The 40704-nt window shown below is 71.6% G+C and carries 34 protein-coding genes (1 of these 34 cut by a window edge); 14 read left to right on the plus strand and 20 right to left on the minus strand.

Going from position 1 to position 40704, the window contains the following annotated elements; translation table 11 throughout:
- On the minus strand, positions 1-232 hold the start of the coding sequence (locus tag ACFU5K_RS08865; protein ID WP_384058368.1) for an AMP-binding protein. 1376 nt of this gene lie to the left of the window's left edge; 232 of the gene's 1608 nt are visible here — the first part of the coding sequence; it begins with the start codon at positions 230-232; its stop codon lies beyond the left edge, outside the window.
- Positions 229-1905 (minus strand): AMP-binding protein, encoded by a 1677-nt coding sequence (locus ACFU5K_RS08870; protein WP_384058369.1) that lies wholly within the window; start codon positions 1903-1905, stop codon positions 229-231. Before ACFU5K_RS08870 ends, ACFU5K_RS08865 begins: the two co-directional genes overlap by 4 nt.
- 174 nt (positions 1906-2079) lie before the next feature.
- Here ACFU5K_RS08870 and ACFU5K_RS08875 point away from each other — a divergent pair, with 174 nt between their 5' ends.
- Positions 2080-2859 carry a response regulator transcription factor gene (locus ACFU5K_RS08875; RefSeq protein WP_384058371.1) on the plus strand — a complete coding sequence of 260 codons (780 nt, stop codon included), beginning with the start codon at positions 2080-2082 and terminating at the stop codon, positions 2857-2859.
- A 48-nt stretch (positions 2860-2907) separates the two neighbouring features.
- Here ACFU5K_RS08875 and ACFU5K_RS08880 read toward each other — a convergent pair whose 3' ends face one another.
- The gene (locus ACFU5K_RS08880) at positions 2908-4026 is read right to left on the minus strand and encodes a winged helix DNA-binding domain-containing protein (protein WP_384058373.1); all 1119 of its coding nucleotides are present in this window, start codon (positions 4024-4026) and stop codon (positions 2908-2910) included.
- Positions 4027-4130: 104 nt separating this feature from the next.
- On the opposite strand from ACFU5K_RS08880, the gene ACFU5K_RS08885 reads away from it, so the two are divergent.
- Entirely contained in the window at positions 4131-5000 is an 870-nt protein-coding gene (locus ACFU5K_RS08885) for a DMT family transporter (protein ID WP_384058375.1), read from the plus strand.
- 5 nt (positions 5001-5005) lie between these two features.
- Here the strand turns inward: ACFU5K_RS08885 and ACFU5K_RS08890 are convergent, their stop codons facing one another.
- The 3 genes from ACFU5K_RS08890 to ACFU5K_RS08900 form a co-directional block, all read right to left on the minus strand.
- A complete protein-coding gene (locus ACFU5K_RS08890) occupies positions 5006-6037 on the minus strand; it encodes a glutathione S-transferase family protein (RefSeq protein ID WP_384058377.1) in 1032 nt (343 codons plus the stop codon).
- Positions 6034-7530, minus strand: coding sequence for an MFS transporter (locus ACFU5K_RS08895; RefSeq protein ID WP_384058379.1), 1497 nt, complete (start codon positions 7528-7530; stop codon positions 6034-6036). Before ACFU5K_RS08895 ends, ACFU5K_RS08890 begins: the two co-directional genes overlap by 4 nt.
- A 72-nt stretch (positions 7531-7602) precedes the next feature.
- Positions 7603-9105 carry a TerD family protein gene (locus ACFU5K_RS08900; protein WP_384058381.1) on the minus strand — a complete coding sequence of 501 codons (1503 nt, stop codon included), beginning with the start codon at positions 9103-9105 and terminating at the stop codon, positions 7603-7605.
- Positions 9106-9276: 171 nt separating this feature from the next.
- Between ACFU5K_RS08900 and ACFU5K_RS08905 the strand changes: the two genes are divergently transcribed.
- Positions 9277-9681 carry a VOC family protein gene (locus ACFU5K_RS08905; RefSeq protein ID WP_384058383.1) on the plus strand — a complete coding sequence of 135 codons (405 nt, stop codon included), beginning with the start codon at positions 9277-9279 and terminating at the stop codon, positions 9679-9681.
- A 188-nt stretch (positions 9682-9869) separates the two neighbouring features.
- Positions 9870-12284 carry an endonuclease/exonuclease/phosphatase family protein gene (locus ACFU5K_RS08910; protein ID WP_384058385.1) on the plus strand — a complete coding sequence of 805 codons (2415 nt, stop codon included), beginning with the start codon at positions 9870-9872 and terminating at the stop codon, positions 12282-12284.
- Positions 12285-12341: 57 nt separating this feature from the next.
- On the opposite strand, the gene ACFU5K_RS08915 is transcribed toward ACFU5K_RS08910, so the two are convergent.
- The 3 genes from ACFU5K_RS08915 to ACFU5K_RS08925 are packed head-to-tail and all read right to left on the minus strand — an operon-like array spanning position 12342 to position 14778.
- Positions 12342-13256: an alpha/beta fold hydrolase gene (locus ACFU5K_RS08915; RefSeq protein ID WP_384058386.1), complete on the minus strand. Its 915-nt coding sequence runs from the start codon at positions 13254-13256 to the stop codon at positions 12342-12344.
- Positions 13257-13273: 17 nt separating this feature from the next.
- Positions 13274-14548, minus strand: coding sequence for a beta-ketoacyl-[acyl-carrier-protein] synthase family protein (locus tag ACFU5K_RS08920; protein WP_384058388.1), 1275 nt, complete (start codon positions 14546-14548; stop codon positions 13274-13276).
- Entirely contained in the window at positions 14545-14778 is a 234-nt protein-coding gene (locus ACFU5K_RS08925) for an acyl carrier protein (protein WP_384058389.1), read from the minus strand. Before ACFU5K_RS08925 ends, ACFU5K_RS08920 begins: the two co-directional genes overlap by 4 nt.
- A gap of 440 nt (positions 14779-15218) precedes the next feature.
- Here ACFU5K_RS08925 and ACFU5K_RS08930 point away from each other — a divergent pair, with 440 nt between their 5' ends.
- From ACFU5K_RS08930 to ACFU5K_RS08940, 3 genes are all read left to right on the plus strand, one after another.
- A complete protein-coding gene (locus tag ACFU5K_RS08930; protein WP_384058390.1) occupies positions 15219-15950 on the plus strand; it encodes a nitroreductase family protein in 732 nt (243 codons plus the stop codon).
- 269 nt (positions 15951-16219) lie between these two features.
- On the plus strand, positions 16220-17767 hold the full coding sequence (locus ACFU5K_RS08935) for a peptidoglycan-binding protein (protein WP_384058392.1): 1548 nt from the start codon (positions 16220-16222) through the stop codon (positions 17765-17767).
- Positions 17768-18255: 488 nt separating this feature from the next.
- The gene (locus tag ACFU5K_RS08940) at positions 18256-19089 is read left to right on the plus strand and encodes a DUF3626 domain-containing protein (RefSeq protein ID WP_384058394.1); all 834 of its coding nucleotides are present in this window, start codon (positions 18256-18258) and stop codon (positions 19087-19089) included.
- 55 nt (positions 19090-19144) lie between these two features.
- Here the strand turns inward: ACFU5K_RS08940 and ACFU5K_RS08945 are convergent, their stop codons facing one another.
- From ACFU5K_RS08945 to ACFU5K_RS08965, 5 genes are all read right to left on the minus strand, one after another.
- Positions 19145-20284, minus strand: a complete 1140-nt coding sequence (locus tag ACFU5K_RS08945) for an XdhC family protein (RefSeq protein WP_384058395.1) — start codon at positions 20282-20284, stop codon at positions 19145-19147.
- Positions 20285-20335: 51 nt separating this feature from the next.
- A complete protein-coding gene (locus tag ACFU5K_RS08950) occupies positions 20336-21793 on the minus strand; it encodes an NCS2 family permease (RefSeq protein WP_384058397.1) in 1458 nt (485 codons plus the stop codon).
- Positions 21794-22007: 214 nt separating this feature from the next.
- Positions 22008-24425, minus strand: a complete 2418-nt coding sequence (gene pucD / locus ACFU5K_RS08955; protein WP_384058399.1) for a xanthine dehydrogenase subunit D — start codon at positions 24423-24425, stop codon at positions 22008-22010.
- Between the two features lie 2 nt (positions 24426-24427).
- A complete protein-coding gene (locus tag ACFU5K_RS08960; protein WP_384058400.1) occupies positions 24428-25024 on the minus strand; it encodes a (2Fe-2S)-binding protein in 597 nt (198 codons plus the stop codon).
- 2 nt (positions 25025-25026) lie between these two features.
- On the minus strand, positions 25027-25923 hold the full coding sequence (locus ACFU5K_RS08965) for an FAD binding domain-containing protein (RefSeq protein WP_384058401.1): 897 nt from the start codon (positions 25921-25923) through the stop codon (positions 25027-25029).
- Positions 25924-26189: 266 nt separating this feature from the next.
- Here ACFU5K_RS08965 and ACFU5K_RS08970 point away from each other — a divergent pair, with 266 nt between their 5' ends.
- The gene (locus ACFU5K_RS08970; RefSeq protein WP_384058403.1) at positions 26190-27911 is read left to right on the plus strand and encodes a PucR family transcriptional regulator; all 1722 of its coding nucleotides are present in this window, start codon (positions 26190-26192) and stop codon (positions 27909-27911) included.
- 192 nt (positions 27912-28103) lie between these two features.
- Positions 28104-28889 carry a hypothetical protein gene (locus tag ACFU5K_RS08975; protein ID WP_384058426.1) on the plus strand — a complete coding sequence of 262 codons (786 nt, stop codon included), beginning with the start codon at positions 28104-28106 and terminating at the stop codon, positions 28887-28889.
- A gap of 58 nt (positions 28890-28947) precedes the next feature.
- Here the strand turns inward: ACFU5K_RS08975 and ACFU5K_RS08980 are convergent, their stop codons facing one another.
- Positions 28948-29694, minus strand: a complete 747-nt coding sequence (locus ACFU5K_RS08980; RefSeq protein ID WP_384058404.1) for a GntR family transcriptional regulator — start codon at positions 29692-29694, stop codon at positions 28948-28950.
- A 141-nt stretch (positions 29695-29835) separates the two neighbouring features.
- On the opposite strand from ACFU5K_RS08980, the gene ACFU5K_RS08985 reads away from it, so the two are divergent.
- Together ACFU5K_RS08985 and ACFU5K_RS08990 are read left to right on the plus strand one after the other, a co-directional pair.
- Positions 29836-30684: a (2Fe-2S)-binding protein gene (locus ACFU5K_RS08985; RefSeq protein WP_384058405.1), complete on the plus strand. Its 849-nt coding sequence runs from the start codon at positions 29836-29838 to the stop codon at positions 30682-30684.
- A 204-nt stretch (positions 30685-30888) separates the two neighbouring features.
- Positions 30889-31971, plus strand: a complete 1083-nt coding sequence (locus ACFU5K_RS08990; RefSeq protein WP_384058406.1) for a DUF2637 domain-containing protein — start codon at positions 30889-30891, stop codon at positions 31969-31971.
- On the opposite strand, the gene ACFU5K_RS08995 is transcribed toward ACFU5K_RS08990, so the two are convergent.
- The 4 genes from ACFU5K_RS08995 to ACFU5K_RS09010 all read right to left on the minus strand — a co-directional run bounded on the left by ACFU5K_RS08995 (position 31943) and on the right by ACFU5K_RS09010 (position 36646).
- Positions 31943-32380: an ATP-binding protein gene (locus tag ACFU5K_RS08995; RefSeq protein ID WP_384058408.1), complete on the minus strand. Its 438-nt coding sequence runs from the start codon at positions 32378-32380 to the stop codon at positions 31943-31945. The genes ACFU5K_RS08990 and ACFU5K_RS08995 overlap by 29 nt on opposite strands.
- 302 nt (positions 32381-32682) lie before the next feature.
- Positions 32683-33255 (minus strand): dihydrofolate reductase family protein, encoded by a 573-nt coding sequence (locus ACFU5K_RS09000; RefSeq protein ID WP_384058409.1) that lies wholly within the window; start codon positions 33253-33255, stop codon positions 32683-32685.
- Between the two features lie 160 nt (positions 33256-33415).
- Complete coding sequence (locus ACFU5K_RS09005; RefSeq protein ID WP_384058410.1) at positions 33416-35158, minus strand: pyruvate dehydrogenase; 1743 nt, start codon at positions 35156-35158, stop codon at positions 33416-33418.
- Between the two features lie 60 nt (positions 35159-35218).
- Entirely contained in the window at positions 35219-36646 is a 1428-nt protein-coding gene (locus tag ACFU5K_RS09010; protein WP_384058411.1) for a protein phosphatase 2C domain-containing protein, read from the minus strand.
- Positions 36647-36953: 307 nt separating this feature from the next.
- Here ACFU5K_RS09010 and ACFU5K_RS09015 point away from each other — a divergent pair, with 307 nt between their 5' ends.
- Positions 36954-37940: a helix-turn-helix domain-containing protein gene (locus ACFU5K_RS09015; protein WP_384058413.1), complete on the plus strand. Its 987-nt coding sequence runs from the start codon at positions 36954-36956 to the stop codon at positions 37938-37940.
- Between the two features lie 79 nt (positions 37941-38019).
- The gene (locus ACFU5K_RS09020; RefSeq protein ID WP_384058414.1) at positions 38020-38502 is read left to right on the plus strand and encodes a DUF456 domain-containing protein; all 483 of its coding nucleotides are present in this window, start codon (positions 38020-38022) and stop codon (positions 38500-38502) included.
- Between the two features lie 167 nt (positions 38503-38669).
- Here ACFU5K_RS09020 and rsgA read toward each other — a convergent pair whose 3' ends face one another.
- Positions 38670-39824, minus strand: a complete 1155-nt coding sequence (gene rsgA / locus ACFU5K_RS09025) for a ribosome small subunit-dependent GTPase A (protein ID WP_384058416.1) — start codon at positions 39822-39824, stop codon at positions 38670-38672.
- A gap of 319 nt (positions 39825-40143) precedes the next feature.
- Between rsgA and ACFU5K_RS09030 the strand changes: the two genes are divergently transcribed.
- Entirely contained in the window at positions 40144-40644 is a 501-nt protein-coding gene (locus tag ACFU5K_RS09030; RefSeq protein WP_384058418.1) for a DUF5949 family protein, read from the plus strand.
- Positions 40645-40704: the final 60 nt, after the last annotated feature.

Consider the following 40704-nt stretch of genomic DNA (forward strand, 5'->3'; position numbering starts at 1 on the left):
CCGCCCAGATGCCCACCCGGTCGCCCTTGGCCACCCCGGACGCCATGAGCCCGCGGGCCAGTTCCTCCACGGCGGCGCCGAACTCCGCATAGGTCCAGCGGCGCCCGGACACCACGTCGACCAGGGCCTCCCGCTCCGGGAACGCGGCGACGGCGCGGTCCAGGTTCCGCCCGATCGTGTCGCCGAGGAGCGGGGTGTCGCCGGTGCCGTGCGCGTAGGACAGCTCATTCATCGCAGGTCTCCCTCGTCGTACTCGGTGCCCGTGCCCCGGGCAGTGCGCTCCCGCAGCTCGATCCTGCGGATCTTGCCGGAGACGGTCTTCGGCAGCTCGGCGAACTCCAGCCTGCGGACGCGCTTGTACGGGGCGAGGACCGCCCGCGAGTGCTCGAACAGCGCCTTGGCCGTGGCCGGCCCGGGCTCCCAGCCCTCCGCCAGCACGACGTACGCCTTCGGGACGGCGAGCCGCACGGGATCGGGGGCGGGCACGACCGCGGCCTCGGCCACCGCCTCGTGCTCCAACAGGGCGCTCTCCAGCTCGAACGGCGAGATCTTGTAGTCCGACGCCTTGAACACGTCGTCGGCCCGGCCCACGTAGGTGATGTAGCCGTCCTCGTCCCGGGAGCCGATGTCACCGGTCCGGTAGTAGCCGCCCGCCATCGCCTCCGCCGTGCGCTCCGGGTCGCCGTGGTAACCCGTCATCAGCCCGACCGGCGCGTGGGCAAGGTCGAGGGAGATCTCGCCCTCGGCCGCGCCGGGCTCCCCGGAGACCGGGTCGAGCAGGACGACGTCGAAGCCCGGGCAGGGCCGTCCCATGGAGCCGGCCTTGAGCAGTTGTCCAGGGGTGTTGGCGACCTGGACGGCGGTCTCCGTCTGGCCGAAGCCGTCGCGGATGGTCACGCCCCACGCCCGCCGGACGCTCTCGATGACCTCGGGGTTCAGCGGCTCACCGGCCGCGACGACCTCGCGCGGCGGGGTGTTCAGCTGCCCGAGGTCGGCCTGGATGAGCATTCGCCAGACCGTCGGAGGGGCGCAGAAGCTGGTCACGGACGAGCGGTCCATCTCCGCCATCAGCCGGGCGGCGTCGAACCGGTTGTAGTTGAAGATGAAGACGGTGGCCTCGGCGCTCCACGGCGCGAAGAGGTTGGACCACGCGTGCTTCGCCCAGCCGGGCGAGGAGATGTTCAGGTGGACGTCGCCGGGCTTGAGGCCGATCCAGTACATCGTGGACAGGTGGCCGACCGGGTAGGAGACATGCGTGTGCTCGACCAGCTTCGGGCTCGCCGTGGTACCGGAGGTGAAGTAGAGCATGAGGGGCTCGTCGGCGTCCGTCGGCCGGTCCGCCGTGAAGCCTTCCGGTGCCTCGTCGGCCCCGCTGTAGGAGAGCCAGCCGTCGGTGTCGGCGCCCACGGCGATCCGCGTGTAGGCGCCGGGCACCTCGTCGAACTTCGCCGTGTCCTCGGCTCGTACGAGCACGTGGCGGACCCGGCCGCGCTCCACCCGGTCGCGCAGGTCGAGTGGCCCCAGCAGCGGGGTCGCCGGGATGACGACGGCGCGCAGCTTCATCGCGGCCAGTGCCGTCTCCCACAGCTCGACCTGGTTGCCGAGCATGACGAGGATCCGGTCGCCCTCGGACACCCCCTGCTCCCGCAGCCAGTTCGCGGCCTGGGCGGAGCGGGCCGCCATGCGGGCGAAGGAGACCTCGGTGCGCCCGCCGTCCTCCTCCACGATGTGCAGGGCGGTGCGGTCGTTGCCCTCGGCGATGACGTCGAACCAGTCGAGCGCCCAGTTGAAGTGGTCGGGCCTGGGCCAGCTGAAGCCCTCGCAGGCCGCGGTGTAGTCCTCGCGGTGCTCGATCAGGAAGTCCCGGGCCGCCCGGAACGTCTCCGTCGCACTGGTTGCCGGCATGTGCCCTCCTCGTTGCGGACGCGTCCTTTAGCATCATGCAAACAGTGACCTGGATCTCACCACCCCCGAAAGGGGGGTACGGACGAAGGGGCGGGGCATCGGCGTGCCGGACACGGGCGAGGCGACCGAGCTGCGGGGGCTCTGCTGAGGCTGCGCAGGACCAGCGGCCTGCCGGTGGTGTTCGGCGGACTGCTGACCGGCACACGCCACGCGCGGATCGCCGAGCTGAGCGGGGCGCAGACCCCCGCGCTGCGCGGGCTCGTCATCTCGGCGGGCAGCGGGCTCGGCGGCAAGGCGATGGCCCTGTCCAGGGCGTGCGCGGTCACCGACTACAGGTCGTCCCGCCACATCAGCCACGAGTACGACACGGCTGTCGCGGCGGAGGGGCTGCGCTCGGTCGTCGCGGTGCCCGTCGTCGTGGGCCGCACGGTACGGGGCGTGCTGTACGGGGCTCTGCGGGAACCGCTCACCCTGGGGGACCGCACGTTCGACGTCGCGGCGTCGGCCGCCCGGGAGGTGGAGCAGGCCCTGGCGGTCCGCGACGAGGTGCACAGGCTCACCGCGGCCACCCGGAAGCAGGTCACCGACCCGGACGAGCGGCCCGGCACCTGGGAGGGCGTACGCGAGGCGCACCGCGAGCTGCGTGCCCTGGCGCCGAGGATCCTCGACCCGCACCTGCGCGGCGAACTGCTCGCCGTATGCGGCCGGCTCGCCTCGGCGGCCGGTGCGGGGGCCGACGGGGGCCCCGCGGTCCGGCGGATGCGGCTGACGCCGCGTGAGGTGGATGTACTCGCGTGCGTCGCCTCGGGCGCCACGAACGGCGCGACAGCCGAACGGCTCGGCCTGCGTCCCGAGACGGTGAAGAGCTACCTGCGCTCGGCGATGAGGAAGCTGGGGGCCCGCACCCGGCTGGAGGCCGTGGTGGCGGCGCGCCGCACGGGGCTGCTGCCCTGAGCGGGTTCCGGCCCTCCCGGGCCCCGGCGACGTGCCGCTCCCCGCGCGTCAGCCGCCGAAGTCGATGAAGGTGGCGAAGCGGACGTCGTACGCCGTCGCCGTGGACATCACTGTCAGCATCTCCACGGCCTCCTGGGTGATCTCGTCGCGCGCGGCCGGTGTGAGGGTGCCCAGCGCCTGCACGGTGACGGTCGCCTCGTCCGCCGTCTCGTCCAGGCGCCAGAGGGCTGCCAGGAAGCCGTCGACCAGGACGGTCCCGTAGGACTGGTTGCCCACGCCGTTACGCCCCTTGAACTCCGGTGGGATGACCCGGGTCCGGTCGGCGTGGCCGAGCAGGACGTTGTCGAACTCGGGCAGGAAGCGCGGCGGTGCCGGGGTGGCGGGATCGGGGCGGGGGGCGTCGGGCAGGTCGAAGAGCTCGGTCCCGCCCTCGTCGCGGAAGGTGGTGAGCCTGGGACGCAGGCGTTCGAACACCTCTCGCATCCGGGTGAGGCCCGCCCACCTCTGCATGTCCATCACGGAAGCCGGCCCGAAGGCACCGAGGTAACGCAGGACCGTGTCGTCGGGCGACGCGACCTGCTCCGACGGCCTGTCGAGCCAGTGTTCGGCGGTCGTCAGGGCGACCTGACCGCTGCGCCCCCACTGCCCGCGGGGGGTGACCTGGACCAGCGGGAGCCGGCAGCGCGCGGCCACCGCCAAGGCCCTCGGGTCGGCGTCCGGCCAGTGCGGGAGCAGGCTCTCCCGGAGTTCCTTCATGGTGCGTGGCCGTTCCTCGACGAGCTCCCTGGCAAGCGTGGCCAGCCGGTCCAGGTCCACCCCGGTGAGCCCGCGCCGGAACATGTTCAGCTCCCGGTCACGCGCCTGCTGGACGAGGGGCCGCAGTGTGAGCGCGTCTTCGGCGGTGTGGGTGTGGATGGTGGAACGCAGGGTCACGATCCTGACCACCTCGCGGGACTCCATCAGGGCCGACAGGTCCGCCGGGTCGAAGCCCTCCAGCCGCGCGAACAGCTGGAAGTACGGCGGCCGGGTGTTCTGTGCCTGCAGGCCCACGAGTCCGCCGACGGCCTCCTTCGCGGACACGGCGGAGCGACTCAAAAGCAACTGGCGTTCCAGGGTAGCCCTGTTGAGCGCGCGGGTGGAGAGCACGGGAGCGTGTGTGGCGACCATGGACCGCAGGCTACGCGGGCCCGGGTGCGGCGGTCCGGAAACGGCGACACTCGCGCCGTCCGCGGCGGCGCGGACATGAGGGCCCGGGCCCGCATGATGGGGTGGTGATCAGTGTCCTGTTCGCCGTGCTGACCGCGCTCAGCAACGGCTCCGCCTCGGTCCTGCAGCGCCGTGCCGCCCTCGACGTGCCCGACAGCGAGTCGATGCACCTGTCGTTGATCAGGCATCTGCTGCGCCAGAGGGTGTGGCTCGCCGGGATCGCCCTGGTGGTCGTCGCGGCTGTCTGCCAGGCGGTGGCGCTGGCGACGGGGCCCATCGCCGTCGTCCAGCCGATCTTCGTGATCGAGCTGCCCGCGACCCTGCTCATCGCCGGTTTCGTGCTGCGGACCCGGATGCCGCGTGCGGTCTGGGTGGGCGCGGCCGCCGTGACGGTCGGACTCGCCCTCGGCATGATCGCCGCCTCGCCGGTCGGCGGCAGCGACGAAGTGCAGGGCACGGTCTGGATCCCGGCGCTGGTGGCGACCGGCATCTTCGAGGCCGTGCTGATCGCCACCGCGCTCAGCACCTCGGGCAACACCCGGGGCGCCCTCCTCGGCCTTTCCGCCGCGTGCGGATACGCCCTGACCGCCGCGCTGATGAAGGACGCCATGAGCAGGCTCGACGACGCCGGCGTGCCGGGCCTGCTCACCGCGTGGCAGCTCTACGCCACGGCGGTGGCGGGGGTGGGCGCCCTGTTCCTCCTGCAGAACGCCCTCCAGGCCGGCACGCTGGTGGCGGTGCAGCCGATACTGACGCTCGGGGACGCGCTGATCAGCATCGCGTACGGCCTGACGCTGTTCGGGGAGACGATCCGCACCGGGTGGTGGCTGGTGCCCGAGCTGGCCGGACTGGCCATGATCACCGTCGGCTGCGTGGCCCTGGCGCATTCCCCCCTGGCGATGGGGGGGCCGCAGCCCCCGCCCCGGGTGAAGTGAGACGGTCAGGGCCGCCCGGCGGCGGGGACCTCCTCGCCGGGCGGCACGGGCCCGGGCGGGGTCCCGTCACCGAACGGCCGGCCGCCCAGCTGCTCCCGGTGGTGCGGCGTCAGCCAGCCCGACAGGTCCGGGCCGAGGGGCACGATGCCGGTCGGATTGATGCCGGTGTGCACCTGGTAGTAGTGCCGCTTGATGTGGTCGAAGTCGACGGTGTCGCCGAAGCCGGGGGTCTGGTAGAGGTCGCGGACGTACGCCCAGAGGACTGGGTCCTCGGCCAGCTTCGCGCGGTTGCACTTGAAGTGGCCGTGGTAGACGGGGTCGAAGCGCACCAGTGTGGTGAACAGCCGGATGTCCGCCTCGGTGATCGTTTCGCCGACGAGGTAGCGCCGGTCCGCGAGGCGTTCCGAGACCAGGTCGAGCCGCCGGAACAGGCCGGTGAAGGCCGCCTCGTACTCGCTCTGGCCGCTGGCGAAGCCGGTGCGGTAGACGCCGTTGTTGACGTCCCGGTAGATGCCCTCCATCACCGTGTCGATCTCGTCGCGCAGCGGTTCCGGGTAGAGGTCGGGTGCGCCGGGCCGGTGCAGGTCGGTCCATTCGGTGGCCAGGTCCAGCGTGATCTGCTGGTAGTCGTTGGTGACCAGGGACCTGGTCGGTACGTCCACGATCGCGGGCACGCTGACCCCGCCGGGGTAGTCGCGCTCCCGGGCGTCGTAGGCCTCGCTGAGGTAGTGGTGGCCGAGCACGGGGTCCCTGCCGCCCTCGTCGAGGGTGAAGCGCCAGCTGCGGTCGTCCTGGATGGGGTCCGTGACGGCCAGTGAGAGGGCGCTCTCCAGTCCGAGCAGCCTCCGGGAGACCAGTGCCCGGCTGGCCCAGGGGCAGGCGCGGCTGACGACGAGCCGGTAGCGCCCGGCCTCGACGGGCCAGCCGTCCCGTCCGTCGGCGGTGATCCGGTCGGCGAAGTGGCTACGGGAACGCTTGAAGGGCTTGTGACCGTAGGAGGTGTTCCCGTCCTTCTCCCCGGCGCTCGTGTCGCTCATCGTCTGCTCCTCGACTGGTCAGTGGCTTCGGACTCCGCTGGGCGTTTCTTCTCCCGCCTGCCCGCTCCGACGTCGGCGAGCGCCACGACCAGGGCCGCGAGGACGAAAGCGACCGAGACCAGGAGCCCGTGGTCGTACGCGGAGGCCCAGTTGCCCGGGCCCAGCCGCGCGAAGAAGACCGAGCCGACCGCGGCGATCCCGATGGCCGATCCGACGCGCTGGCTGGTCTGGAGGGTGCCGCCCGCGCTTCCGGCGTTGCTCACCGGCACCTGGGCGAGGGTGAGGGTCTGGTTGGGCGCGATGACGAGTCCGCTGCCCAGCCCCGCCAGCAGAAGGGGCGCGGCCATGGCGAGACCGGCGCCCCGCCCGGGTACGAGGTGTACGGCCAGCGCGGTGAGACCGAGGCCGGCCGCGACCATCGTCAGTCCTACGACGATGAGGGGTCGCCCGAAGCGGCCGACCAGCCGGCCGCCGATGCTCGCGGCGCCGCCTGCGCCGAGCGCGAACGGGGTGATCGCGAGGCCGGCCTCGAGTGCGCTGTAGCGCAGTCCGGCCTGGAGGTAGAGCGTGCTGATGAAGAAGATCGAGGTGAATCCGGCGAAGTAGAGAAGGATCATCAGACAGCCGAGCCAGAAGGACCGCAGGCGGAACAGCGCCAGGTCCAGGACCGGTTGGACCCCGCGCCCGGCGCAGCGGGACTCCCAGCCGACGAACGCGGTGAGCAAGGCGAGAGCTGCCGGCACGAGCAGCCATTTGTCGTTGCCCGGCCACTGCTGGGCCTGGACGAAGGGCAGCAGCAGGACGAGGACTCCGCCGCCGAGCAGCAGTACGCCTACCGGGTCCAGGTCTCGGGGCCGTACCCGGGTCGCCGACGGTGTGTCGGGGAGCAGACGCCAGGCCAGCACGAGGCACACGGCGCCGATCGGCAGGTTGACGTAGAACACCCACCGCCACCCCTCCTGGGCCCCCGCCATCTGGATCAGGAGGCCGCCGAGGAGCGGGCCGACGGCGGTGGAGATGCCGACCACGGTCCCGAACATGCCGAAGGCACGGCCCCGCTCGCGTCCCGAGAACATCTGCTGGATCAGGGCTGAGATCTGGGGCGAGAGCAGTCCGCCCGCCGCTCCCTGGAGCAGTCGTGCGACGACGAGCCACAGGCTGGACTGGGCGGCGCCGCAGGCGGCCGACGCCAGGGTGAACAGGGTCAGGCCCGCCATGAACACGGCGCGGCGGCCCCGGGCGTCGCCGAGTCGTCCCCCGGGGATGAGGACCAGCCCGAAGGCGAGGGCGTAGCCGGAGAGCACCCACTGGAGGTCGGACTCGGGGGTGTCGAGACCCTCCTTGATGGACGGGAGCGCCACATTGACGATGGACACGTCCAGCAGCGTCATGAAGCCCGCCACCAGACAGACCGCGAGAGCGCGCCAGCGACGGGGGTCAGAGGGGCCGGGCCCGGAAGTGGCTGTGTCCCGGTCACCCGTGCTCGCTGCCATGGTCCGCACCCTAGGCCGCGGTACGCCGATCGTCGCCCCGGGCGCGCCGTGCGGCCGGACGGCGTGCTTCTGTCAGCCGCGTGTCTCGAACGTCCAGTGGCCCATGGTCCTGATCTGGAGGTAACCGGGGGGCATCCGCTGGAGGCCGCCGCCGATGCTCACCCTGCGCACCGGTTCGAGCCGCTCGTCGAGCGCCCAGACGGCGAGTACGTCGAGCCCGCCGCGGGGTTCGTGCGTGAGCATGACGTCGGTCTCCGGCCCGGAGTGGTGGACGACGCCGTACCCGTGACCGGACACCGAACGGCCGAAGGCCGGTACCTGCTGGAGGTCCGTCGGTTCGATGTGCCAGCCGGTACGGTCCCCGGCGCTGACCAGGACGTAGCAGTGGCCCGCGCCCGATACCCACAGGGGCCCGACCACGGGTCGGCTGCGGCCACCGGTGTCCGCGGAGACGACGGTCCTGCCGTGCGCCTGCACAGTGCGGGTGGCGAGTTGGTCCTCGTCCCCGGTGAGCCTTCGCAGCCCGAGCAGCGCGGGCGGTCCCGCGTACCGGAACACCTCGCTGCCGTTGCCCTGCGCGGGGCCGGTGAGCACGGCGGCCGTCTCGACGGGATGGAGGCTCAGCCGCCAGTCGACGGCGTCCTCGATGCCGAGGGCGACCTCGCTCTCGCCGTTGCGGAAGAGCAGGGTCCTGCCGCGTGCGCCGTCCTGGCTGCCGCGCAGGAGCTGCTCGCCGTCGCCGTACTCGTCGATGATCCGGACCGTGTGGCCGAACACCGAACCCTCGCTCTCGACGGCGTAGTCGAGGAGGGCCGGCCGGCCGGGGGCCGGATTGGTGAGCATGACGACGCCTCGGCCGCGGCCCGTGCAGACGCCCGACGCCTGTGCGGGCGCCCGGTCGGGTACGGGCAGGGGCCTGACCTCGAGGGGCCAGGGGCCGTCCGCCTCTCTGCGCGGCGGCACAGGGCGCGAGCCCGCCTGCGGTGTCTCGGGCCGGGCCACTGTGAACGGGGCCTGCGGACGCGGCGCCGGGGGCCGTGCGGGTGCGCTCTGCTCCACGGCGATCCCGAAGTCCGTGACCAGACCTGCGAGTCCGGACGCGTGTCCCCGGCCCACGGCGCGGAACCTCCATCCGCCGTCACGCCGGTAGAACTCGCCCAGGACGAAGGCCGTCTCCGTGGCGGCGTCCGTGACCGAGTAGTACGCCACCGTCGACCCGTCCGGCGTCATGCTCTGCAGGGAGAGGTCCGCCACCTGCCCGAAGAAGCCGCCCTCGCAGGAACCCGCCACCACCAGTCGCCGCACCGCGGGCTCGATCCGTGGGAGGTCGATCTCCAGCCACTCGGCGATCCGCCCGTCGCCCTCCACCGGGCCCATGTGCCGAACGGTGCCCGACGGATGGACCGGCTGGTTGTAGAAGACCAGGTCACGATCGCCCCGGACCTTGCCGTTCGCGTCGAGCAGCAGGACGGAAGCGTCCACCACGGGCGCGCCCGGGACGTGCCTGCGGCAGACCGCCACGCGGAGCGGGGCAGTCGGCACTGGTGTGTTGGCGCCCTTGGTCATGTCGGTCATCCCTTCATGCTGCCAGTGAAGATATGGTGAAGTCGATGGGTCGAAGTCGCGAAGACCGTCAGGAGAGCCCGTCGGGTCCACTCCCCTGCTGTCTCCTCAACTCCCCGCACTGGGCGGCATATTGCGGCACCTGCCTGGCGTGGGACGCCCCATCGGGGGTACCGGTGGAGCATGACTGTCGGGAAAACGAGTGTTCTGGTCCTGGACTGCGCCGAGCCGCTGGAGCTCGCCGACTTCTATGCGTCCCTCCTCGGAGCCGAGACACGAATAGGCAGCGATCCCGACTTCGTCGAGATCGTCGGCAACACCGGGGTCCACCTGGCCGTGCGCCGCGATCACGGTTACGCGCCGCCGAGCTGGCCGCGTCCGGAGGACTCCCAGCAGGCGCATCTGCGCATCCTGGTGGACGCGGGGGACATGGACGAGGCCGAGCGTGAGGCGATCGGGCTCGGCGCCCGTCCCGTGGACACGGGTGACAGCAACAGCGGCCCGCGCGACGTCCGCGTCTACACCGACCCGGCCGGGCACTCGTTCTCGCTGTCCGTGTACCCGGCCCGCATCCCGGAGAGCCGCTAGAGAACCCGTGGCGGCGCGGGGCCCAGCGCGCGTGGGCTCCCGTCGTCTCACGGACCGGCGGGCGGTCGCTGCCGAAGTCCGGTGCCAACGGGAGGCGATGACGCCCGGAATTAACCTCCGGTCTCTTGCCACCACCGGTCTACGCGCATAGTTTTTGGCCCCTCACTACACATTTGGGGGCAGTTCCCGTGCACATAGCCAGACCCGGCTCCGCCCTGCTGGCCACCGCCGTCACCGTGACCCTTTCGGTGACCGCGCTGCCCTCCGCCTTCGCGGCACCGTCGTCGTCGGCCGTCATCTCCGAGGTGTACGGCGGCGGGGGCAACTCCGGTGCGACGCTCACCCGCGACTACATCGAGCTGGCCAACGCCGGCGGGAGCGCCTTCGCCCTGTCGGGCTTCAGCGTCCAGTACCTTCCGGGAACTCCCTCCACCGGCTCGCTGTGGCAGGTCTCCGCACTGTCCGGCGCAGTCGCGCCCGGCGGCCGCTACCTCGTGGCCCAGGCCGTGGGTACCGGCGGCACGGTGGCCCTGCCGACACCCGACGCCACCGGCACCGTCGCGATGTCCGCGGCGAGCGGCACCGTCGCGCTCGTCTCCGGCACGACGCCGCTGACCTGCAAGACCCCTGCGGAATGTGCCGCCGACGCACGGATTGTCGACCTCGTGGGCTACGGCTCCGCGGTCGTCCGCGAAGGCAGCGGCCCTGCGGCGGGCGCCTCGGCCACCGCCTCCGTGGCGCGCGGTACGTCCCTGGCGGACACGGACGACAACGCCGCCGACCTGACCGCGGGCGCCCCGACGCCGGTCAACGCGGCCGGCGAGAGCTCCGGCGGCACGGGTCCGGGCGAGCCCGGCGGACCGACCGAGCCGGGTACCGTGCGCGTGCACGACATCCAGGGCACGACCCGGCTCTCCCCGCTCGCCGGGCAGCCGGTGGCCGGTGTCCCCGGCGTCGTCACGGGCGTACGGACCACCGGATCGCGGGGCTTCTGGATCCAGGACACCGCACCGGACGCCGACCCGCGCACGAGCGAGGGCGTGTTCGTCTATACCGGTTCCGCCGCCCCGGCGGTCAGCGTCGGCGACTCGGTCCTGGTCAGCGGCAAGGTGGCCGAGTACTACCCGGCCACCGGCGCCCAGTCGCTGACCCAGATCACCGCCCCGCTCGTCACGGTCCTCTCCTCGGGCAACGCGCTGCCCGACGCGGTCGTGCTCGACGCCACCTCGGTGCCGGACGCCTACGTGCCCACGGCCGGCGGCGGATCGGTCGAGGCTCTGGCCCTCGACCCGTCGGCCTACGCCCTGGACCTCTACGAGTCGCTCGAAGGCACTCGCGTCACGATGGCGGACACCCGGGTGACTGGTGCGACGACGGCGTACGGCGAGGTGTGGGTGACGGTGAAGTCGCGGGAGAACCCCACGCGGCGCGGAGGCACGCTCTACTCCTCCTACGAGGACCAGAACACCGGCCGCCTGAAGGTGATGTCGCTGGACGCGGCGCGGCCCGTCCCGGTCGCCGATGTGGGCGACGTGCTGACCGGCGCCACCACCGGCGTCGTCGACTACGCCTCCTACGGCGGCTACAACGTCCAGGCCACCGAGCTCGGCACGCTGAAGGACAACGGCCTGAAGCGCGAGGTGACGCGGAAGCAGAAGCAGAGGGAGCTCGCCGTCGCCACGTACAACGTGGAGAACCTGGACGCGGGCGACGCGCAGGAGAAGTTCGACACGCTCGCCCGTGGTGTGGCCGTCGCTCTCGCGGCCCCCGACATCGTGTCGCTGGAGGAGATCCAGGACGACAACGGGGCTGTCAACGACGGGACCGTGGGCTCCGAGGCGACCCTGAAGCGCTTCACGGACGCGATCGTCGCGGCGGGCGGCCCCCGGTACTCCTGGCGCTACGTGTCACCCCAGGACGGCAAGGACGGCGGTGAGCCCGGCGGCAACATCCGTAACGTCTTCCTCTTCAACCCCGGACGGGTCGACTTCGTGGACCGTCCGGGCGGTGACGCCACCACCGCGGTCACCGCGGTGAAGACCAGGAGGGGCGCCACCCTCTCGGTGTCGCCCGGCCGGATCAACCCCACGAGCACGGCCTGGGACAGCAGCCGCAAGCCGTTGGTGGGCGAGTTCCGCTTCCGCGGTGAGCCGGTCTTCGTCATCGCGAACCACTTCGCGTCCAAAGGCGGCGACCAGTCCCTGCACGGCCGCTACCAGGAGCCGGCGCGCAGCTCCGAGACGCAGCGCGTCCGGCAGGCCGCGGAGGTCAACACCTTCGTCACCTCGCTGCTCAAGGCGGACAAGTCGGCCCGGGTGGTCGCACTGGGCGACCTGAACGACTTCGCGTTCTCCCCCACTATGAAGGCGCTGACCAGCGGCAAGGTGCTCAAGCCCCTGATCACGACGCTGCCCGCCCGCGAGCAGTACAGCTACGTCTACGACGGCAACTCGCAGACGCTGGACCACATCCTGACCAGCCCCGCGGTGCGTCGCTTCGACTACGACGTGGTGCACATCAACGCGGAGTTCGCCGACCAGGCGAGCGACCACGACCCGCAGATCGTGCGGATCGACGTGAAGGGCCACGGGCACCGGCGCTGATGCCCCCGGGTGGCGGCTCCGGGGGGCCGCCACCCAAACCGGCCCCCAGGGCAGGGTTCACGCGGGGGCGGGTTCCGCGGCAGCGGGCGCCCCGTGCTGGTGCGGGAGCAGGGCCGCGGCGTGTTCGAGCGGCTGATCGGTGAAGAAGCGGGTCACCAGGGCGGCGACCTCGTCGGACCGCTCCAGCACGACCCAGTGGTCGGACTCCGGCAGGGTGAGGAAGCGGCTGCCCTCGATCGTGGCGGCGAACTCCCGTTGCAGCGCGGGCGAGGTGACCGTGTCGTGCTCCCCCGCGAAGACCAGGGCGGGTACGCCCGAGAGCCCGCCGGAGAAGTCCGGCCGGTCCCCCAGCGCCCGCCGGAGCGAGTCGGCAGCGTGCCCGGAATGGGCCAGTGCGTGCAGAAACGACCGGCGTACGTAACGCCGGGCCAGCTCCCTGCGGTGCACGGGACGCTCCGGATCCAGGCACATCAGACCGTCGGCGGCGAGCGCCGCGAAGCCTTCCGCGTCCCCCTCCGCCAGGGCCGCGGTGGCGCGGTGCCAGTAGTTCCGGCGCTCCTCACCGATGTGCACGGGCACTCCCCCGAGGACGAGCCTGGCGACCCGCCCGGGGTCGTGCTGTGCGTAACCGAAGGCGATGGCCGCGCCGTAGGAGAAGCCGAAGAGGTTGATCCGGGACGCCCCCAGGTCGTCGATGATCGCGCCCACCGCCGCGCGCAGTACGGGGGCACTGGGGCCGGGAGGCAGCGGGTCCGCCGTGCCCATGCCCGGCAGGTCGGCGGTCACCACATCGGCCACCGGGCCCAGATGATCGTCCATCTGCGGCCACCCGAACATGCCCTGCAGCGCGCCTCCGATGACGAGGACCGGCTCGGTCCCCGGCTGTTCGCGCCCGGCCGGATCGCGGGGCATGACCCGGTAGCCGTAGCGCAGTCCGTCCACGGTCAGGGACCGGATGATCTCTTCGCGCATGGTGCTCCTCGTCTCCGTCAGGCCCTGGTGAGCACGAGTGCCGCGTTGTGACCGCCAAAGCCCAGCGACGTCTTGACCGCGCACTCGAACGAGGCGTGCCGGGCCTCCTTGCTCACCACCTCGACCGGGATCGCGGGGTCGGGGGCGTCGAGGTTGGCGGTCGGCGGGACGATCTGGTGCTGGAGCGCGAGGACGGTGAGCGCCGTCTCGATGCCGCCGGCCGCACCCAGCGTGTGCCCGGTCATGGCCTTCGTGGATGTGACGAGAGGACTTTCACCGAGGACCCGGCGGAGCATCACCGTCTCGATGATGTCGTTGGCGACCGTGGAGGTGCCGTGGGCGTTGACGTGTCCCACGTCCAGCGCTTCGATGTCCGCGTCGGCCAGCGCGGTGCGCAGCGCCCGCTCGATGCCCAGCCCGTCGGGGTCGGGCGCGACGGCGGAATGGGCGTCGCTGGACGCCCCGTAACCCGCGACACGGGCGCGGACCGTGGCGCCGCGGGCCAGTGCGTGCTCGGGCCGCTCCATGACCAGGAGGCCGGCGCCCTCACCGACGACGAACCCGTCGCGGTGGATGTCGAAGGGGCGGCAGGCTCCCTGGGGGTCGTCGCGGCGGGTGGAGACGGCCCGCATCTGGCAGGCGCTGGCGATCAGCAGCCGGGAGAGGACCGATTCGGCGCCGCCCGCGATGACGATGTCGCAGGCACCGGTGCGGAGCATCTGGTGAGCGGTGCCGATGGCCACCGTCCCCGACGAGCAGGCGGTGGAGACCGCCTGGCTCGGCCCGTGCACGCCCAGGTCCATTGCGACGCTGCTGGCGGCCCCGTTGACTACGCAGAGCGGCGCGAGCTTCGGGGAGACGCGCCGTGCGCCGCGTTCGGTGAGGAGGGTGTGCTGCTCGTCGTAGAACGGGAGGCCGCCGTGGGCGGAACCGATGACGACCGCGACCCTGCCACTGTCCCAGACCGAGGGGTCGAGCCCCGCGTCGGCGACCGCCTCGCGGGCTGCGATCACGGCGAGTTGCGAGAAGCGGTCCATCAACCTCTGTGCGGCGACGCCCAGGACCGCCTTCGTGTCCAGGCCGGTCACGGTGTACATGAAGTTGCAAGGCAGTCCGGCGAGTTCGGGGAGGTGCGGGACCGACGGCGCGAGCGCGGTGTCGCACACCCCACGCCAGGCGGCATCGGCACCCACGCCGGCGGCGGTGACCAGCCCGACGCCGGTGACCGCGGCACTGAACGGCTCGATGCCCGGCCGGGCGGGCCGCCGTGCGAACGGCCCCCGGCCCGTCACGCGCCGGCCTTGCCGGTGACGGCCGCGACCAGATGACCGACCGTGTCACGCGACGACAGGACGACGTCCTCCAGATCGACCTCCATCCGGTCCTCGATGAGCAGCCTGAGCTCCTCCAGGGCAAGGGAGTCCAGCCGCAGCTGACGGAGCGGCACTTCCGGCCGGATGTCCTGCGGATCGGTTCCGAACCTGGTGACGAGCAAGGCGCTGATCTCTTCCGAGGTGCTCATGGGGACGCTCCTCCGCTCTCGGTACGCGGTGACGCCGGCCGCGTGGTGGGTGAGATGGCCATCGGGGGACGCCGGCTGCTCGGGAGGGACCCTTTATACGCCTTCGCGGCCGGATCTCCGCCCCCGGTTCCCCCGTGAGGAGGGGGGACGGGCAGGTGTGCGATTCCGGCGCGCGGCGGGGACGGGTGACACGATGGGCACGGACGTACGGACGCGACGACCCCACCGGAGGACGGAAGAGCCATGACGCAGCTGGGGCACGACGCGGGGGTACAGGTAAGCCCGGCCAACTGGGTGGCGAGGCAGGCCGAGTTGTACGAGTCCTCGGGCGGGACGAAGGGCACCACCCAACTCGGGGTGCCCTGCCTGCTGCTGGGGCGTGGAGGAGGCTTCCCAACAGGCCTCCCCACAAAGGGCCTTGAGCCGTACACTCCGCGATCATGACCTTCGAAACGGTGTACACCGACGCGCCCATGCTCGACGGGCCCGCCCTCTTCCCGACGATGTCCACGATGCGCGCCATGCGCCGCCTCAAGCCGGACCCGGTTCCGGAGGAGACCCTCGATCAGCTCATACAGGCCGCCGTATGGGCACCGAGTGGTGGCAACATGCAGGCCTACGAGTACGTCGTCGTCACGGACCGCGGGGTGATGTCCGATCTCGCCCCGCTGTGGAAACGGTGCGTGGACGCCTACCTCGCGACGACCGGCAAGCACGCGCCGGAGGGTATGGACGCCGCGGCCTACGGGCGGATGGTGGCGGCCATCGAGCACCAGCGCGACCACTTCGCGGACACCCCCGCCCTGATCATCCCCTGTTACAAGTTCCCGGAGCCGAGGTTCGACGCCGAGGGTCTCGCGGCGTACGCCGAGTCACTCGGCCCCGCGGGGCTGGAGCACATGGCGGGCACGCAGGAGCGCTTCCAGGCGCTCGCCGAGGGCTCCTGCGTCTACCCGGGGGTCCAGAACGTCCTGCTCGCGGCGCGGGCGCTGGGACTCGCGGCCAACGTGACCATCTGGCACCTGATGCTGGAGCAGGAGTGGAAGAAGGTGCTCGGCATCCCCGCGGACACACACACCTTCGCGGCCATCCCGGTGGGATGGCCGCAGGGCAACTTCGGCCCGGTGCGGCGCCGCCCGGTGGCGGATGTCGTCCACCGGAACCGCTGGTAGAGACACCCGGCGGGCCGCCACCTTCACGACGAGTGACGGCCCGCCCGGACAGCTCGCTCCTGGAGTTGACAGTGACGCGGCCACTCCCGCCGGGGTGGGCCTGGAGGTCCGAGCCGGAAGACACAACTCCATTGGAGTGAAAGGGATTTGGACACGCGTACGCATCGCTGTCATGCCCTGAACAGGTCGATAACCTGTGCGGGCTCGACGGCCCCGGCCCGTCCCCCAGGCCCGGCGGTCGTCCTCTCCCCCACGAACCAGGAGCAGGTATGCCCCCGCGCCCCGCCGGCCACACCCGAGGACGCTCAGCCGTACTGTCCTCACTCACGGCCACCGTCCTCCTCGCCACCGGTCACCCGGCAACCGCCGCCCCCGCGGGCACGTCCATGAACGCGGCCCTGACACGGGCCGCCGAGGCGTACGGCGTTCCGCGCGACCTGCTCGTCGCCGTCGGCTACGGCGAGACCCACCTGGACGGGCACGCCGGACGCCCCAGCCAGGACAACGGCTACGGGGTGATGCACCTCGTCAGCAACCCGGTCAGCCACTCCCTCGAGAAGGCCGCCGCGCTGACGGGCGAGTCCACGGCAGACCTGCGCGGGGATACCCGGACCAACATCCTGGGCGGCGCCGCCGTGCTGCGGGACCACGCCGACACGCTGGGCCTCGACAAGGCCGAGCGGGCCGACATCAACGCCTGGTACCCGGCGGTCGCCCGCTACAGCGGCGCCGAGGGTTCCATCGCCGCCCTCTACGCGGACACCGTCTACACCTTCCTCGCCCAGGGGCTGCGGGCGACCGTGACCGGTGGCGAGCGGGTCTCGGTCACCTCCCGCCCGGTAGCCCCCGAGAAGGGCCCGCTGGCCAAGGCCGACGTCACCACCCAGAGCCCCGACTACCCCCCAGCACTGTGGGTGGCCGCGAATTCCGCCAACTACGCGACGGGCCGTACGGCGACGGTGGACAAGGTGGTCATCCACGTCGCTCAGGGTTCGTACGCCGGGACCATCAGCTGGTTCCAGAACGCGACGTCCAAGGTCAGCTCCCACTACGTCGTCCGCTCCTCGGACGGCCAGATCACCCAGATGGTGCGCGACAAGGACACCGCCTATCACGCGAAGACCGCCAATCCCTCGGCCCTCGGCATCGAGCACGAGGGCTTCATCGACAACGCCTCGTGGTTCACGGACACGATGTACCGCTCCTCGGCCGCTCTGACCGCTTACCTCTGCGACCGGTACGACATCCCCAAGAACCGGTCCCACGTCATCGGACACAGCGAGGCCCCCGGGAACGACCACACCGACCCGGGCGCCAACTGGAACTGGACCTACTACATGCAGCTGGTCGGCGGGTCCGGCACCAGCAGCGGGAGCGACGGCCTGACCTTCGGCTCCTACACGACGCAGTCGGCGGGATCGACCGGCGCCCAGGTCAAGGCCGTACAGACACTGCTCAACCAGCAGGGTTACGAGGCGGGATCCGTCGACGGCGCCTTCGGGGCCGCCACCACGAGCGCCGTCCAGGCGTTCCAGACCGCTCGCGGCCTCCTGGCCGACGGCGTGGTCGGTGCGAAGACCTGGACCGCGCTGCTCTCCGCCGGCACCACCGAGACGCTGGTCAAGGGCAGCTCCGGCGACACCGTGAAGAGGGTGCAGCGGGCACTGACGGCGGCGCTCGGGAGGACCGTGACCGCCGACGGGACCTTCGATGCCGCGACGGACACCGCCGTACGCGCCTACCAGAACGCACAGGGCCTCACGGCCGACGGCAGCGTGGGTCCCGACACCTGGGCGGCGCTGCAGTCCGGTCGCTGACCCCCGCGGCCCCCGGGTGCCCCCGTCGGGCGCGGGCGCTCACACCCCGGCCCCGCCGCGTCGGGCCGACGACGGACGACACCGGGTCCGGGCCGTCGGACTCCGGGCAGCCGCGCACCGCGCACACGCCGCGGCCGCCCGCACCGACAGCACCACCCGGGCCGCCCCCGCGCTCCGGGGCGCACCCGGACGGCGCGGGTGCGCCTTCCGCCGATGCCCGCCCTCGGGAATTCTGGGCCCTGCCGGCACCCGGCCGGCGGGAATCAGGGGGCGGTCGCACATGGCTCGTACGCAGTCCGCATGCGGAGCAATCACCCAGAAGGGCACACGCTGCCGACGTCTGGCGATGAAGGACGCGTCCCGGTGCGACCGGCACAGGGGGGACTGGTCCACGTACACGGTCGCGCGGCGGAAGGCGCAGGCACGGGCGGCCCGCCGGAGCTGAGGGCGGGGCCCGGGCGGCGGCGCCGCTCGGGCAGACTGTGCCGATGAGCGACGACACCTCACCCGCACGCGCCCGCGCCCTCTCCCACGTGGCCTCGCTGTCGACGGGAGAAGCGCTCGACCCGTCCCTGCGGGTGACGCTGAACTTCCACCCGGACCGGGTCAGCGGTGGCCGTACGATCCTGGACAGTCTGGCCGGCGACGGCGTCTACCTGTCCCAGTTCGTCACCGGCACGAGCAACGGCGGGCTCACCGCCCGTCCGGGCGGGGACCGGTGGCGCTGGGAGAACCGGATCTTCAGCGGCGCTTACGATGACGCCCACGCCCAGGAGCGCCCGGTCTACGGCGCGTTGAACTTCCGGCGGTACGACTTCGGTGCTGCCCCACGGTTCGGATCCGCTCATTTCAGGCTGGCCGCCCCGGCGCTGGCGTACTCCACCTTCTGCTACCCGGACAGCGCCGCCGAGCCGTCCGACTTCGGCGTGGCGGCGACCGGTAGCAGGCTCGTCTCGCTCGCCGAGGCGGACGACAGAGATGTCCTCGACGACTACGTGGAGGCGCATGTGCACGGCCCGGTCCGTCTCGACGGCCATGTGGAGGCACTGGTCCTCGATCCGTGCTTCAGGGGTACGGAGGTGGAGGAGGCCGCGTCCCGGCTGCCGTGCCCGGTGGAGTGGCACGGCGGATTCCGCCTTCACATCCGGGAGTTGCGGCGCCATCCGGAGTACAGGGGCCAGGAGTACGTCGACCTCGGCGCCTCGCTCGCGGTCGGCGGATTCCTCGACGCGCGGATCGTGGGCGAGGCGGCCCGCCGGGATCTTCACGACCCGCAGGACCTCAAGAAGGTGTGGCACTGCCTGGCGCGCTTCGGGCACTGAGCGGGACATGGGATCGAGGTGGTTCCGCATCCCCTGGGACGCGGAACCACCTCGGTCAGGCCACCCGGGCGAGCGGCTGTCCGTCCTCGTGGTGGATCGGGGTGTGTGCGCCCTTCAGCGGCAGTCCGCTGCCTCCGCGCCGGTCGGCGACGATCTCGGCGGCGATGGAAAGGGCGGTCTCCTCCGGCGTACGCGCTCCCAGGTCGAGCCCGATCGGCGAGTGCAGCGCGGCCAGTTGGCGGTCGGTGACGCCGGCCTCGCGCAGCCGGTCGTTGCGCTCCAGGTGGGTGCGGCGCGAGCCCATCGCGCCGACGTAGGCGACCGGTAGCCGCAACGCCAGTTCCAGCAGCGGGACGTCGAACCTGGCGTCGTGCGTGAGCACGCAGAGCACGGTTCGCGCGTCCACGTCCGTGGCGGCGAGGTAGCGGTGCGGCCAGTCGACGACGACCTCGTCGGCGTCGGGGAAACGCGCCGCCGTAGCGAAGACGGGCCGGGCGTCGCAGACGGTGACGTGGTAGCCGAGGAAGCGACCGGCCCGCACCAGCGCCGCGGCGAAGTCGATGGCCCCGAAGACGATCATCCGGGGCGGGGGGACGCTCGATTCGACGAGCAGGGTCAGAGGGCTGCCGCAGCGGGAGCCCTCGGCTCCGACGGAGACCTGCCCGGTTCGGCCGGCATCGAGCATCGCGCGGGCTTCCGCGGCGGCGGTACGGTCGAGGTCGGGGTGGCCTCCGAGGCCGCCCTCGTACGTGCCGTCGGGATGGACGAGCAGGGGCCGGCCGAGCAGGCCGCCGGGCCCTTCGGTGACCCGGGCGACCGCGGCCGCCCGGCCCGTCGCGGCGGCGGCGAGCGCGGCGGCGAACACCGGGCGCGCGGGGTCGCCCGCGCGCACCGGTGTCACCAGAATGTCGATGACGCCGCCGCAGGTCAGGCCGACCGCGAAGGCGTCGTCGTCGCTGTAGCCGAAGCGCTCGCGGACGGTGATGCCGTCTGCGAGGGCCTGCCGGCACAACTCGTACACCGCGCCCTCCACGCATCCTCCGGAGACCGACCCGATGGCCGTGCCGTCGCTGTCCACGGCGAGGGCGGCTCCCGGCTGCCGGGGCGCGCTGCCGCCGACGCCGACCACGGTTGCCACGGCGAAGTCGCGTCCCTGCCCGACCCACCGGTGGAGCTCCTCGGCGATGTCCAGCATGGCGTGTCTCCTTCTGGGTGTTGAGGTGCTGAGGTACTGAGCCTGGGGGAGTCAGTTGACGCCCAGCCAGCTCTCGACGGGGTGCAGGGCGAAGTAGACGACGAAGACGAGCGTCAGGACCCACATGAAGACGCCGACCTCGCGCGCCCTGCCCTGGGCGAGCTTGATGGCCGAGTACGAGATGACGCCCGCGGCGACACCGGCGGTGATGGTGTACGTGAACGGCATCAGGACGACGGTGAGGAAGACCGGGACGGCGACCGAGCGGTCCGCCCAGTCCACGTGCCGGGCGTTCTGCATCATCATGGCGCCGATGACGACCAGGGCGGCGGAGGCCACCTCGGCCGGCACGATCGCGGTGAGCGGGGTGAAGAAGAGGCAGGCGGCGAAGAAGAGCCCGGTGACGACGGAGGCGAGCCCGGTGCGGGCGCCTTCCCCGACCCCGGTCGCCGACTCGACGAACACGGTCTGGCCGGAGCCTCCGGCGACGCCGCCGATGGCACCGCCCGCGCCGTCGATGAACAGCGCCTTGGACAGGCCCGGCATCCGGCCCTTGTCGTCCGCGAGGTTCGCCTCGGTGCCGACGCCGATGATGGTGGCCATCGCGTCGAAGAAGCCGGCCAGGACCAGGGTGAACACGATCATGCCGACCGTCATCACGCCAATGTCGCCCCAGCCGCCGAACTCCACGTTCCCGAAGAGCGAGAAGTCAGGTGAGGAGACCGCACTGCCGCTCAGCTCGGGAGGACCGCTGCTCCACGCCTTCGGGTCGATGTCACCCACCGCGTTGACGACGATCGCGACCAGGGTGCCGACGACGATGCCGATCAGGATCGCACCTGGGACGTTGCGTGCCTGCAGCATGAAGATCAGGAGCAGGGTCACGGCGAAGATGAGGACCGGCCAGCCGGCGAGTTCACCGGCCGGACCCAGTGACAGCGGGGTCGCGGTGCCCTTGTGGACGAAGCCGGCCTTGAAGAGGCCGATGAGGGCGATGAAGAGGCCGATCCCGATGGTGATGCCGTGCTTCAGCGCGAGCGGGATGGCGTTCATGATCATCTCGCGGAGACCGGTGACGACCAGGAGGCAGATCACCAGCCCGTAGATCACGCACATGCCCATGGCCTGCGGCCAGGTCATGACCGGCGCGACCTGCGAGGCGAGCACGCCCGAGACGCTCAGCCCGGCGGCGAGCGCGAGGGGCACCTTGCCCACGAAGCCCATCAGCAGGGTGGTGGCCGCGGCCGCGAGCGCGGTCGCTGTGATCAGTCCGGGCCGGCCGAGCAGCTGGCCGTCGACGTCCTTGCCGCCGAGGATGAGCGGGTTGAGCAGGAGGATGTATGCCATGGCCATGAAGGTCGTGACGCCGCCGCGCACTTCGCGTGCGACGGTCGATCCGCGCTCGGAGATGTGGAAGTACCGGTCGAGCCAGGACCGTCCGGCGGGGACACGCGAGCCGGGGCCCGCGCCCTCCGCGCTCGTCCTGGGTTCCACTGACTGCTGGGTCATGATGCCTGACTCCCAAGGTTCAAAGGGGCACCCGCGTGGAGCTGTCGTGACTGCGGGATTTGGGATGACTGCGAGGCGCACGACCCGGGGGACGGCCCGAGGCGAACTCTTTGTGCAGATGGATCAGTTGTGCGATGACTCCGGACGGTGCGCGGCGCGGAGAAGTGTGCCGTTCGCGGCGGAAGGGCACCTTCCGGAGAGTATTGACGAGTCGTCAGGTACCGGTGATGTGCTCGGGGCGCACCGGGGTCCTGTTGAGCTCCAGGCCCGTCGCCGCCCGGATCGCCGCGAGGACGGCCGGGGTCGATGACAGGGTCGGGGCCTCGCCGACACCGCGTAGCCCGTACGGGGCGTGGTCGTCGGCGAGTTCGAGCACGTCGACCGGGATGGTCGGGGTGTCGAGGATGGTGGGGATCAGGTAGTCGGTGAAGGACGGATTGCGCACCTCGGCCGTCCTGGGATCGACGATGATCTCCTCCATGACGGCGATACCCAGCCCCTGGGTGGTGCCGCCCTGGATCTGGCCGATGACCGACAGCGGGTTGAGCGCCTTGCCGACGTCCTGGGCGCACGCGAGCTCGATGACCTTGACCAGGCCGAGCTCGGTGTCGACCTCCACTACCGCGCGGTGGGCGGCGAAGGAGTACTGGACGTGGCCGTTGCCTTGCCCGGTACGCAGGTCGAAGGCTTCGGTGGGCCTGTGGCGCCACTCCAGCTCGACGTCGACGGACTCCTCCTCCAGCACGTCGGCGAGTGAGGCGAGCGCCTCTCCGCCGTCGGTGACGACGTTCCCGCCCTCCAGGAGGAGTTCGGCGGTGGCCCAGGCGGGGTGATAGGTGCCGAACTTGCGGCGGCCGATCTGAAGGACCTGTTCCCTGACCGCTTCGCAGGAGTTCTTGACGGCGCCGCCGGTGACGTACGTCTGGCGGGAGGCGGACGTGGAGCCTGCCGAGCCGACCTGGGTGTCCGCCGGGTGGATGGTGACCTGGTTGACCCCGAGTTCGGTACGGGCGATCTGGGCGTGGACGGTTACGCCGCCCTGCCCGACCTCGGCCATCGCGGTGTGCACGGTGGCGACCGGCTCGCCGTTGATGACCTCCATGCGCACCCGCGCGGTCGAGTAGTCGTCGAAGCCCTCGGAGAAGCCGACGTTCTTCAGGCCCACGGCGTAACCGACACCCCGCACGACACCCTCGCCGTGCGTCGTGTTCGACAGGCCTCCCGGCAGCGCGCGTACGTCGACGGAGCTGCCCTCCGCGTCGGCCGAGAGCCACTGCTGCTGGGGCGGCAGGGGCCTGGCCTTGACGCGGCGCAGCAGTTCGGCGACCGGGGCCGGTGAGTCGACGCGCTGGCCGGTGGGGAGCAGGGTCCCCTGCTCCATGGCGTTCAGCTGCCGGAGTTCGACCGGGTCCATGCCGAGTGCCGCGGCGAGCTTGTCCATCTGCGCCTCGTAGGCGAAGCACGCCTGGACCGCGCCGAACCCGCGCATGGCGCCGCAGGGCGGATTGTTGGAGTAGAGCGCGATGGCCTCGATGTCGACGTCGTCGACGGCGTACGGGCCGACCGCGAGCGACGAGGCGTTGCCGACGACGGCCGGCGAGGCGGAGGCGTAGGCACCGCCGTCCAGCACGATGCGGCACTTCATGTGGGTGAGCTTTCCGTCCTTGGTGGCGCCGTGCTCGTAGTGGAGCTTCGCCGGGTGCCGGTGGACGTGTCCGAAGAAGGACTCGAAGCGGTTGTAGACCATCTTGACGGGTTTGCCTGTGCGCAGCGCCAGCAGGCAGGCGTGGATCTGCATCGACAGGTCCTCGCGCCCGCCGAAAGCACCGCCGACTCCGGAGAGCGTCATGCGCACCTTGTCCTCGGGCAGGCCGAGTACGGGGGCGATCTGGCGGAGGTCGGAGTGCAGCCACTGGGTGGCGACGTACAGCTCGACGCCCCCGTCCTCGGACGGCACCGCGAGGCCCGACTCCGGGCCGAGGAAGGCCTGGTCCTGCATGCCGAAGACGTAGTCGCCGGTGATGATCACGTCGGCCCGGGCGGCGGCCGCGTCGGCGTCGCCGCGGACGACGGGCTGGCGGTGGACGATGTTGGGGTGCGGTACGTGCCCGATGTGGTGGTCGTCGCGGTCTTCGTGGATCAGTACCGCGTCGGGCGCCGTCGCGGACGCCTCGTCCGTGACGACCGGCAGTTCCGCGTAGTCGATCCGGATCTTGGCGGCGGCACGTCGCGCGGTCTCCGGGTGGTCGGCTGCGACGAGCGCCACGGGCTCGCCGTGGTGGCGGACCTTGCCGTGGGCGAGTACGGGGGTGTCCCGGATCTCCAGCCCGTAGTGCTTCATCTCCGCGGGAAGGTCGTCGTACGTCAGCACGGCGTAGACGCCGGGCGTGGCGACGGCCTCGCCGATGTCGATCGACCGGATCTCGGCGTGGGCGACGGTGGAGCGGAGCGTATGACCCCAGAGCATGTCCTCGTGCCACATGTCGGAGGAGTAGGCGAACTCTCCGGTGACCTTGAGGGTCCCGTCAGGCCGCAGGGTGGACTCGCCGATGCCGCCCAGGGTCTTGGAGCCCTGGGTGATCTTGGTGGGGGTGCCGGCCGGTACGGACGCGGCTCGTGGGTGCAGCGCCATGGCTATCGGACCGTCTCTTCCTGACGGGCGGCCGCGAGGCGGACCGCGTCGAGGATCGTCTCGTAGCCGGTGCACCGGCAGAGGTTGCCGGAGAGCGCCTCGCGGATGTCCTGGTCGGACGGCGAGGGGTGCGTCTCCAGCAGTTCGTCGGCCGCTACCAGCAGGCCGGGGGTGCAGAAGCCGCACTGGACGGCTCCCGCGTCGATGAACGCCTGCTGGACGGGCGAGAGGTCGGCCGCGTCGGCGCTCTGCGCGTCGGCGGGCTCGGCCTGCCAGCGCTGCGCCGCGTCGGTCGACGTACCGCAGGCGCCCGCGGCGCATCCGGTTCCGGGGTGGGCGTCGTCGCGGTGCCTGGCGTAGTCCGCCAGCCCTTCGACGGTGACGATCTCGCGGCCTTCCGCCTGGCCGGCCGCGACGAGACAGGAACAGACGGGCACACCGTCGAGGCGGACCGTACAGGAGCCACATTCGCCCTGCTCACAGGCGTTCTTGGAACCGGGCAGGCCCATGCGCTCACGCAGGACGTACAGGAGGGACTCGCCCTCCCAGACGTCGTCGGCTTCCTGCTTCCGGCCGTTGACCGTGAAATTCACTCGCATGATCAAGCAGCTCCTTCGAGGGTGCGTCCCGCTCCGCGGTACTCCTCCCAGGTCCAGCCCAGCGTGCGGCGGGCCATGATGCCAACCGCGTGCCTGCGGTAGGCGGCGGTGCCCCGTACGTCGTCGATGGGGTTGCAGGCCCCCGCGGCGAGCTGGGCGAACTGCTTGGCGACGGACGGGGTGATGATCTTTCCGCTGTCCCAGAACCCGCCCTCCTCCAGCGCCGCGTTGAGGAAGTCCTCGGCTTCCTTCGCCCTGACCGGGGTCGGGGCGGCGGAGCCGATGCCGGTCCGCACCGTGCGTGTGCCGGGGTGGAGGGCGAGACCGAAGGCGCACACGGCGATGACCATCGCGTTGCGCGTTCCGACCTTGGAGTACTGCTGCGGGCCGTCCGCCTTCTTGATGTGCACGGCCCGGATCAGTTCGTCCGGGGCGAGGGCGTTGCGCTTCACGCCGGTGTAGAAGTCGTCGATCGGGATCATCCGCGTCCCCCGTACGGACTCGGCCTCGACCTCGGCCCCCGCGGCCAGCAGTGCGGGGTGGGCGTCCCCCGCGGGTGACGCGGTGCCCAGGTTGCCGCCGACGCCGCCGCGGTTGCGGATCTGCGGCGATGCGACGGTGTGCGAGGCGAGTGCGAGGCCCGGCAGCTCGGCCCTCAGGTTCTCCATGACGGCGCTGTACGGCACGGAGGCACCGAGGCGTACGGTGTCGGTGTCCGGGCCCACCTGCCACTCGGACAGCTCACCGATGCGGTTCAGGTCCATGAGGTGTTCGGGCCGACGGTGGTCGAAGTTGATCTCGACCATGACGTCGGTGCCACCCGCGATGGGCACAGCCGTCGGGTGCTCGGCCTTGGCGGCCAGCGCCTCCTCCCAGCTGGCGGGGCGAAGGAAGTCCATGAGTGGCTCTCTTCTCGATCGGGTCGTTCGGCTGGGGGCGGGGTGCGGCCGGCCCTTGCGTCGTTCCTGTGTTGTTGACGCGGTGTGTGGCCCAGTACACAAGCCTTGCTCCACTCGGTGCAGTCACCGAAACCATGAAGGAATTGGCTGGTCCCCGTCCCCGTCTTGTAGATTCGAACGAATGGCGGGTAACCGGGGCCTCACCGCAATTCACAGGTAACCCCTGACGTCCCCCGCACCAACGAAGAGATCGGCGGCAATCGACGATGCGGCTGCGCGCACTGCTGGACACCGAGGCGCTGGGCCTGCGGCTGCTCGGCGGCGAGGACGAGCTGGACCGGTCGGTCCGGGGCGTCATGACGACCGACCTGCGCGACCCCAGCCGCTACCTCTCCGGCGGGGAACTGGTCCTCACCGGGCTCGCCTGGCGGCGTGACGCCGCCGATTCGGAGCCGTTCGTCCGGATCCTGGCGGGCGCGGGTGTCGCGGGCCTGGCCGCCGGCGAGGCCGAGCTCGGGGACATCCCCGACGACCTGGTCGACGCGTGCCTGAGGCACCGGCTGCCGCTGTTCGCCGTGCACGAGACCGTCGCGTTCGCAATGATCACCGAGCATGTGGTGCGCCAGGTGTCGGGCGAGCGGGCCGGTGACCTCGCCGCGGTCGTCGACCGGCACCGCCGGCTGATGACCTCCGGTCCTGCGGGCGGCGGCCCCGAGGTGGTGCTCGACCTGCTCACCTCCGACCTGGACCTGCACGCCTGGGTCCTCTCCCCCACGGGCCGACAGATCGCGGGGGCCGGCGAACCGCTGCCCCCGCACACCGGCGCGGAACTGGCCGGACACCATCTCGCCGCGACACGCTCCGGCCGCCGGGTACCACACCGTGCCAAGGTGGACGGTACGGCGTATTCGCTGTTCCCGATCCGGAACACCGGCCGGAGTTCCTCCCTTGTGCCGCCCCGGGACGTTCGGGAGTCCGTCCTCTTGGACTGGCTGCTGGCCGTCGAGGCCGAGGCGGGCGACTGGCCGGCCGCGCGCCTGGACCTGCTCCAGGGCGTGACCCAGCTGATCGCGGTCGAGAGGGACCGCCGCGACGCGGCACGCGCGGTGCGCCGGAGGCTCGCCCAGGAGGTCCTGGAACTGGTCCAGGCGGGCGCCGCCCCGGCCGAGATCGCGGCCCGGCTCAGGGTCGCCGCCCCCGTCCTGCTGCCGGGCCTCGGCACGGCGCCGCACTGGCAGGTCGTGGTGGCCCGGGTCGAGTGGACCGGCGAGGACACGGACCTCTCGGGCGGGCAGGCCGCCCAGGCCCTGCTGGAGGAGATCCTGGTCGACCCTGCGGTGACCGGACCCGATTCGGCGGACCGGATCGCCGTGGCGCACACCGGCGAGGAAGCCGTCGCACTCGTGCCGCTGACGGCGCCGGCCGCTCCTTCCGGCACCGAGGCCGGCACGGAGGAGGACGCCTCGGCGGACGAGCCGGAGCGACGGGATGCCGCCCTGCACGCCGACGCGCTGCTCCACACCGTCCGGGCGCCGCTCTCCGCCGGTCTCGGCGACGACGGCCGACTGACACTGGGTGTCAGCGCCGCCGTGCACTCCGCCGAAGGGCTGCGCGGGGCGCTCGAGGAGGCGCGGCACGCCCGTCGCGTCGCGGCGGCCCGGCCGGGCCCGGTCTGTGCGGCCGGCCACCACGAACTCGCCTCCCACGTCCTGCTGCTCCCCTTCGTGCCGGACGACGTCCGACGGGCCTTCACCGCGCGGCTCCTGGACCCCCTGCGCGACTACGACCGGCGTCACCGCGCGGAGCTCATGGAGACGCTGGAGGCCTTCCTGGACTGCGACGGTTCCTGGACCCGCTGCGCGGCCAGGCTGCACCTGCACGTCAACACACTGCGCTATCGCGTCGGACGTATCGAGCAGTTGACGGGACGTGACCTTTCGCGCCTCGAGGACAAGCTCGACTTCTTCCTCGCCCTGCGCATGAGCTGACTTCCCGGCCTCCCGCGCGGCCCGGCCGGGCTCCGGGTGATTGTGAAATCTTTCACCTGACATTGATCCCACCCCTTGGCCCGGCGTGCCATTCCGTGCTGAGATGCGCGCAGACCCTGGCCGGCCGGCGTTCGCCGCCGGCCTCCACAGCTCGACGGCGCGCTCGGGGAGGGCAACGTGGCGCATACCGCCATGTCTGGTTCCGGAACGACTGCAGATGACGATCCGCCGCTCCAGACAGCGGTATGGCGGCTGCGCTCACGAGCCTGCTGGACGGACGCGGCCGCGCTGCTCGAACCGCACGCGGCCACGGACCACGCGGCCGCCCTCCAGCGGACCGCGCTGCTGACCGAGCGGTGCCTGTACACGGGCGCCGGATGGACCGACGCCGAGGACGCCCTGCGCGCGGCGGAGGCGCTCGCCCACGACGACTCGGAGCGTGGGGAGGCCGCTTGCGAGCGCGGCTACCTCGCCTACGCCTCGACGCTGCTCGGGGCGCGTGACCGGGCCGACGAGGCCAGCGTGGCGCTCAGCAGGGCCGCCGCACTGCTCTCCCCCGCGGCATCCGGCCGTCCCCTGCTGGACTTCCGCCGCGGTCTGATCGCACAGAACATCGCCGATTCCCCGCAGTCCGCCCGCGCCGCGTACCGCAGGGCCCATGCCGGGGCGACCGCCCGGGGCGACGAACTCCTGCTCTCCTTCACCTGGCGCCATCTCGCCTCACTCGCCCTGCGCGAGGGTGAGCTCGCCGAGGCGCGGCACGGGTTCGCCGAATCGCTGCGGATACGGGAGGAGCTGGGCTATCTCGTCGGCACGGCCCCGGCGCTCATCTCGCTCGCCGACGCCGAGTCCGAACCCGAGGCGGCGGCCCGGCTGCGGGCCGAGGCGGGGCGGCTGTTCCGGCTGCTCGGCGGTGTACCGACCTGGCTGGCGTCCCGGCTGGAGCCGCCGGCTCCGGAGACCGTCGAGGCGAACTGAGGCGTCGCACCCGCAAGGGGGCGCGACGGCCGGGCACCCGTCCGTCGCGCCCGGGGCCTCACACGTCCGCGCCGTTGAAGTGTTCGCGCACGAGGGACTGCACCGCCGTGAGGTCCCGGGCGATCAGCGCATCGAGCAGCGCGGTGTGCTCCGAGGCGTCGGCGAGCAGTTCCGCGCGGCGGCCCGCCGTGCTGGTGGACAGGGCCCACTGGGACCGGCGGTGCAGGTCGTCGGCGACCTGCACGAGCTGCGCGTTGCCGGACAGCTCGAGCACCGCGCGGTGGAAGGCGCGGTCGCTCTCGGCGTATCCGGCACGGTCGCCGACGGCCGCGGCGGCGACCGTCGCGTCGGCCAGCGGGCGCAGTGCGTACCAGCTGCCGGCCGGGACGGTGCGGGCGAGCCGCAGCATGACGGGGACCTCGATCAGGGCACGTACCTCCGCGAGCTCGGCCAGTTCACGGGGGCCCCGTTCGCTGACCCGGAAGCCACGGTTCGGCACGACCTCGACGGCCCCTTCGACCGCCAGTTGCTGCATCGCCTCACGCACGGGCGTCGCGGACACACCGAAGCGCGTGCCCAGCGCCGGGGCGGAGTAGACCTCCCCGGGAGTCAGCTCCCCGTCGACGAGCGCGGAGCGCAGGGCGTCCAGGATCTGGCCGCGCACGGAGTGCCGCCGCACCGTGCGGGGCGCGGCGGGCTCACTGTGAGTGTGCTCGCCGCGCGCCTGTTCGGGCACACGGACATCCGGCGGGGTGCCCGCGGACGCGTAGGGACCCACGACGTCCCACGCTCTGACCTGCTCCACCGGGACCTCCTCGGACCGAGGGGCCGACCCGCGCGCCAGAGCCCCGTATGCACGATAAACGGCCTAGGCCCCGGTTCACATACCGATCAACTCGGGTAAGGTAAGGCTTACCTGTAAATGATCGTGATTCGGTGGTCCCGCATGACCGTGCCCGTCCTGCTCGCCACGAGCGCCCCTTCCCCGACGGCGGCCGCGTACGCCCGCCTGGCAGAGGTCTTCCCCGGGCTGCGGGCCGAGGTGCTCGCCGACGACGCACCGGCGCCCTCCGGGGCCGACTGGGTCCGGGCGGCGGACCTCGCCGAGGGCGGTGCGGCGCTGGACGACTTCCTGGCGTGGGACGAGGCGCAGGTGCTGCGGGACTACGGCACCCGGGCCCGCCCCGACGTGGTGGCGAGCTTCGGACTCCACCGTTACGCCTGGCCGGCCTGCCTCCTGGTGACCCTGCCGTGGTTCCTCCACCGGCGGGTTCCCCGGATCCCTGTCACCAACGTGTCCTTCCACCGGGGTCTGGGCCATCTGGCGGTGCGCGCAGGCGAGTTCGCCTGCCTCCCCGGCGACCCCGCCGCCGCGCTGCCCGGCGCCCGGGTCGTACCCGACGAGGCGGCGCTGCGGGCCGAGGTCCGCGACTCGGTGGCACAGCACATCGGTCCCGTGCTGGACGGGTTCGGGCCGCGCATGCGCAGGGGCAAGCGCGCCCTGTGGGGCATGGCGACGGACGAGATCGTCGAGGGTCTCTGGTACGTCGCCCACCTGCTCGGCGAGGAGGAGCGGGCGATGGCCGAGCTGGAGGAACTGCTGCCGGGCACCACCAAGCCGTACGTGGGCACGGCCGGCTTCCGTGAACTGGCCGGCCCCGAGGGCCAGTCCCTCCCCACGCGGGACCGGGCGAGCTGCTGCCTGTTCTACACGCTGCGACCCGAGGACACCTGCGTGACCTGCCCCCGAACCTGCGACGACGACCGCGTCCGCAGGCTCGCGGCCACCGCTTGAGCCACACGACGGCTCACACCACCCGGCCGGACGACTCAAATTCGAACGTAACTAGGCTCTCGCCGAAGGACGTTCGAGAAGTTTCCGTCCAACGATGAAGCCCGCCGACCCAATCGCGTTCACTTGCCCCGAAACTCGCTGGGCAGCCAGGAATTTCCGTCACGATGGCGCCCGAAACGCCCTACGCGACGCAAGGGACCGCGCATGAGACTGACCGACATATCGCTTGACTGGCTGCTTCCGGGCGCCGTACTGCTCGTGGGGGTCATGGCGGCGGTGACGGTGGTCGCGCGCGGCAAGCGCGCCGCTGACAAGGCCGCGGCCGACGACAGCTGGGAACGCAGCGAGGAGCGCCGCCGGCGCAAGGAGGCGCTGTACGCAACCGCCTCGTACGTCCTGCTGTTCTGCTGTGCCGCGGTCGCCGCCGCCCTCTCCTTCCACGGGCTCGTCGGCTTCGGCCGGCAAAACCTCAGCCTCTCCGGCGGCTGGGAGTACCTCGTCCCCTTCGGCCTCGACGGGGCCGCGATGTTCTGTTCGGTGCTCGCCGTACGTGAGGCCAGCCACGGTGACGCGGCACTGGGCTCACGGCTGCTGGTGTGGACGTTCGCGGGTGCCGCGGCCTGGTTCAACTGGGTACACGCTCCGCGCGGCATGGACCACGCGGGCGCTCCGCACTTCTTCGCGGGGATGTCGCTCTCGGCGGCGGTGCTGTTCGACCGCGCGCTGAAGCAGACCCGCCGTGCGGCGCTCCGCGAGCAGGGCCTGGTGCCCCGCCCGCTGCCGCAGATCCGGATCGTACGGTGGCTGCGCGCCCCCAGGGAGACGTTCGGCGCCTGGTCGCTGATGCTCCTCGAGGGCGTACGGACACTGGACGAGGCGGTGGACGAGGTGCGCGAGGACCGCCGGGAGAGGGAACAGGACCGGCACCGCAGGAAGGACCAGGCCAAGCTCGACCGGGCCCACATCAAGGCCCTGAACCGGCAGAACCGGGTCTGGGGGCGCGGCGGCCGGTCGGGCCGCCAGATGGACGTCCAGGCCATCGCACCGGCGGGTGGCGGCCCACCGGTCGTCGCGGAGTCCGCCATAACAGAGCCGGGACAACTGCCACTGCGCCCCCGGCCATCCCTGCAAGCCGTGAACGGCCCGAAATCCAGGAGTACTTCGACACAGACCACAAGCGGTGACCCCGCGGCCGTCGACCTCACCGCCGAGGACGACACACAGGCCCTGCCCCGGCTCGATTCGCTGGAGCAGAAACTCAAAAACCTGGAGCAGCAGTTCGGCTGAGCATCTTCCCGCCACTCAGCTCGAACCAGACCACCTTGCCCAGTGCCTGAGTCGTGACTCCCCAGGAGTCCGCCAGGCTCTGGACGAGGAGCAAGCCCCTGCCGTGCGTACCGTCGTCGGCGTTCGGTACGTACGGCTCGGGCTCCTGCTCCGTCATGAAGTCGCGCACCTCGACGCGTAATCGCGCGGGTGCGGACGTCACGGTGACCACCGCTCCGTGCCGCGTGTGGATGAGTGCGTTCGTCACCAGTTCGCTGAGCAGGAGTTCAGCCACATCGGTGTCCTCCGGCCGCCGCCGGTAGCGCAGGAAGTCCCGCAGTGCCCCCCGTATCTCCCCCACGGCAGACAGATCGGCGTGCCCGAGTCTGCGATGCATCCGTGCCGGCGGACTCTCCCGTCGCTTCGTCATGTCCCCCGCAAGCACGATGAATCGGCCCCTCTCTGATCCACTTCACTCCGTCACGTCTCGAACGCTCGCCCCCGATGCATGCCCTATCGACGAGCCGTCAAGCCATTCCGGACGTCAACAGTTGAACACACGGCCGCTCAGGGCCCACTGCGGACGAGCGGGGTGCGCCTTGGCCCTCACGGTTAACATGCGGAAAATGCCCATGAGTTGACGTTGACGGATGGGGATCTACGCGCGTCATCATGGTGGGCATGCGAATCCCGACCGCCCACGGTGCCGGTCCCCCGTCAGGTGCCGTCAGGTCAGCGGACGACGTCGAAGACGTTCTTCTGCAGACCGTTGGCGTAGGCCTCGTGCTCGACGAGCTTCAGCTTCTGGGTGTCCTTGTCCGTACCGCTGAACAGTCGCTTGCCCGCGCCGAGCAGGAGGGGGAAGACGAGCAGGTGGTAGCGGTCGATGAGACCGGCGTCCGAGAGACTCCGGTTCAGCGCGGCACTGCCGTGGACGATGATCGGGCCGCCCTCGGTCTCCTTCAGTGCGGCGACGTCGTCCAGGGAGCGCAGGATCGTGGTCGCGCCCCAGTTCGGGACCAGTTGGTCCTCGGCAAGGGTGGTGGAGACGACGTACTTCGGCATGACCTTGTAGTCGGCGAAGTCCTCCATGTCCGGCCAGACGGGGCTGAACGCCTCGTAGCTGACACGGCCCATCAGCATCGCGCCGGCCTCCTTCTGCTCGCGGCCCTTGATCTCGAACGCCTCGGGAAGGAACTCCACCTCCTTGAAGGTCCATCCTGAGTTGCGGTAACCGGGCTCGCCGCCAGGTGCCTCCACCACTCCGTCGAGGGAGACGAAGGCGGTGCTGATCAGAGTGCGCATCTGGTGTCCTCGGTGTCGTGTCTCGTGTCCGGTGCTCTGCGGATCGGGGCGGCGCACGCTACGGACACACTTCCGGCCGCGGCGCACCGATCATGTTCTGAGACTCCGCGCACGGAGGAAACTCATCGGCCGTCCTCCCGCCTGAGCCGGCCCGAGGGGCTCAGGGGCGCGGAACGTTACGGATGTTGGAGCGGGCCATCTGCAGCATCCGGCCGACTCCGCCGTCCAGCACGATCCTGCTGGCCGAGAGCGCGAAGCCGGTGACCATGTCCGCGCTGATCTTGGGCGGGATGGAGAGGGCGTTCGGGTCGGTGACCACGTCGACGAGCGCCGGCCCCTTGTGCTTGAAGGCCTCCTTGAGCGCGCCCTCCAGCTCCTTGGGCTTCTCCACCCGCACTCCGTAGGCCCCGGCGGCCCTGGCGACGGCCGCGAAGTCGGGGTTCTTGTTGGTCGTGCCGAACGACGGCAGGCCTGCCACCAGCATCTCCAGCTCGACCATGCCGAGCGCGGAGTTGTTGAAGAGGACCACCTTCACGGGCAGGTTGTACTGGACGAGCGTGAGGAAGTCGCCCATCAGCATGGTGAACCCGCCGTCGCCGGACATCGACACGACCTGCCGGTTCCGGTCGGTGAACTGGGCTCCGATCGCCTGCGGCAGGGCATTGGCCATCGATCCGTGGCTGAACGAACCGATCACCCGGCGCCTGCCGTTGGGCGTGAGGTAGCGCGCAGCCCAGACGTTGCACATGCCGGTGTCGACGGTGAACACGGCGTCGTCGTCGGCGATCTCGTCGAGGACCGACGCGACGTACTCCGGGTGGATCGGGACGTGCTTCTCGACCTTGCGGGTGTACGCCTTGACCACGCCCTCGAGCGCGTCCGCGTGCTTCTTCAGCATCCGGTCGAGGAACTTGCGGTTCGTCTTGGCCTTCACCCGCGGAGTAAGGCACCGCAGTGTCTCGCGGACGTCGCCCCAGACCGCCAGGTCGAGCTTGGACCGCCGGCCGAGGCGCTCGGGGCGCACGTCGACCTGGACGATCTTCACATCGGTCGGGAGGAACGCGTTGTACGGGAAGTCCGTGCCCAGCAGGATCAGCAGATCGCATTCGTGCGTGGCCTCGTAGGCGGCGCCGTAACCGAGCAGACCGCTCATGCCGACGTCATACGGATTGTCGTACTGGATCCACTCCTTGCCGCGCAGGGCGTGGCCGACCGGGGCCTTCACCCGTTCGGCCAGCTCCATGACCTCGGCGTGCGCGCCCGCCGTTCCGCTCCCGCAGAACAGCGTCACCCGCTTGGCCTCGTCGATCATCCGGCAGAGCTTGTCGATCTCCTCGTCCCCGGGCCGCACGGACGGCCGCGAGGTGACCAGGGCGTGCTCGACGGACTTGTCCGGGGCAGGCTGCGAGGCGATGTCACCGGGCATCGACACGACGCTGACACCGCCGCGGCCGATGGCGTGCTGGATGGCGGTCTGGAGCAGGCGCGGCATCTGCTGCGGGTTGGAGATCATCTCGTTGTAGTGGCTGCACTCCTGGAAGAGCAGCTCCGGATGGGTCTCCTGGAAGTAGCCGAGGCCGATCTCGCTCGACGGGATGTGCGAGGCGAGCGCCAGCACCGGGGCCATGGAGCGGTGGGCGTCGTAGAGACCGTTGATGAGGTGCAGATTGCCGGGCCCGCAGGAACCCGCGCAGGCGGCGAGGCTGCCGGTGACCTGCGCCTCGGCTCCCGCGGCGAACGCGGCGGTCTCCTCGTGCCTGACCTGGACCCACTCGATGGCGGCGTTGCGGCGGACGGCGTCGACCACGGGGTTCAGGCTGTCGCCGACGACGCCGTAGAGCCGCTTGACCCCCGCCCGGACCAGGATGTCGACGAACTGTTCCGACACGTTCTGCTTGGCCATGGGTGCGCACCTTCTCTGCCGCAGGCTGTCTCTGACTCCATCAACCCACGCCGCGCCCCGTTACGCCTCCCAGACCGCCGCGCACGTACGGTCGTCCGCGTACCCCTTGGTCCGGAGCTGTATGTCGGCGAGATAGGCAGGCAGGCCCGGCGGGGCGTCGGAGGCCCAGCGCCGCGCGAGCTCCCCGGCGAGCTCCGGCTCCCGGCGCATCGGCTCGGCCATGCCGCTTCCGCAGAGAAGCAGCGTGTCGCCCGTACGGGCGACGGACGCACGGAAGTGGAAGGGTTCGGCGGGCTCCTGCGGCGGGCTCTCCTCGTACGGGGACGGGGGCGTGGTGATCTGCAGGTCCATCGTGAGCCGGTCCCCGCCGGGGCCCTCCTCCTCGACGGCGCCCATGGGCGCGGGGAGCACCGGGTCGAGGTCCTGCCAGGCTCCGTCACGGAGCCTGAAGAGGCCACCCCGGCCCGTGCCGAAGAAGACCCGGGTGCGGCAGTCCGGGTCGGCGGACAGCAGCAGGCAGCCCAGGCCGGCGCTGTAGGCGGACGGATCAAGACCCAGTTCCGCGGCGCGGGCACGCAGCTTGCCGTACGTCCGGTCGGTGAGGCGGTGCAGACCGGACTTGAGGTCGCCTCTGCGCCCCGCCCTTATGTCGTCGGAGAGCCGGGCGTGGCTGCGGGCGACGGCGCCGCCGATCCAACGGCAGGCGTCCGCCGCGGCGAGATGGGCCACGTCGGAGCCCCGTGTCCCGCCGGCCACCGCGACCAGCACCAGCGCCGCGTCACCGGCACCGGCACCGAAGCGTGCGGTGAGCAGGGCGTCCCGCCTGGGCTCCCCGCGGAAGCGGGCGGAGTCCCCGCGCACGGACGCGGCACGCAGGGTATACGTCCCGTACCGGGCTCCGTCCAGGACGGTGTCGGGCACGGTGCCGTCGAGGTCGTCCGGCCCGGAGAGGGGCAGCGACGCGGGCTCGGCGTCGTAAGTGGGCGGCCGGTCGCCGACGTGGCCCACGACGGGGCGCGCCGGCGGTTCGGGGGCCCCGGGGACGGCAGGCGGGACGGGAGGCGGTGGAGGGGCGGCGAAGGTGCGCGGTCGGGGTGGCCCGACCGGAGCCTCCCAGGGCGCACGCTCGTCGACGCCGGCGGGCGGGCGATGAGGCACGGGGGGCGCGGGAGGCGGCTCGGGCGGAGGCTGAGGCGCGGCAGGAGGATCCGGTGCACGGTCAGGCCGTGGTGCGGCGTGCCGCGCGGGGCGTTTCCCCGGCGGCGGGTCCGCCTCCGGCAGACGCGGATCGGGCAGCGGGACCACGGTGACCGGGTGGTCCGCACCACCGCCCGCGCCCCCTGCGCCCACGGCGTCCGACGCGGAGTCGAACCGGTCGTCGAGGCTGTCGGTCTCGCTGCCCGGCCCGGTGTCCCGCGCGGCGTCGTCGTACAGCTTCCGCCACCAGTCGTCCTCGTCGGCGGCGGGCTTCTCCCCCTGCTGGCTCATGCACTTAGTGTCCACCGCCCGGGCGGGGCGAAAACGGGGCATCCGGAAAAACGGCCCGGAAGTGGCACAGGAACGGGACCCGCCGGGCGTCCACACCCCACGGGAAGGCCGCCCGGCGGGCCGGTGCGGAGGTTCGGTCCAGCGGCGTCGGGGCGGCTGATACCGAAGAGCAGACACACTGCCAGAGGTGCGGGTGCGACCGGGCATGATGGGCCCGGCGGGACTGCGCCGTGGCCGTTTCCCGCCACCGCACGGACCGGCCGACGGGCGCGGCAACGTACGACGACCACTCCGGGGAGGGCCGAGGATGCTGGCAGCGATAGGTCTGGACGAGAGGCAGGAAGCGGCCTACCGGGCGCTGGTCGCGGTCGGTGCCGCGGAGGTGTCCGACCTCGCGCGGCGGCTGTCCCTGCCGGAGGCGGACACCGAGAGGGCGCTGCGCGGACTGGAACAGCAGGGCCTCGTAGCCCAGTCGTCGTCGCGGGCGGACCGCTGGGTCGCCGCACCACCCGGTGTCGCGCTGGGCGCGCTGCTCACGCAGCAACGGCATGAGCTGGAGCGGGCGGAGCTCGCGTCGGTCATGCTCGCCGAGGAGTACCGGGCGGACGCGGCCGAACCCGCGGTGCACGACCTGGTGGAGGTGGTGACGGGGGCGAGCGCCGTGGCGCACAGGTTCCGTCAACTCCGGCTGGGCGCCCGGTCCGAGGTCTGCGCCCTGGTCACCGGGAAACCTGTCACCGTCACGGGCATGGAGAACGAGTCGGAGGAACGGGCGTCGATGCGGGGCGTGGCGTATCGCGTCGTGGTCGAGCGCGATGTGCTGCACCTGCCGTCCGGAATCGTGGAACTGAGCGCGGCCCTGAGCCGCGACGAGCAGTGCCGGGTCGTCGACCGGGTGCCGGCGAAACTGGTCGTCGCCGACGCCTCACTGGCCATGGTTCCCCTCACGGGCCGGGGCGCCGAGCCGGCGGCCCTGGTGATCCACGCGAGCGGACTGATGGAGTCCCTGATGGGCCTGTTCGAGGCGGTGTGGCGTGACGCGATGCCGTTGCGGCTGGGCACGGGCGGGATCAGTGAGGAGAACGGCCCTGGTGCGGATCCGACCGATCTGGAGATTCTCTCGCTGCTGCTCGCCGGCCTGACCGACGCCAGCGTGGCCAAGCAGCTGGATCTGGGCCTGCGCACCGTCCAGCGTCGGGTGAAGGGCCTCATGGAACTCACCGGGGTCACGACGCGGCTGCAGCTGGGCTGGCACGCGTACGAACGCGGCTGGGTGGCCCGGGCCCCGCGCTGACGGGCGGTCTTTCGCTCGGCGGTGTCCGGGCACGACGGCCTGACGGGCGGGACCCGTCGGGTTCCTGCACGCTTGTCGAATGAGTGTTTGGCAGCTCGTCGCCGTGGGGGCGGTGATGCTCCTCGGCCTGGTCGGCGTGGTGGTGCCGGGCGTGCCCGGGCAGGCGATCGTGTGGGCCGCGGTTCTGTGGTGGGCGCTGACGGACCCGACTCCGGTCGCCTGGGGAGTGCTCATCGGCGCGACGTGTGTGCTGCTGCTGAACCAGGCTCTGAAGGCGCTCCTGCCCTCCCGCCGCCCGCGCGAGTCGGGGGCACCGCGCGGGACGCTGATGGCCGGTGGAATCGCGGCCATCGCGGGTTTCTTCGTGATTCCGGTGGTTGGCGGGATCCTGGGATACGTGGGGGCGGTCTACGGCGCGGAACGCGTGCGGCTCGGCAGCCGGGCCGGGGGCTGGGCCTCGCTCAAGTCCGTGATGCGCGCGACCGGGTACTCCGTGCTGGTGGAGCTCTACTGCTGCCTCCTCGTGGCCGGGGCGTGGCTGGGAGCGCTGGTCTGGAGCTGAGTGCCGGGAAACCCGGGCTGTCACGGGCGGGAGCCCGCAGACGCCCGGTGCGGGCCGGAAGAGGCCGGGTCGTCCGGACCTCACCGAGCGTGTGCGTGTGCCGGAAGCGAGGCCCGGGTGCCCGGGCGGCGCAGGACACCTGCCCGGGGGCACCCCGGCCGTCAGGCCTACCGGATCCGGCCCCGCTTCATATCCATCGCGGCGCGGCCTTCGGCGCCCCTGCGCTTCCACTCGCGCAGCGTCTCGCTCCGCAGACGCGCGTCGGTCTTGGCCGCGATGCGGTGGTTCTCACGGAGCAGCTTCCGGTAGCTGTCCAGGCGCCGTTCCGGCAGCGAGCCGTCCTCGATCGCTCCGAGCACGGCGCAGCCGGGTTCCGTCTCGTGGCCGCAGTCGTGGAAGCGGCACCGCCGTGCGAGGTCCTCGATCTCGGAGAAGACCTGGCCGACGCCGCTCTTCGCGTCCCAGAGGCCCACCCCGCGCAGCCCGGGGGTGTCGATCAGCACGCCGCCACCGGGCAGCACGAGGAGGTTGCGGGTCGTGGTGGTGTGCCGGCCCTTGCCGTCCACGTCGCGGGCCGCCCGCACGTCCATCACGTCTTCTCCGAGAAGCGTGTTGGCGAGCGTCGACTTGCCGGCCCCGGAGGTGCCGAGCAGCACGCTCGTACCGGAGCCGACGACCGCACCGAACACGTCGACGCCCTCCCCCGTCGCGGAGCTGACGGTCAGCACCTGCACCCCGGGGGCGATGCGTTCGATGTCCTCGACGAGGTGGGCGAGCGTGACCGGATCCGGCACGAGGTCGGCCTTGGTGAGCAGCACGAGGGGATGCGCCTCGTACTCCCCACCGCCCGCCCCCTCGCCGAGCAGAGCTGCGCCCGCTGTGCTGGACATGGCGAGCGCGAGGAACCGTTCCAGCCGCCCGAGATCCAGTTCGACGGCGAGCGAGACGCAGATGACGATGTGATCGATGTTGGTGGCGAGCACCTGGCCCTCGGAACGCTGCGAGGACGTCGAGCGTACGAAGGCCGTGCGCCGGGGCAGGAGCGTGCGGACGAACTGCGGGTCGCCGTCCGGGTCGACGGCCACCCAGTCGCCCGTGCAGACGATCCGCATCGGGTCGCGGGGAACCACGAACGCGGTGTCCGCCCGGAGGGTGCCGTCGGGTGTGACCACGTCGCACTGTCCGCGGTCCACCCGCACGACCCGTCCGGGCAGGAGGCCCTGCTCGGCGTAGGGCGCGAAGGCGGCGGCCCAGTCCTCGTCCCAGCCGTACGGAGTCAACGCGTGCGACGAGGAGGAAACCTGAGAGATGGAGAAAGACAAGGGAAACCCTTCACAAGGGCGGCCCCGGCACCGCGCGCTCGGGCGCGGAAGTGGTGGAAGAGGTTCAGCCGGTGGCCACAGGGGTGGGAACGATGCTCTTCGGGTCGTGGGCAGCGCCCACCGCAACGACAGTCATCAATGTCCTCACCTCCTGGTTCCTCGAACTGACCACAGCCTAGCCCCTGGCCTCCGAAGGCCGTCAACAGGTTTTCCCACGGACCGCCGGCCGCCCTGCGAACCGCCCCTGACCGCCGGAGTGATCCCCGATCGGGTGATACGCGTGCACACGTACTGGTATCAGGCCGTTAGGGTGCCGGACATGAGCTCATCGAACTCCGTCACCACCCCTTACTCTCCGGCCCAGTTGGGTACCCAGATCCTCATCGCGTGGAGCGGCTCGAACCCTGCCACGGGCAGCGAGACCGCCTTCCTGCTGACCTACTCGCTGGGCGACGGCCCGGAGGGGCCCGAAGCCGGCGAAAGGGCGATGTACACGGCCCTGGAACGCAGCGGGCTGCGGGTGGGGGGCGAGACCCTGGATGCCTCGGAGCTGCCGAACCTCCCGGTGAAGCTGCTCGTCCAGGCCGGTCAGGTCGTCCTGACGCTGCCGCACTTCAAGGCGCAGTACACCGTGCCCGCCGAGTGGCTCGCGGTGGCGCGGTCCGCGGGCGTGGTCCACGCAATGTTCGCCACGCGACCGTGGCCGGCTGCGGTGCCTGGACGGCCGGTCGGCGAGGACCTGCTCCGCTCCTTCGTGGCCGACCCGGACGTCATCGGGACGTCCGCCCACTGCCTCCTGCCGGTACGCAGCCTGGGCTGATCACCCCGCACACGGCACGCGCATGCGGCGATGCCCACCACCCCCCGTCGAGTGGTGGGC

The organism is Streptomyces sp. NPDC057428 (assembly GCF_042803195.1).
Lineage (GTDB): Bacteria > Actinomycetota > Actinomycetes > Streptomycetales > Streptomycetaceae > Streptomyces.

What these genes read in the sequence shown, in the direction of transcription:
- ACFU5K_RS08870 (WP_384058369.1), bottom strand. Translation starts at nt 1,905, where the DNA reads ATGCCGGCAACCAGTGCGACGGAGACGTTCCGGGCGGCCCGGGACTTC.
- ACFU5K_RS08880 (WP_384058373.1), bottom strand. Translation starts at nt 4,026, where the DNA reads ATGGTCGCCACACACGCTCCCGTGCTCTCCACCCGCGCGCTCAACAGG.
- ACFU5K_RS08890 (WP_384058377.1), bottom strand. Translation starts at nt 6,037, where the DNA reads ATGAGCGACACGAGCGCCGGGGAGAAGGACGGGAACACCTCCTACGGT.
- ACFU5K_RS08895 (WP_384058379.1), bottom strand. Translation starts at nt 7,530, where the DNA reads ATGGCAGCGAGCACGGGTGACCGGGACACAGCCACTTCCGGGCCCGGC.
- ACFU5K_RS08900 (WP_384058381.1), bottom strand. Translation starts at nt 9,105, where the DNA reads ATGACCGACATGACCAAGGGCGCCAACACACCAGTGCCGACTGCCCCG.
- ACFU5K_RS08905 (WP_384058383.1), top strand. Translation starts at nt 9,277, where the DNA reads ATGACTGTCGGGAAAACGAGTGTTCTGGTCCTGGACTGCGCCGAGCCG.
- ACFU5K_RS08915 (WP_384058386.1), bottom strand. Translation starts at nt 13,256, where the DNA reads ATGCGCGAAGAGATCATCCGGTCCCTGACCGTGGACGGACTGCGCTAC.
- ACFU5K_RS08925 (WP_384058389.1), bottom strand. Translation starts at nt 14,778, where the DNA reads ATGAGCACCTCGGAAGAGATCAGCGCCTTGCTCGTCACCAGGTTCGGA.
- ACFU5K_RS08930 (WP_384058390.1), top strand. Translation starts at nt 15,219, where the DNA reads ATGACCTTCGAAACGGTGTACACCGACGCGCCCATGCTCGACGGGCCC.
- ACFU5K_RS08935 (WP_384058392.1), top strand. Translation starts at nt 16,220, where the DNA reads ATGCCCCCGCGCCCCGCCGGCCACACCCGAGGACGCTCAGCCGTACTG.
- ACFU5K_RS08940 (WP_384058394.1), top strand. Translation starts at nt 18,256, where the DNA reads ATGAGCGACGACACCTCACCCGCACGCGCCCGCGCCCTCTCCCACGTG.
- ACFU5K_RS08945 (WP_384058395.1), bottom strand. Translation starts at nt 20,284, where the DNA reads ATGCTGGACATCGCCGAGGAGCTCCACCGGTGGGTCGGGCAGGGACGC.
- ACFU5K_RS08950 (WP_384058397.1), bottom strand. Translation starts at nt 21,793, where the DNA reads ATGACCCAGCAGTCAGTGGAACCCAGGACGAGCGCGGAGGGCGCGGGC.
- pucD (WP_384058399.1), bottom strand. Translation starts at nt 24,425, where the DNA reads ATGGCGCTGCACCCACGAGCCGCGTCCGTACCGGCCGGCACCCCCACC.
- ACFU5K_RS08960 (WP_384058400.1), bottom strand. Translation starts at nt 25,024, where the DNA reads ATGCGAGTGAATTTCACGGTCAACGGCCGGAAGCAGGAAGCCGACGAC.
- ACFU5K_RS08965 (WP_384058401.1), bottom strand. Translation starts at nt 25,923, where the DNA reads ATGGACTTCCTTCGCCCCGCCAGCTGGGAGGAGGCGCTGGCCGCCAAG.
- ACFU5K_RS08970 (WP_384058403.1), top strand. Translation starts at nt 26,190, where the DNA reads ATGCGGCTGCGCGCACTGCTGGACACCGAGGCGCTGGGCCTGCGGCTG.
- ACFU5K_RS08975 (WP_384058426.1), top strand. Translation starts at nt 28,104, where the DNA reads ATGTCTGGTTCCGGAACGACTGCAGATGACGATCCGCCGCTCCAGACA.
- ACFU5K_RS08985 (WP_384058405.1), top strand. Translation starts at nt 29,836, where the DNA reads ATGACCGTGCCCGTCCTGCTCGCCACGAGCGCCCCTTCCCCGACGGCG.
- ACFU5K_RS08990 (WP_384058406.1), top strand. Translation starts at nt 30,889, where the DNA reads ATGAGACTGACCGACATATCGCTTGACTGGCTGCTTCCGGGCGCCGTA.
- ACFU5K_RS08995 (WP_384058408.1), bottom strand. Translation starts at nt 32,380, where the DNA reads ATGACGAAGCGACGGGAGAGTCCGCCGGCACGGATGCATCGCAGACTC.
- ACFU5K_RS09000 (WP_384058409.1), bottom strand. Translation starts at nt 33,255, where the DNA reads ATGCGCACTCTGATCAGCACCGCCTTCGTCTCCCTCGACGGAGTGGTG.
- ACFU5K_RS09005 (WP_384058410.1), bottom strand. Translation starts at nt 35,158, where the DNA reads ATGGCCAAGCAGAACGTGTCGGAACAGTTCGTCGACATCCTGGTCCGG.
- ACFU5K_RS09010 (WP_384058411.1), bottom strand. Translation starts at nt 36,646, where the DNA reads ATGAGCCAGCAGGGGGAGAAGCCCGCCGCCGACGAGGACGACTGGTGG.
- ACFU5K_RS09015 (WP_384058413.1), top strand. Translation starts at nt 36,954, where the DNA reads ATGCTGGCAGCGATAGGTCTGGACGAGAGGCAGGAAGCGGCCTACCGG.
- ACFU5K_RS09020 (WP_384058414.1), top strand. Translation starts at nt 38,020, where the DNA reads ATGAGTGTTTGGCAGCTCGTCGCCGTGGGGGCGGTGATGCTCCTCGGC.
- ACFU5K_RS09030 (WP_384058418.1), top strand. Translation starts at nt 40,144, where the DNA reads ATGAGCTCATCGAACTCCGTCACCACCCCTTACTCTCCGGCCCAGTTG.